General features: G+C 69.7%; 55 protein-coding genes and 1 pseudogene (2 of these 56 cut by a window edge). 51 read left to right on the forward strand and 5 right to left on the reverse strand.

Annotated features, from left to right (window positions below; genetic code table 11):
• From alaS to FS845_RS19845, 17 genes are all read left to right on the forward strand, one after another.
• On the forward strand, window positions 1-1,202 hold the final stretch of the coding sequence (gene alaS / locus FS845_RS19760) for an alanine--tRNA ligase (RefSeq protein WP_144638510.1). The gene continues 1,417 nt to the left of window position 1, outside the view; 1,202 of the gene's 2,619 nt are visible here — the last part of the coding sequence; the start codon falls outside the window, past its left edge; the stop codon is at window positions 1,200-1,202.
• The gene (locus FS845_RS19765) at window positions 1,189-1,455 is read left to right on the forward strand and encodes a sulfurtransferase TusA family protein (protein ID WP_144638513.1); all 267 of its coding nucleotides are present in this window, start codon (window positions 1,189-1,191) and stop codon (window positions 1,453-1,455) included. Before alaS ends, FS845_RS19765 begins: the two co-directional genes overlap by 14 nt.
• Window positions 1,456-1,868: 413 nt before the next feature.
• Window positions 1,869-2,369 carry an RDD family protein gene (locus FS845_RS19770; RefSeq protein ID WP_186332351.1) on the forward strand — a complete coding sequence of 167 codons (501 nt, stop codon included), beginning with the start codon at window positions 1,869-1,871 and terminating at the stop codon, window positions 2,367-2,369.
• Window positions 2,370-2,395: 26 nt separating this feature from the next.
• A complete protein-coding gene (locus tag FS845_RS26880) occupies window positions 2,396-4,096 on the forward strand; it encodes a stage II sporulation protein M (protein ID WP_260986362.1) in 1,701 nt (566 codons plus the stop codon).
• The gene (locus FS845_RS19780) at window positions 4,083-4,817 is read left to right on the forward strand and encodes a hypothetical protein (protein WP_144638517.1); all 735 of its coding nucleotides are present in this window, start codon (window positions 4,083-4,085) and stop codon (window positions 4,815-4,817) included. The genes FS845_RS26880 and FS845_RS19780 overlap by 14 nt, the downstream gene beginning before the upstream one ends.
• Window positions 4,801-5,613: a DUF4129 domain-containing protein gene (locus FS845_RS19790; protein WP_260986363.1), complete on the forward strand. Its 813-nt coding sequence runs from the start codon at window positions 4,801-4,803 to the stop codon at window positions 5,611-5,613. Before FS845_RS19780 ends, FS845_RS19790 begins: the two co-directional genes overlap by 17 nt.
• Entirely contained in the window at window positions 5,610-7,091 is a 1,482-nt protein-coding gene (locus FS845_RS19795; protein WP_144638519.1) for a hypothetical protein, read from the forward strand. The genes FS845_RS19790 and FS845_RS19795 overlap by 4 nt, the downstream gene beginning before the upstream one ends.
• 13 nt (window positions 7,092-7,104) lie before the next feature.
• Window positions 7,105-8,094 carry an AAA family ATPase gene (locus FS845_RS19800; protein ID WP_144638521.1) on the forward strand — a complete coding sequence of 330 codons (990 nt, stop codon included), beginning with the start codon at window positions 7,105-7,107 and terminating at the stop codon, window positions 8,092-8,094.
• An 18-nt stretch (window positions 8,095-8,112) separates the two neighbouring features.
• Window positions 8,113-9,477: a DUF58 domain-containing protein gene (locus FS845_RS19805; protein WP_144638523.1), complete on the forward strand. Its 1,365-nt coding sequence runs from the start codon at window positions 8,113-8,115 to the stop codon at window positions 9,475-9,477.
• 112 nt (window positions 9,478-9,589) lie between these two features.
• Entirely contained in the window at window positions 9,590-9,850 is a 261-nt protein-coding gene (gene rpsP / locus FS845_RS19810; protein ID WP_066130660.1) for a 30S ribosomal protein S16, read from the forward strand.
• A 48-nt stretch (window positions 9,851-9,898) separates the two neighbouring features.
• Window positions 9,899-10,522, forward strand: coding sequence for a ribosome maturation factor RimM (rimM, locus tag FS845_RS19815; protein ID WP_144638525.1), 624 nt, complete (start codon window positions 9,899-9,901; stop codon window positions 10,520-10,522).
• A gap of 3 nt (window positions 10,523-10,525) precedes the next feature.
• Window positions 10,526-11,302, forward strand: a complete 777-nt coding sequence (gene trmD, locus FS845_RS19820) for a tRNA (guanosine(37)-N1)-methyltransferase TrmD (RefSeq protein ID WP_144638527.1) — start codon at window positions 10,526-10,528, stop codon at window positions 11,300-11,302.
• A 221-nt stretch (window positions 11,303-11,523) separates the two neighbouring features.
• Window positions 11,524-12,201: a helix-turn-helix domain-containing protein gene (locus FS845_RS19825; RefSeq protein WP_260986364.1), complete on the forward strand. Its 678-nt coding sequence runs from the start codon at window positions 11,524-11,526 to the stop codon at window positions 12,199-12,201.
• Window positions 12,202-12,203: 2 nt separating this feature from the next.
• Window positions 12,204-12,959 carry an ABC transporter substrate-binding protein gene (locus FS845_RS19830; RefSeq protein WP_144638529.1) on the forward strand — a complete coding sequence of 252 codons (756 nt, stop codon included), beginning with the start codon at window positions 12,204-12,206 and terminating at the stop codon, window positions 12,957-12,959.
• 13 nt (window positions 12,960-12,972) lie between these two features.
• Window positions 12,973-13,626 carry an amino acid ABC transporter permease gene (locus FS845_RS19835; RefSeq protein ID WP_144638531.1) on the forward strand — a complete coding sequence of 218 codons (654 nt, stop codon included), beginning with the start codon at window positions 12,973-12,975 and terminating at the stop codon, window positions 13,624-13,626.
• A gap of 2 nt (window positions 13,627-13,628) precedes the next feature.
• A complete protein-coding gene (locus FS845_RS19840) occupies window positions 13,629-14,360 on the forward strand; it encodes an amino acid ABC transporter ATP-binding protein (RefSeq protein WP_144638676.1) in 732 nt (243 codons plus the stop codon).
• Between the two features lie 11 nt (window positions 14,361-14,371).
• Window positions 14,372-15,667, forward strand: a complete 1,296-nt coding sequence (locus FS845_RS19845; RefSeq protein WP_144638533.1) for an NAD(P)/FAD-dependent oxidoreductase — start codon at window positions 14,372-14,374, stop codon at window positions 15,665-15,667.
• A 103-nt stretch (window positions 15,668-15,770) separates the two neighbouring features.
• Here the strand turns inward: FS845_RS19845 and FS845_RS19850 are convergent, their stop codons facing one another.
• Complete coding sequence (locus FS845_RS19850; protein ID WP_144638535.1) at window positions 15,771-17,285, reverse strand: ATP-binding protein; 1,515 nt, start codon at window positions 17,283-17,285, stop codon at window positions 15,771-15,773.
• Window positions 17,282-17,950: a response regulator transcription factor gene (locus FS845_RS19855; RefSeq protein ID WP_144638537.1), complete on the reverse strand. Its 669-nt coding sequence runs from the start codon at window positions 17,948-17,950 to the stop codon at window positions 17,282-17,284. Before FS845_RS19855 ends, FS845_RS19850 begins: the two co-directional genes overlap by 4 nt.
• A gap of 161 nt (window positions 17,951-18,111) precedes the next feature.
• On the opposite strand from FS845_RS19855, the gene FS845_RS19860 reads away from it, so the two are divergent.
• Window positions 18,112-18,870, forward strand: a complete 759-nt coding sequence (locus tag FS845_RS19860) for a MipA/OmpV family protein (RefSeq protein ID WP_144638539.1) — start codon at window positions 18,112-18,114, stop codon at window positions 18,868-18,870.
• A gap of 44 nt (window positions 18,871-18,914) precedes the next feature.
• Here the strand turns inward: FS845_RS19860 and FS845_RS19865 are convergent, their stop codons facing one another.
• Complete coding sequence (locus FS845_RS19865) at window positions 18,915-19,829, reverse strand: LysR family transcriptional regulator (protein WP_144638541.1); 915 nt, start codon at window positions 19,827-19,829, stop codon at window positions 18,915-18,917.
• A gap of 103 nt (window positions 19,830-19,932) precedes the next feature.
• On the opposite strand from FS845_RS19865, the gene FS845_RS19870 reads away from it, so the two are divergent.
• Window positions 19,933-20,622 (forward strand): RraA family protein, encoded by a 690-nt coding sequence (locus tag FS845_RS19870; protein WP_260986365.1) that lies wholly within the window; start codon window positions 19,933-19,935, stop codon window positions 20,620-20,622.
• 40 nt (window positions 20,623-20,662) lie between these two features.
• Window positions 20,663-21,640: a Bug family tripartite tricarboxylate transporter substrate binding protein gene (locus tag FS845_RS19875; protein ID WP_144638543.1), complete on the forward strand. Its 978-nt coding sequence runs from the start codon at window positions 20,663-20,665 to the stop codon at window positions 21,638-21,640.
• 150 nt (window positions 21,641-21,790) lie between these two features.
• Here the strand turns inward: FS845_RS19875 and FS845_RS19880 are convergent.
• A pseudogene (locus FS845_RS19880) lies at window positions 21,791-22,507 on the reverse strand (FadR/GntR family transcriptional regulator); the annotation flags it as partial.
• 312 nt (window positions 22,508-22,819) lie between these two features.
• Here FS845_RS19880 and FS845_RS19885 point away from each other — a divergent pair.
• From FS845_RS19885 to FS845_RS19955, 15 genes are all read left to right on the forward strand, one after another.
• Window positions 22,820-23,617: a (Fe-S)-binding protein gene (locus FS845_RS19885; RefSeq protein WP_144638547.1), complete on the forward strand. Its 798-nt coding sequence runs from the start codon at window positions 22,820-22,822 to the stop codon at window positions 23,615-23,617.
• Window positions 23,614-25,059: a lactate utilization protein B gene (locus tag FS845_RS19890; protein WP_144638549.1), complete on the forward strand. Its 1,446-nt coding sequence runs from the start codon at window positions 23,614-23,616 to the stop codon at window positions 25,057-25,059. The genes FS845_RS19885 and FS845_RS19890 overlap by 4 nt, the downstream gene beginning before the upstream one ends.
• Window positions 25,056-25,787, forward strand: coding sequence for a lactate utilization protein C (locus FS845_RS19895; RefSeq protein ID WP_144638550.1), 732 nt, complete (start codon window positions 25,056-25,058; stop codon window positions 25,785-25,787). The genes FS845_RS19890 and FS845_RS19895 overlap by 4 nt, the downstream gene beginning before the upstream one ends.
• Before the next feature lie 222 nt (window positions 25,788-26,009).
• A complete protein-coding gene (locus FS845_RS19900; protein ID WP_144638552.1) occupies window positions 26,010-27,014 on the forward strand; it encodes an acyl-CoA desaturase in 1,005 nt (334 codons plus the stop codon).
• A gap of 34 nt (window positions 27,015-27,048) precedes the next feature.
• Window positions 27,049-27,309: an acyl carrier protein gene (locus tag FS845_RS19905; protein ID WP_144638554.1), complete on the forward strand. Its 261-nt coding sequence runs from the start codon at window positions 27,049-27,051 to the stop codon at window positions 27,307-27,309.
• 14 nt (window positions 27,310-27,323) lie between these two features.
• Window positions 27,324-28,226, forward strand: a complete 903-nt coding sequence (locus tag FS845_RS19910; protein ID WP_144638556.1) for an SAM-dependent methyltransferase — start codon at window positions 27,324-27,326, stop codon at window positions 28,224-28,226.
• 73 nt (window positions 28,227-28,299) lie between these two features.
• Complete coding sequence (locus FS845_RS19915) at window positions 28,300-29,568, forward strand: cytochrome P450 (RefSeq protein ID WP_144638558.1); 1,269 nt, start codon at window positions 28,300-28,302, stop codon at window positions 29,566-29,568.
• A gap of 8 nt (window positions 29,569-29,576) precedes the next feature.
• A complete protein-coding gene (locus FS845_RS19920; protein ID WP_144638560.1) occupies window positions 29,577-30,377 on the forward strand; it encodes a thioesterase II family protein in 801 nt (266 codons plus the stop codon).
• Window positions 30,374-32,191 (forward strand): fatty acyl-AMP ligase, encoded by a 1,818-nt coding sequence (locus FS845_RS19925; protein WP_144638562.1) that lies wholly within the window; start codon window positions 30,374-30,376, stop codon window positions 32,189-32,191. Before FS845_RS19920 ends, FS845_RS19925 begins: the two co-directional genes overlap by 4 nt.
• A complete protein-coding gene (locus tag FS845_RS19930) occupies window positions 32,188-32,637 on the forward strand; it encodes a PaaI family thioesterase (RefSeq protein WP_144638564.1) in 450 nt (149 codons plus the stop codon). The genes FS845_RS19925 and FS845_RS19930 overlap by 4 nt, the downstream gene beginning before the upstream one ends.
• Window positions 32,638-32,643: 6 nt before the next feature.
• Window positions 32,644-33,582 carry an AEC family transporter gene (locus FS845_RS19935; RefSeq protein WP_144638566.1) on the forward strand — a complete coding sequence of 313 codons (939 nt, stop codon included), beginning with the start codon at window positions 32,644-32,646 and terminating at the stop codon, window positions 33,580-33,582.
• A 59-nt stretch (window positions 33,583-33,641) separates the two neighbouring features.
• On the forward strand, window positions 33,642-34,715 hold the full coding sequence (locus tag FS845_RS19940) for a TauD/TfdA family dioxygenase (RefSeq protein WP_144638568.1): 1,074 nt from the start codon (window positions 33,642-33,644) through the stop codon (window positions 34,713-34,715).
• A 25-nt stretch (window positions 34,716-34,740) separates the two neighbouring features.
• Window positions 34,741-35,832, forward strand: coding sequence for a tetratricopeptide repeat protein (locus FS845_RS19945; protein WP_144638570.1), 1,092 nt, complete (start codon window positions 34,741-34,743; stop codon window positions 35,830-35,832).
• Window positions 35,833-35,843: 11 nt separating this feature from the next.
• Window positions 35,844-36,962, forward strand: coding sequence for an enolase C-terminal domain-like protein (locus tag FS845_RS19950; RefSeq protein WP_144638572.1), 1,119 nt, complete (start codon window positions 35,844-35,846; stop codon window positions 36,960-36,962).
• Window positions 36,963-36,973: 11 nt separating this feature from the next.
• The gene (locus FS845_RS19955) at window positions 36,974-37,702 is read left to right on the forward strand and encodes a 4'-phosphopantetheinyl transferase family protein (RefSeq protein WP_144638574.1); all 729 of its coding nucleotides are present in this window, start codon (window positions 36,974-36,976) and stop codon (window positions 37,700-37,702) included.
• Between the two features lie 151 nt (window positions 37,703-37,853).
• Here FS845_RS19955 and FS845_RS19960 read toward each other — a convergent pair whose 3' ends face one another.
• Complete coding sequence (locus FS845_RS19960) at window positions 37,854-40,754, reverse strand: valine--tRNA ligase (RefSeq protein WP_144638575.1); 2,901 nt, start codon at window positions 40,752-40,754, stop codon at window positions 37,854-37,856.
• Window positions 40,755-40,946: 192 nt separating this feature from the next.
• On the opposite strand from FS845_RS19960, the gene ndk reads away from it, so the two are divergent.
• From ndk to FS845_RS20040, 16 genes are all read left to right on the forward strand, one after another.
• Entirely contained in the window at window positions 40,947-41,372 is a 426-nt protein-coding gene (ndk, locus tag FS845_RS19965; RefSeq protein WP_144638577.1) for a nucleoside-diphosphate kinase, read from the forward strand.
• Between the two features lie 47 nt (window positions 41,373-41,419).
• Window positions 41,420-42,577: a 23S rRNA (adenine(2503)-C(2))-methyltransferase RlmN gene (gene rlmN / locus FS845_RS19970; protein ID WP_144638579.1), complete on the forward strand. Its 1,158-nt coding sequence runs from the start codon at window positions 41,420-41,422 to the stop codon at window positions 42,575-42,577.
• Window positions 42,574-43,077, forward strand: coding sequence for a helix-turn-helix domain-containing protein (locus tag FS845_RS19975; RefSeq protein WP_144638581.1), 504 nt, complete (start codon window positions 42,574-42,576; stop codon window positions 43,075-43,077). The genes rlmN and FS845_RS19975 overlap by 4 nt, the downstream gene beginning before the upstream one ends.
• An 8-nt stretch (window positions 43,078-43,085) precedes the next feature.
• Complete coding sequence (gene ispG / locus FS845_RS19980) at window positions 43,086-44,372, forward strand: flavodoxin-dependent (E)-4-hydroxy-3-methylbut-2-enyl-diphosphate synthase (protein WP_144638583.1); 1,287 nt, start codon at window positions 43,086-43,088, stop codon at window positions 44,370-44,372.
• Between the two features lie 60 nt (window positions 44,373-44,432).
• Window positions 44,433-45,716 (forward strand): histidine--tRNA ligase, encoded by a 1,284-nt coding sequence (gene hisS, locus FS845_RS19985; RefSeq protein WP_144638585.1) that lies wholly within the window; start codon window positions 44,433-44,435, stop codon window positions 45,714-45,716.
• 6 nt (window positions 45,717-45,722) lie between these two features.
• The gene (locus FS845_RS19990) at window positions 45,723-46,361 is read left to right on the forward strand and encodes a YfgM family protein (protein ID WP_144638587.1); all 639 of its coding nucleotides are present in this window, start codon (window positions 45,723-45,725) and stop codon (window positions 46,359-46,361) included.
• A gap of 2 nt (window positions 46,362-46,363) precedes the next feature.
• Window positions 46,364-47,524, forward strand: coding sequence for an outer membrane protein assembly factor BamB (bamB, locus tag FS845_RS19995; protein WP_186332352.1), 1,161 nt, complete (start codon window positions 46,364-46,366; stop codon window positions 47,522-47,524).
• A gap of 28 nt (window positions 47,525-47,552) precedes the next feature.
• Entirely contained in the window at window positions 47,553-48,908 is a 1,356-nt protein-coding gene (der, locus tag FS845_RS20000) for a ribosome biogenesis GTPase Der (protein WP_144638590.1), read from the forward strand.
• 38 nt (window positions 48,909-48,946) lie between these two features.
• The gene (gene hisC, locus FS845_RS20005; protein ID WP_144638592.1) at window positions 48,947-50,026 is read left to right on the forward strand and encodes a histidinol-phosphate transaminase; all 1,080 of its coding nucleotides are present in this window, start codon (window positions 48,947-48,949) and stop codon (window positions 50,024-50,026) included.
• A 112-nt stretch (window positions 50,027-50,138) separates the two neighbouring features.
• Entirely contained in the window at window positions 50,139-50,375 is a 237-nt protein-coding gene (gene hfq, locus FS845_RS20010) for an RNA chaperone Hfq (RefSeq protein ID WP_003810707.1), read from the forward strand.
• Window positions 50,376-50,495: 120 nt separating this feature from the next.
• Entirely contained in the window at window positions 50,496-51,602 is a 1,107-nt protein-coding gene (gene hflX, locus FS845_RS20015) for a GTPase HflX (RefSeq protein WP_144638594.1), read from the forward strand.
• Window positions 51,568-52,881, forward strand: a complete 1,314-nt coding sequence (gene hflK, locus FS845_RS20020; RefSeq protein ID WP_144638596.1) for an FtsH protease activity modulator HflK — start codon at window positions 51,568-51,570, stop codon at window positions 52,879-52,881. Before hflX ends, hflK begins: the two co-directional genes overlap by 35 nt.
• Before the next feature lie 16 nt (window positions 52,882-52,897).
• Window positions 52,898-53,803 carry a protease modulator HflC gene (gene hflC, locus FS845_RS20025; protein WP_144638598.1) on the forward strand — a complete coding sequence of 302 codons (906 nt, stop codon included), beginning with the start codon at window positions 52,898-52,900 and terminating at the stop codon, window positions 53,801-53,803.
• 189 nt (window positions 53,804-53,992) lie between these two features.
• Window positions 53,993-55,150 carry an ATP phosphoribosyltransferase regulatory subunit gene (locus FS845_RS20030; protein ID WP_144638600.1) on the forward strand — a complete coding sequence of 386 codons (1,158 nt, stop codon included), beginning with the start codon at window positions 53,993-53,995 and terminating at the stop codon, window positions 55,148-55,150.
• Between the two features lie 94 nt (window positions 55,151-55,244).
• On the forward strand, window positions 55,245-56,540 hold the full coding sequence (locus FS845_RS20035) for an adenylosuccinate synthase (RefSeq protein WP_144638602.1): 1,296 nt from the start codon (window positions 55,245-55,247) through the stop codon (window positions 56,538-56,540).
• Window positions 56,541-56,550: 10 nt separating this feature from the next.
• Window positions 56,551-56,574 carry the beginning of a phosphoribosyltransferase gene (locus FS845_RS20040; protein ID WP_144638604.1) on the forward strand. It continues 513 nt past the right edge of the window, so the window shows 24 of its 537 coding nt (coding positions 1-24); the start codon lies at window positions 56,551-56,553; its stop codon lies beyond the right edge, outside the window.

Below are 56,574 nucleotides of genomic sequence, written 5' to 3' on the forward strand. Positions count from 1 at the left end.
ACGGCACGCAGGCCGAGCGCGTGCAGGCGGGCCAGAGCGCCGTCGTGGTGCTGGACGCCACGCCGTTCTACGCCGAGTCCGGCGGCCAGGTGGGCGACACCGGCCTGCTGGAAGCCGACGGCGTGCGCTTCGCCGTGGCCGACACCCTGAAGATCCAGGCCGGCGTGTTCGGCCACCATGGCAAGCTCGAATCCGGCAGCCTGGCGGTGGGCGACAGCCTGCTGGCCCGCGTCGACGCCGTGCGCCGCGCGCGTACCGTGCGCAACCACTCGGCCACCCACCTGATGCACAAGGCGCTGCGCCAGGTGCTGGGCGGTCACGTGCAGCAGCGCGGTTCGCTGGTCGATCCCGACAAGACCCGCTTCGACTTCGCGCACGACGCCCCGGTCACCGCCGAGCAGATCGCGCAGGTCGAGGCCATCGTCAATGCCGAAGTGCTGTCCAACCATCCCACCCAGGCCAGCGTCATGGCCTATGACGACGCCGTCAAGGGTGGGGCGATGGCCCTGTTCGGCGAGAAGTACGGCGACACCGTGCGCGTGCTGGACATCGGTTTCTCGCGCGAGCTGTGCGGCGGCACCCACGTGCTGCGCACGGGCGACATCGGCCTGTTCAAGATCGTGGCCGAAGGCGGCGTGGCCGCGGGCGTGCGCCGCGTCGAGGCCATCACGGGCGACAATGCCCTGGTCTGGGTGCAGCAGCAGAACGCGCTGCTGCAGCGCGCCGCCGGCGTGCTGCGCAGCACCGTGGCCGACCTGCCCGAGCGCATCGCACAGGTGCAGGACCAGATCAAGTCGCTGGAAAAGGAACTGGAACAGGCCCGCGGCAAGCTGGCGGCGAGCGCCGGCAGCGACCTGGCCGACAAGGCCGCCGAGGTCAAGGGGGTGAAGCTCGTGGCCGCCAGCCTGGGCGACGTCGATCCCAAGGCCCTGCGCGGCATGGTCGACACCCTGAAGGACCGGTTGAAGTCCGCGGTGGTGCTGCTGGCCGCCGGCGCCGACGGCAAGATCAGCCTGGTGGGCGGCGTCACGGCCGACCTGACAGGCCGCGTCAAGGCGGGCGACCTGGTGGGTTTCGTGGCCGGCCAGGTGGGCGGCAAGGGCGGCGGCCGTCCCGACATGGCCATGGGCGGCGGTACCGACCTGAAGGCGCTGCCGGGCGCGGTCGCCAGCGTGCAGAAGTGGCTCGATGAGCGCCTCTGATCTCCCCAGCGCGGCCGGCGGCGTGCCGGCCCACCAGCACGAGGTGGACGCCACGGGCCTGAACTGCCCGTTGCCCATCCTGCGCGCCAAGAAGGCGTTGGCGCAGATGGCCAGCGGCGACGTGCTGCGCGTGCTTACCACCGATCCGAACGCCGTGCGTGACTTTCAGGCATTCTCCCGCCAGACGGGCAACGACCTGCTGGCGCAATTGTCCGAGGATGGCCGCACGGCGCATTTCCTGCGCCGCCGGTAATTTCCCCCCCCGTCGCGACGCCTGGCCGCGATCCCGCCCCAGGGCTGCGCGAGGACTGCGGACTCTATGGCCAAGTCCATGCGCCACGTGCAAGAGTCCAGCCGCCGATGGTGCACGGCGCGCGACAGCCCCGCGGCTTTCGGGCGGCTCGACTGCCTATCGCCCGTCAGGGGGCTACGCGGTAGCCGCACACCGTCCGCGGCGTGCCTGCTCGCATCCTCGCGCTCGACGTCGCTGGTCATCATTCCTTACGAATTGACCGAAATTGCCGTATTTTGCGCAGCCTTTGACAATGTTTATTGCGAAAAGTTCTTGTTGTTAACACCCCTCGCGGGTAATCTCCGTGCCTGGCTTGTCTCTCCCACTTCCCACTCCAGAAAAGGAAAGTCATGCAGCCCGTGACTGATACGCAAGTGATTGACTCGCAAGACGCCGACCAGCGCTACGCGCCGCCCCGCGCCACCGTCGGTGACATCGATCCCCAGGTTACCGGGGCCGGCCGCCTGGCCGGACGTCTGCAGCGCCTGGCCGCGGTCATCATCGATTCCCTGCTGTTCCTGCCGGGCGGCATCGTGGTCGGCATCATGGATGCCAACAGCGGCGGCTCCACCATCGCCATCATCTTCGCCGTGCTGTGGTTCCTGGCCATCATCGCCGTCCAGATCTACATGCTGGTCACGCGCAGCCAGACCCTTGGCAAGCGCTTCATGAAGATCCGCATCGTCCGCGCCAACGGCGCGCGCATCACGTTCGGCCGCATCCTGGGCCTGCGCTACCTGGTGCCTGGCTTGATCGGCGCCATCCCGATCGTCGGCGGCATCTTCAGCCTGGTCGATTCGCTGTTCATCTTCCGCCAGGACCGCCGCTGCATCCATGACCTGATCGCCGACTCCGTCGTGGTCGAAGCCGACTGAGCCTGGTCGGACGCACCCGTAGTACCGTGCGCCTCGACGCCGCCCACCCCTCCGAGACCCCCGAAGGCATCTTCATCGCGCTGCGGCCGGCCGGCATCATGGCCCGCAGCATTGCCTATCTGGTGGACTGGCTGATCCGCTGGGCCATCCTGGCCGTCCTGTTCACGTTCGCCGTGGGCCTGGGCGGCCTGGCCCAGGGGCTGATCCTCATCGCCTATTTCGTACTCGAGTGGCTGTATCCCGTCGCGTTCGAGATGACGCGGCGCGGCGCCACGCCCGGCAAGCGCCTGATGGGCCTGCGCGTGGTCATGGATACCGGCCAGCCCGTCACCCTCGGCGCCTCGCTCACCCGCAACCTGCTGCGCGCCGCCGACTTCCTGCCCGGCTTCTACGGCGCCGGCGCCGTGGCCATCCTGCTGCGCCGCGACAGCAAGCGCCTGGGCGACATGGCCGCCGGCACGCTGGTGGTGTTCGACCATTCCGCCGACCTGGACGGCAGGCTGCCCGAGGCCGACATCCTCGATCCGGGCCGCGCCCTGACCCTGCCCGAGCAGGCCGTCATCGTGGCCCTGGCCGGCCGGCATGGCCGGCTGACCCCTCAACGTTTCGACGAGCTGGCGCGCATGGCCGGCTCGGCTCTGCCCGACACCGATGACCGCGCCACCGCCACCCGCCGGCTGCTGGGCGTGGCCCAGTGGGCGGTGGGCCGGCATCCCTATGGCGCGCCGCAGGCGCCGCGGCAATTCGAGATCGCGCACGCGCCCGGCTGGGCCGAGCTCGATACCCTGGTGACCGCTTCGCAGCAGGGCAAGCGCCATGAAGGCGCACGCCTGGCCGCGCTGTACCGCCAGGCGTGCGGCCACCTGGCGCTGGCGCAGTCGCGCGCCTATCCCGCGTATCTGGTCCGGCGGCTCGAGACGCTGGTGCAGCGGGCGCACACGGTGGTCTACCGTCCGCGCGGCGCCGGCCGCAAGGCGCTGGGCAGGTTCCTGCTGATCGACTTCCCGCAGGCCGTGCGCACCCATTGGCGGTACGTGCTGGCCTCGGCGCTGCTGTTCTCGGTGCCGCTGCTGGTCCTGGGCGTGGCGGCCGCGCTCGACCGCGACCTGGCCAGCCAGATCCTGGGCGCCAGCCAGGTGCGCGAGTTCGACGACATGTACCGCGGCGGCGCGGAAGCGCTGGGCCGCAAGCGCGACGCGGGCGACGACTGGACGATGTTCGGCTTCTACATCATGAACAACATCGGCATCGGTTTCCAATGCTTCGCCAGCGGCATCTTCGCGGGCGTGGGCAGCGTGTTCTTCATCGTCTACAACGGCGCGTCCATCGGCCTGGTCGGCGGCTACATGGTGGCGGCCGGGCACTCCGCCAACTTCTATTCCTTCGTCGCCACGCATGCCGCCTTCGAACTCACGGCCATCGTCCTGGCCGGCGCCGCGGGGCTGATGATCGGCCACGCCTGGCTCGCGCCGGGCACGCTCACCCGCCTGGAGGCCCTGAAGCGGGCCGCCGGACAGGCCGTCGTGCTGGTATACGGCGTCACCGCCATGCTGCTGGTCGCGGCGGCCATCGAGGCCTTCTGGTCCTCCTCGCGCTGGATCGAGCCCTCCGTGAAATACAGCGTGGCGGCGGCCTGCTGGCTGCTGGTCATCGGATACCTGGGCTGGCAGGGGCGGCCGCGCCGCGATCCGGCTCCAGGACAGGAGGCCGCGCATGCAGGCCGTTGAAGCCGCCATCGAGCTGCGCCACCGCAGCATGGCCGAGGCGACCGACCTGGGCGTGGCGCTGGCGCGCAGCCTGTGGCCGTCGCTGTGGCGCGTGTTCCTGCCCGTCTACGCCTCGGTGGCGGTGGTGTCGCTGTCGACCGCCTGGCTGGCCACCTGGCTGCCGATGCTGGTGCTGTTCTTCTTCAAGCCCTGGCTGGACCGCACGCTGCTGTTCGTGCTCTCGCGAGCCGTGTTCGGCCAGTCCACCACGCGCGCCGACCTGTGGCGCCACCGCAAGGCCGTCTGGGGCAGCCAGTGGTTCACCACCTTCGTGCTGTGGCGCTTCTCGCCATGGCGCTCGTACGTGCAGCCCGTGGTGCAGCTGGAAGGCCAGCGCGGCCGTGACCGTCGCGAGCGGCGCCGCCTGCTGCTGCGCGGCTGGCGCTTCAGCGCGGGCGCCATGCAGACGGCCTTCGCCACGGTCGAGCAGGCCCTGACGCTGTCCATCCTGTCGGCCATCGTGCTGCTGATGCCGCACGACACCCAGGGCAGCGTCTTCGAGTGGTTCCTGTATTCCGAATCGACCTGGGGCGACCTGATGATGGCGGGCGCCTACACGCTGGTCGTGTTCGTGCTCGAGCCCTTCTACGTGGCGGCGGGCTTCGCCATGTATCTGAACCGCCGCGTCCAGCTCGAAGCCTGGGACGTCGAACAGGAGCTGCGCCGTGTCTTTCCCCGCTAGGCCCGGCTGCGCGCGCCTGCTGCTGGCGGCCGTCCTGGCCGTGGCGCCGGCCTGCGCGGCGCTGGCGGCCGACGAGACCTACGACGACGAGAATGCCGAGTACGGCGACTACGGGGAATTCAACGAGACGCCGCTGCCGTTCACGGGCGAGGAAGTGCGCCAGGCCGCCGCGCGGACGCGCGCCGACCTGGAACGCCCCGTGAACCGTCCGCGCGAGGAGAAGCCCAGGAAAAAGGAACGCGAGTCCTCCCTGTCGCCCATGACCGGCCTGGAAGAGGCCCTGCGCCTGGCGATGTGGGTGCTGGGCGGGGTGATCGTGATCTTCGTGCTGCTGAACCTGCACCGCTGGATCAGGGTGCGCGGCGCGGCCCAGCCCAGAAAGCGCAGCGAGCCCCTGCCTCCCGGCAGCGTCAGCGGCCTGGACATCCGGCCGGCCAGCATGCCCGAGGACGTGGCAGCCCAGGCCGCGCGCCTGTGGCGCGAAGGACAGGGCAGGGCGGCGCTGGCGCTGCTGTACCGCGCGGCGCTGTCGCGATTGGTGCATGCGCACGCGGTGCCGATCCGTTCCGCCAGCACAGAGAAGGAATGCGTGGCGTTGTCGGCGCGGGTGCTGCCCGCGCCTTCGGCAGCCTTCTTCGCCGGCCTGGTCGGCGCGTGGCAATCGGCGGCCTACGGCGCCAGCCTGCCGGACGCAGCGCGCATGCAGGCGCTGTTCGACGATTTCGAACGCATGCTGCCCCGCGCCGCCGCCGCGGAAAGCCTGCACGGACGGCCTGCCACGGAGGCGCGCCTGTGAGCCGCCGCACCGCCTGGACCGTCGCCGGCGCCGCCGTCGTCGCCCTGCTGGCCGCGGGCGGCTGGTGGGCCGCGACGCAGCTGGACCGCGAGGACGACCGTCCGCGCGAGATCCCGTTCTTTTCCGACAGCCTGCACGTGACCCAGGAACTGGTGCACCGGTTGGGCGCCAAGGTCGTGCTGCGCGACGGCTTTGATCCCGAGACGCCGCAGGACGCGCGCATGGTGGTGCGCAATTTTTCCTACGACCTGGAAAGCGAGCAGCTGCACTTCCTGTCCACCTGGGTGCTGCGCGGTGGCCATCTGGTGGTGTTCGGCTCGCTGGACGAAATGCACGCGCTTCCGGAACTGCTGCTGCGCGACGTCGACGAGCTGCCGCCGGACGAGAACCCGAACCCCGGCGGCTGGACGGACGCTGACGAGCGGGAAAAGATCCATCCGCCCGCGGACGCTGCATCCAGCGAGCAGTCGTCGGAAAGTGCATCCGGCGCCCGGGCCGGACGGCCGCCGCAAGGCGCCCAGTCCGACGCGTCTGAGGAAGACGAATCCGATCCGCAGGCCATGGCGCGCTCGCAAGACTCGCCCATCGAGCCGCCCGACGCTTCCTTCGAGCCCGATGATCCCGAGGACGAGCCCGTGAACCCCGGCAAGGCCGGCGGCAAGGCCCCGCCCTCCGGTGTGGTGTGCCGCACCCTGGCCGAGGTCTGGCCGGAAGCGGGCACCTACGACCAGCAGCGCACCTTCAACGTGTGCGGCTGGCGCGCGCGGGCGCACTACATCCCGCTGGGCGACCGCGATCCCACCTGGGCGCTGCAAGGCGAGGACGGCATCGAGATGATGCGCATCCCGGTGGGCCGCGGCAGCGTCACGCTGATGGGCACGCAGTCGATCCTGTCCAACGGCCAGGCGCTGGTCGAGGACAACCCGCTGGTGATGGCCGCGGCGCTGCAGGTGCGGCCCGACAGCGAGGTCTGGTTCGTTTACGGCAACGTCGAGCCGTCGCGCAAGCTGCCGCCGTCGATAGGCGGCTGGCTGCTGGAGCACGCCTGGGTGGCCGTGGTGATCGCGCTGCTGGCGGCCGTCGCCGCGGTCTGGCGCTCGGCCACGCGCTTCGGTCCCGTGCTGCCGCCGGGCCAGGCGCATCGCCGCTCGATGGGCGACCAGGTGCGCGGCACGGGCCTGTACCTGCGGGGGCAGGGCGCCGCGTCGCTGCATGCCGCGCAATTGCGCGCCCTGCACGAAGCCGCCGCGCGCGTGTTGCCGCAATATGCCACGCTGAAAGGCACCGCCCGCGTCGACGCCATCGCACGCGCCGCCGACCTGGAACACGAGGCCCTGGACCGCGCCATGGCGCCCCTGGGCAACGCGGGCAAGGATGGCCGGTTCGAGAACGAGCTGGCCCTGCTGGAAAGCGCGCGCCGTCGCCTGCTCGCGCGGGCCGCCCAGGCGCGCGCATCGAAATCATCTCCTTCAACCTGACCCCTGAGACCTCATGCAAGCCATCTCTCCGGAAGCACTGACGCGCACTGCCGAGCAACTGCGGGGGCTGCGCGCCGAAATCGGCAAGGCCGTGGTCGGCCAGCAGCAGGCCGTCGACCTGACGCTGGTGGCGCTGATCGCCTCGGGCCATGCGCTGATCGAAGGCGTGCCCGGCCTGGGCAAGACCCTGCTGGCGCGCGCGCTGTCGCAGGCCCTGGCGCTGGACTACGCCCGCGTGCAGTTCACGCCCGACCTGATGCCTTCCGACATCACCGGCCATGCCGTGCTGGAGCCGGGCGGCACGGACGGCCTGGGCACGCTGCGTATGCGGCAGGGCCCGGTGTTCACGAACCTGCTGCTGGCCGACGAAATCAACCGCGCGCCGGCCAAGACCCAGAGCGCGCTGCTCGAGGTCATGCAGGAATACCAGGTGACCATGGAAGGCCGCACGGTGCCGCTGCCGCGGCCCTTCATGGTGCTGGCCACGCAGAACCCCATCGACACCGAGGGCACCTATCCGCTGCCCGAGGCCCAGCTGGACCGCTTCCTGCTGAAGATCGACATCGGCTTTCCCGAGCACGAGGAAGAGATGTCCATCGCCCGGCTGGCCACGCAGGACCGCGCCGGCGACCAGCTGCCGCTGGACCAGGTGCGTCCGTGCCTGAGCCAGAACGACATCCTGGAATTGCAGCGGCTGGCCAGCCAGGTGCACGTCGATGACCAGGTGCTCGACTACGCGGTGCGCATCGTGCGCGCCACGCGCGGCTGGCCCGGCCTGTATTGCGGCGCCGGCACGCGCGGCGCGGTGGCGCTGATCCGCGCCGCCCGCGCCGCGGCCCTGCTGGAAGGCCGTGGCTTCGCCACGCCCGACGACGTGGCGCAGCACGCGCTGCCCGTGCTGCGGCATCGCGTGCTGCTGACGGCCGACGCCCAGCTGGAGGGCCGCGGCGTCGACGACCTGCTGCGCGCCGCCATGGGCAGCGTGCAGGCCCCGCGCCTGTAAGGCGGCCGGGTGCAGGGCATGAAGCAGGGCGCCGGTTTCCCCATTCCCACCCGCTGGACGGTATACGTGCTGGCGGGCCTGGCGCTGGCCACGGGCATCGCGCTGGCGTTCGGCCTGCCGCTGGCGACCGCCGCACAGGCGGCTGCCGGGCTGCTGCTGGCGGGGCTGGCCTACGCAGGATGGGACCTGGCCAGCAGCCGTCGCGCCTGGCGCCAGACGCCGTTGCGCGCCGAACGCGACCTGCCGGGTTCGGCCGTGCAGGGCGTGCCCGTCATCGTCACCCTTGCCATCGTCAATGAAAGCCGCCGCGAATGGCGCGTGCAGGTGTTCGACGACGTCGACGAACGGTTCGCCTACGAAGGCCTGCCGCAGACGGTCCTGGTGCCGGCGCGCTCGCGCGTCGAGGTCCGCTACCGCGCCACGCCGCGCCAGCGCGGTCCGGCACGCTTCGGCGCGGTCCACCTGCGCTGGCGCAGCCGCGGCGGCTGCTTCGAGTTCACCCGGCGCGTGGGCGATGCCCAGGCCTCGCGCGTCTATCCCGACACCGGGCCGATCGGCAGGCAGGCCTGGGTGGCCGGCACCCGCCGCATCACGCGCGCGGGCAACCGCAGCCATGCGCTGCGCGGCACGGGCACCGAATTCCGCCAGCTGGCCGACTACCGGCCGGGCGATTCGCTGCGGCACATCGACTGGAAGGCCACGCTGCGCCATCGCCGTCCCATCGTGCGCGAATACCAGGACGATCGCGGCCAGTGCGTGTTCTTCCTGCTGGATTGCGGCCGCCGCATGCGCGCCGACGAAGGCTCGGGCGAAGGCGGCAGCCACTTCGACCAGGTGCTGGGCGCCTTGCTGCAGCTGTCGCGCATCGCCCTGAAGGAAGGCGACGAGGTCGGCGCCATGACCTTCGGCTGCCTGCCCGAGGAACGGCGCCACATCGCGCCGCGCAAGGGCGCGGCCGGCTTCAACGCGCTGATGGAAGGGCTGTACGACGTGCAGCCCAGCACCGTCCACTCCGACTACATCCAGGCCGCGCGGCTGTTGCTGGCCTCGCACCACCGGCGCGCGCTGGTCGTCGTGCTGACCAACTTCCGCGACGAGGATACCTCCGAGCTGGGGCCTGCCCTGGGCCTGCTGCGCCGCCAGCACCTGGTGATGGTGGCCAGCCTGCGCGAGCGCGTGCTGGGCCTGCTGGCGGGGCAGGACCTGGACGTGCCGGACCGGGCGGTGGACGTGGCCTCGGCGCACCTGTTCGCCCAGGCGCGCCGCGACGCCTTCCAGCGCCTGGCGGGCGTCGAGATGCTGGCCGTGGATGCCGAGCCGGCGCAGCTGGCCGCCGCCCTGGTCGACCGCTATCTGACCGTGAAGCGCGCCGGCGCACTGTAGTTTTATCGCCCGTTTTCACGCCGATTCGCATGGCGGACACATACGGGTTGCCACAGTGCCGGGAAAGGTGCTAGAATTTTCTGCTTTTCACAACTAATTCAAGGGATTACCTATGGTGGTGATTCGTCTGGCTCGTGGCGGCTCCAAGAAGCGCCCGTTCTACAATCTGGTGGCTACGGATTCGCGCAACCGCCGCGACGGTCGTTTCGTTGAGCGCGTCGGCTTCTACAACCCGGTCGGCAGCGAAGGCACGGAAAACCTGCGCATCGCGCTGGATCGCGTCCAGTACTGGACCGGCAACGGCGCCCAGCTGTCGCCCGCCGTCGAGCGCCTGGTCAAGGAATACTCGGCCAAGGTTTCCGCCGCGGCCTAAGCCGTTGGCGGACCTTGCCGGTTGTTCCCGGCAGGTCTGGCAAAAGCAGTGACTCAAGCCGTAGATCCTGTCGCCGTTCCGTCCGATCTGGTGGAACTGGGCCGCATCACCGCGGCCTATGGCGTCAAGGGCTGGATCAAGGTCCAGCCGCATTCCGCGCAGGCCGAAGTCCTGCGCTCGGTCAAGCAATGGTGGCTGCTGCGTCCCGTGCCTCAGGCGGCGCGGGGCTCCGCCGCGCCCGTGCCCATCGCGCATGCCATCGTGCAGTCGCGTACGCAGGGCGCCACGGTGGTCGCCCAGCTGGCCGGTCTTTCAGATCGCGACCAGGCCGAGGCCCTGCGCGGCTGCGTGGTGCTCGCTTCCCGCAGCGCCTTTCCGCAGCCTGACGAAGACGAATACTATTGGGTCGACCTGATCGGCTGCGATCTGTACAGCACGGCCGAAGGGCCGGCCCAACTGCTGGGCCGCGTCGAGGAAGTGCTGGACAATGGCGCGCACGCCATCCTGCGGGTGGCGCGCATGCGCGTCGACGCCGAAGGCGCCGAGCCCCAGCCCATGCTCGATGCCAAGGGGCGCCCAGCCGAAATGCTGGTGCCCTTCGTGCAGGCTCACATCCACGGAGTCGACCTGGCGGCGCGCCGTATCGACAGCGACTGGCCGGTCGAATACTGACCGATGCGTTTCGACGTCGTCACGCTGTTCCCCGACATGTTTTCCGTGGTGCGCGATCTCGGCGTCACCGGGCGCGCGCACGGCCACGGCATCTGGTCGCTGCGCGCCTGGAATCCGCGCGAATTCACCCATGACGTGCACCGCACCGTGGACGACCGCCCCTATGGCGGCGGCCCCGGCATGGTGATGATGGCGGCCCCGCTGGAGGCCGCCGTCGGCGCTGCGCAAGCCGACCGAGGCCTGCAGGGCCTGGCCGCAGCGCCCGTCATCCTGCTGTCGCCCACCGGCCGTCGCTACGACCAGCAGGCCGCGGGCGAGCTGGCCGCCGGCGACGGCGCCATCTTCATCTGCGGTCGCTACGAAGGCGTCGACCAGCGCTTCATCGACCGCTGCGTCACGCTGGAACTGTCGCTGGGCGACTTCGTGCTGTCGGGCGGCGAACTGGCCGCCCTGGCCATGATCGACGCCGCGGTGCGACTGCTGCCCGGCGTGCTCAACGACGGCGATTCGGCGCTGCAGGACTCGTTCAATCCAGCATTGGACGGCCTGCTGGACAGCCCGCACTACACGCGTCCCGAAGTCCACGAAGGCGTGCAGGTGCCCGCGCAGCTGCTCAGCGGCCATCACGCGCAGATCGCGCGCTGGCGGCGCGAGCAGTCCCTCGAGCTGACCGCGCGCCGCCGTCCAGAGCTCATCGCGCGCGCCCGCGCCGACGGCCGCCTGACGGCCGCCGACGAGCGCTTCCTGGCCGCCTTGCCGTCCGAAACCGACGTCGGCTGAACCGCGCGTCCGTCGCGGTTTGCCGCTGCCTCCCCGCCGCATTTCCGCCGCCGGGCCTTCTCACGCGGACCTGTACGGAGCGCGCCTCGGACGGTTTCCCATCAGGGGATTCCCCAGTCCGTCATAGGCGCGCGCCCGTGCGCTAGGGCATTCCCCAGCTTTTGCCGTGCCAAGGATTCTTCTTAGCATCTGAAACTTCCACAATATTGAAAGTTTCAATCGTGGTCAGATCCGCCGCTGCCAAGGTGCGTCCCAAGAGCCTGATCAATCTCTGGCTCGGGGCGCAATTGCGCCAGTTGCGCAAGCGCCGCGGCCTGTCGCTGGCCGAAGTGTCGTCTGCCTGCGACGTGTCGCTGGGCATGCTCAGCCAGATCGAGCGCGGCATGAGTTCTCCGTCGCTGCGGGCGCTGCAGGCGCTGTCGGGCCTGTACGACGTGTCCATCGACGCCTTGCTGCGCAACGCGGGGCAGGAGGGCGGCGACACGGACGGCCACGTCCTGCGCGCCGGTCGCCATCGCCGCATCGACAGCCTGGACCGCGGCGTCTCCAAAGAGGTGTACACGCCGCCCCGCTCCGCCGCGCTGGACCTGTGCCGGGCCGTGCTGGCCCCCGGCGGCTCCAGCGGCGACGAGCTGTTCGTCACCGACACCGACGAACAGGTGGGTCTGGTCGTGCGCGGCGAACTCGATCTCTGGATCGGCCGGCGCGTCGTGCGCCTGCAGCCGGGGGACAGCTTCAGCTACGCGGGCAGCGAGCCGCGCCGCTGGTGCAATCCCGGCGATACCGAAACCGAAGTCATCTGGGCGATCAGCCATACGGCGGCCCAGGCGTCGGCAAGCCGGCCCGCGTCCGACGACGCGCGCGGCGTTTCCCTTTCCACAGACCCCCAAGAGGAATGATCATGAAGTTGAAGACTTTGATGATGGCCACCCTGATGGCCGCAGCGGTCCTGGGCGGCGATGCCGCGCTCGCGCAGAAGACGCTCAAGGTGGGGTCGACGCCGACGGGCAGCCCGTTCACCTTCCTGGACACCAAGACCAACTCCATCCAGGGCGTGATGGTGGACATCACCAACGCGATCGGCAAGGACGCGGGATTCCAGGCAAGCATCGAGGCGATGCAGTTCTCGGCGCTGATCGGTTCGCTGACGTCCAAGCGCATCGACCTGATCTCCGCGGCCATGTTCATCACGCCCACGCGCAAGGAGGTCGTGGACTTCTCCGAACCCATCTACACGTACGGCGACGGCATGGTGGTGCCCAAGACCGACGAGAAGGCCTATACGGGCTATGCCGACATGAAGGGCATGACGGTCGGCGTGCAGGTCGGCACGGCCTTCGTCGAACCCATGCAGAAGGCAGGCATCTTCAAGGAAGTGAAGCTCTACGAGTCCACGCCGGACATCATGCGCGACGTCAACGCGGGACGCCTGCAGGCGGGATTCCTGGACTTCCCGATCGCGGCCTACGCCATCAACCTGGGTAGCTATCCCAACCTGAAGATGGTGCGTTCGTACAAGCCCACCGTCACCTCCAGCGTGGGCATCGCCACGCGCAAGGGCGACACCGAGCTGCTGGGCAAGGTGAACCAGTCGCTGGCCAAGCTCAAGGCCAGCGGCGAGCTGGACGCGATCCTGAAGAAATGGGGCCTGGAATAGGCCGGGGCGGGACATGACGCAATTCTTCAGTGACGCGGCGCAGTTCCTGCCGATCCTGCTCCAGGGGGCGTGGCTGACCGTGGCGGTGGCCGCGGGCTCCCTGGTCTTCTCCACCGTGCTGGGGCTGGTCTGGGCCCTGATGCGCGTCAGCAACGTCCCGCTGCTGGCCAAGTTCAGCGCGGGCGTCATCAACGTGCTGCGCGGCATTCCCATCATCGTCCTGCTGTTCTACATCTACTTCGTGATGCCGGACATCGGCATCGCGCTGACGGCCGTGCAGGCGGCCATCATCGGCCTGGGCATCGCCTATTCGGCCTACCAGGCGGAGAACTTCCGCGCGGCGATCCAGGCCGTGGACGGCGGCCAGATCGAGGCGGCCATGACCATGGGCATGGGCTGGGGCCTGACGATGCGGCGCGTGGTCCTGCCGCAGGCCCTGAAGACCATGCTGCCGCCCTACGGCAACATCATGATCATGATGCTGAAGGACTCGTCGCAGGCCTCCACCATCACCGTGGCCGAGCTGGCGCTGCAGGGCAAGATGATCGCCGTGGCCACGTTCAAGAATTCCACGGTATTCACGCTGGTGGCCCTGATGTACCTCGTGATGTGCGTGCCGCTGATCCTGTTCGTGCGGCACATGGAGAAAAGGAGCGCCAAGCGATGAGCATGATCCGCGTGCAGGGCCTGCGCAAGCGCTTCGGCGACCTGGAGGTGTTGAAGGGCATAGCCTTCGACGTGCAGCAGGGCGAGGTGGTCTGCATCATCGGGCCGTCGGGCTCCGGCAAGTCCACCATCCTGCGCTGCATCAACGGCCTGGAGCGCTACGAGGGCGGGTCGATCAGCGTAGACGGCGTGAAGGTCGACCGCGATGACGCTTCCATCGTCTCGATCCGCACCCAGGTCGCCATGGTGTTCCAGCGCTTCAACCTGTTCCCGCACCGCACCGCGCTGGAGAACGTGGTGGAAGGGCCGATCCACGTCAAGAAAGAACCGCGCGCGCAGGCCTACGAGCATGGCCGGCAGTTGCTGGAGCAGGTCGGCCTGGCGGACAAGGCCGACGCGTTCCCGCCGCAGCTGTCGGGCGGGCAGCAGCAGCGCGTGGCGATCGCGCGCGCGCTGGCCATGCGGCCCAAGGCCATCCTGTTCGACGAGCCCACCTCCGCGCTCGATCCCGAACTGGTGGGCGACGTGCTGCGCGTGATGCGCAGCCTGGCCGAGACGGGCATGACCATGGTGGTGGTCACGCACGAGATGGACTTCGCGCGCGAAGTGGCCGACCGCGTGCTGTTCTGCGACGGCGGCGTGGTCGTCGAGCAGGGGCCCGCGCGCGACGTCCTGAATCATCCGCAGCACCCGCGCGCGCAGGACTTCCTGCGCCGGGTTCTGCATCACTTGTGAGGCAACCGGCCATGTCGAAGCAGGCTCCTTTCCCGCTGTCCGCTTCCCTGTGGGCAGCCACCGCCGCCCCGCCGCCCGCCACCGGGCCGCTGGCCGCGGGCGCGCACCGCGTCGACGTGCTGGTGATCGGCGGGGGCTACGCCGGCCTGAGCACCGCGCTGCACCTGGCGCAGCAAGGGGTGGACACGATGGTGCTGGAGGCCCGCGAGATCGGTTTCGGCGGGTCCGGGCGCAACGGCGGGCAGGTCATTCCAGGCCTGAAGTACGATCCCGACGACCTGCTTCGCATGTATGGCGGCGAGCAGGGCGAGCGCCTCATCCAGCTGGTGGGCGGCACCCCCGACCTGGTGTTCGGCTTGATCGAGAAACACGGCATGGACGTGCCGCGGACCCGGGCGGGCTGGATCCAGGGCGCGCACACCGAGGCGGCCCTGCGCACGGCTGCCGGCCGCGTCGCCCAGTGGACCCGCCACGGCGCCGACGTGCAGGAACTGGACCGCTCGGAAACCGCGCACCTGCTGGGCACGTCGCGCTACCTGGGCGGCTGGGTGGATCGCCGCGCGGGCGCCGTGCAGCCGCTGTCCTACGTGCGCGGGCTGGCGCGCGCGGCCATCGCCGCGGGGGCGCGCGTCCATACGGACTCGCCGGTGGCGACCCTGCAACGAGAAGGCTCGCAGTGGCTGGCCACCACCGCCGCCGGCGCGCAGGTCGCGGCCAGCCGCGTGGTGATGTGTGCCAATGCCTATTGCGGCGACCTGTGGCCAGGCCTGAAGCCGTCCATCATCGACGCCAACACCTACCAGGTGGCCACGCAGCCGCTGCCGCCCGAGGCGCGCGCAAGCATCCTGCCGCAAGGGCACGTGTGCTCGGACACGCGCAACCTGCTGCTGTATTTCCGCCTGGACCATGAAGGCCGGCTGCTGATGGGCGGCCGGGGGCCGTTCCGCGAGCCCCGCGGCGCGGCCGACTGGGCGCACCTGGAACGGGTGCTGGCCAAGCTGTTCCCTCAGGCGGCCGGCGTGCCGATCGAATTCCGCTGGTGCGGACGCGTGGCGGTCACGCGGGACTACCTGCCGCACCTGCACGAGCCGGCTCCGGGATTGCTGGTGGACATCGGCTGCCAGGGACGTGGCGTGGGCCTGCAGACCGCCATGGGACGCGCCATGGCGCAATACCTGGTCAGCGGCGACCGCCGCGAGCTGCCGCTGCCCGTCACGGGCATCAAGCCGTTCCCGCTGTACGGGCTGCGCCGGCTGTATGTCGGCGCGGTGGTGAACTGGTATCGGCTGACCGACGGCGGGGTGTAGCAGGGTCGGCGCCGTCAGCCGGAAACCGCGTTCGCCTGGCGCGTTCCGTCAGGCGGCGTGCGTCGGGCGGCCGTATCGACCGCCCTGCGCCGGGCGCGTTCGATCAGGCCGCGGCCGGCGTGGCCGTGGCCGGTGCCGGGAAGTACACCTCGACGCAGAACCCGCGGCTGTCCAGCCCGTCGCAGCATTCGATGCGCGCACTGTGCAATTGCGCGATCTGCGCCACCAGCGACAGGCCGATGCCGCTGCCGCGCGTGGCCGTGCCCTGGGCGCGATAGAAGCGCTGGAAGATGCTGCCGCGCTCGTCCTCCGGCACGCCGGGACCGTTGTCGGCCACGCGCAGCAATGCGCCGCCGCCTTCGTGCGGCCCGCAGCTGACGTCGATGCGTCCGCCTTCCGGCGTGTAGCGCAACGCGTTGTCGACCAGATTGCTGACCAGGATGCCCAGCGCGTCCAGGTCGCCGGCAATGGTGCAGGGCTGCACGTCCAGCACCACGCGCTGGCCCTTGGCTCGGGCGGCCGACTCGTGGTCGCGCACCATCAGCGCCACCAGCGCGGCCAGTTCCACGGGCTCGCTGGGCGCGCGCTCCAGCGCGTCCAGGCGGGCCTGGTCCAGCAACTGCTCGGACAGCCGCGTGGCGCGCCGCGCGGCGCCCAGCAGCTTGTCCAGCGCCTGGTCCTTGTCTTCCATCTGCATCGAGCCGCGCGCCACTTCCGCTTGCGTGGTCAGCACCGCCAGCGGCGTGCGCAGCTCGTGCGCCGCGTCGGCGATCAGGCGCCGCTCGCGCGTCAGCGCGGTTTCCAGGCGCGCCAGCAGGCGGTTGATGGACGCGATCAGGGGCCGCAGCTCCACCGGCGTGTCGCGCGTGGGCAGCGGCGTCAGGTCGAAGGGATCGCGCTGCTGCATGGCGGCGCGCAGGCTGTCGATGCTGCGCAGGCCGTGGCGCAGCACGCAGAATACCGACAGGCTCAGCAGCGCGAACAGCACCGCGGTGGCGTTCAGGCTCTCGCGCATCCATTTGTGGAATTCGGCGCGGCGTTGGCTGATGGGATGGCCCACCTGGACCTGCACGCGGTTGTCGCGGTCGTTCAGCGCGTACACGCGCCAGGGTTCGCCGCCGATCACCGTGTCGCTGTAGCCCAGGCCGTCCGTTCCGCCCGCGATGGACTGCAGCGGCGCCTCGGACGAGCGCAGCACCAGCGCGCGCGAGCCATCCAGCTGCCAGACCTGGAAGCGCAGGCCGTCGGTGTCCTGCTTGCGCTGCATGTTCTCGGGCAGCCGGAAGCCGGCCATGCCGGAGCTGGGCTCCATGGGGCCGGGCAGCGACAGCAGCACCTTCTGCGCGACGTCTTCCAGCTCGGCGTCCCATGAACCCGTCTGCTGGCGGCCCATCTGCACGGCCTGCATGGCGAACCAGGCGCCCCAGTTCAGCAGCACGGTCAGCAGCAAGGCCAGCAGCAGGCGGCGCTTGAGCGAGGGCGCTCGACGGTCTTTGGCGTCGCACGCCGTGGCGCAGAAGGAGGGGCCGCCTTCCAGCCCTGCCTGGTCGCCGTCATGGGCGCCGGCGGGCTCGGCCCGCGCGCCATGGCGGTGGCAGAGCCGCTTGCCGAATCTCATGCCCCGTCCTCGGAAATGCGGTAGCCGTAGCCGTGCACGGTCTCGATCAGGCCGTCGCCCAGCTTGCGCCGCAGCTGGTGCACGTACACCGCCACGGTGTTGCTTTCGATGGTGCCGTGGCCGCCGTACACGGCGTCTTCCAGCTGCTCGCGCGTGACGGCGCGGCCGCGGCGCTCCAGCAGGGCCAGCAGCGTGCGGTACTCGTTGGCGCTGAGCGAGACGGGCGCCTCGCCGCGCCGGACCACACGCGCGGCCGGATCGACCACGACGTCGCCGTGGCGCAGCAGCGGCGACACCTGGTTGCTGCTGCGGCGGATCACCGCGCGCAGGCGCGCCAGCAGTTCCTCCAGCTGGAAGGGCTTTATCACGTAGTCGTCGGCGCCGGCGTCCAGGCCGCGGATGCGGTCGCTGAGCTGGTCGCGCGCCGTCACCAGCAGCACCGGGGTAGTGTCATAGGCGCTGCGCAGGGCGTGCAGCACGGTCAGGCCCGACTCTCCGGGCAAGCCGACGTCCAGCAGGACGGCGCGATAACGGTGATCGATCAGCGCCACGCGGGCCGCGGCCGCGTCGCGCACCCAGTCCACCTCGGCCGACAGACCGCGCGCCAGGCCGGCCTGCATGGCCTCGCCAAGCATGGGGTCGTCTTCCACCAGCAGGATCTGCATCGTCGATCGGGTTCCGAGGTTATTGCCGCGCCCGGCGGAACGCGGGCGGGCAGGCGGATTGTGGGGCCGGACAGTTAAAAAGAATTTAAAGCCTGGCCCGCAGAATCCGCGATATATCGGGCGCCGCATGGGGCGGCTTCAGGATATTACGAGGAAATGCCATGATTCGACGTTTGCCGGCCATGGCCGGCCTGCTGCTCGCGGGCGCGGCGCTGCCGCAGGCGCATGCGCAGCAGAACTTCATCGGTATCGGCGCGGCCGTGGTGCCGCGCTACGAGGGCTCGGACGAGTACCGCGTCCGGCCCGTGCCGCTCATCAACTACGAGAACGGACCGTTCTTCATCACGCCGCGCGGCGGCCTGCCCTCGCTGGGCCTGAAGATGAAGGCGCTGCCGGACGTCACGGTGGGCGCCTTCCTGGGCCTGAACATGGGCCGCGACGAAGACGACGCCGACCGCCTGCACGGCACGAGCGACATCGACACCCATGCGGTGTATGGCGGTTTCGCCGAATGGACGCCGGGCCGCTTCAAGCTGGGCGCGGCCTATAGCCAGGCGGCCAAGAGCGGCTACGGCGGCTCGCTGGAGCTCAGCGCGTCGTACTACCTGCTGCAGTCCCAGCGAGACGTGCTGAGCGTCGGCGTCAGCACCGTTTGGTCCAACGACGACGCCATGCAGACCTGGTTCGGCGTGTCGCAGCGCGAGGCCTCGCGCAGCAACGGCCACCTGCGCGCGTACGATGCCGGGTCGGGGTTCCGCAACGCCTCGCTGTCGGCGACGTGGATGCACAACATCAGCGGCAACTGGGGCGTGCTGGGCACGGTCGGCGTGCGCACCCTGCTGGGCGACGCGAAGGACAGTCCGCTGGTCGAACGCAAGACCAGCGTCTACGGCGCGGTGGGCGTCACCTACGCGTTCTAGCCATGCCGGGGCCTTGCGCGGACCGATCCGCAAGGCCCTTTGCCCTACAGCGTTTCCTTGCCTTGCCGCGCAATGGACTGGTCCTCGAGGATCCGCATGAACGCGTCGACCAGCCGATGCGAGACGCCTTTCGCGCGCACCGCATACACCTGTGCCGTCGCGCCCAGACCCTGGATCGGCATGAACAGGATGTCCTCCCTGCTGTCCTGCGCCACCGACCGGCCCACCAGCGTATAGCCCAGCCCGGCCGCCACCAGCCCTAGCGCCGTGTGGATTTCCTTGGCCTCGTAGCCCACGCGAACCTTGATGCCCGCGTGCTCCAGAGCCTGGATGGCGGAGCGCGCGAAGCCGCTGGCCGGATCCTTCGGATAGCTGACGTACGCCAGCCCGGCCAGGTCATTGCCCGTCAGGCGCCTGCGCCTGGCCAGTGCTCGCGATGCCGGCACCGCGGCGATCAGCGGGTCGTCGAACAGGGGAATCCCTTCCAGGTCGTCATCGACGGCCAGCGGCCCGATGATGCGCGACAGGCCCACGTGGATGAACCCATTGCGCAGCGCCTGCGCCTGGTCTTCGCTGAGGATCTCGGTCAGCTCGACTTTGACCTTCGGAAGGTCAGCCTTCATCCTGCGCACCGCGTCGGGCAGCACCGAAAAAATGGTCGAACGGGTGAACCCGATGCTGAGCCAGCCATAACGGCCGGCCGCCATGTCCTGCGCTTCGTCGAACAGGCGCCGCGCATCGGCCAGCAAGGCCTTCGCCTTGGGATAGATGAAATGCCCGAGTGGCGTCAGCGTCATGGGACGCGTGGCGCGATCGAACACGGCGCCTCCCAGCGTGTCCTCGAGTTGTGCCAGCTGCATGCTGACGGCGGCAGGCACGACGTGCAGGCGCTGCGCGGCCAGGCTGGCGCTGCCCGTCTCGACCACCTCGCAGAAGAACTGCAATGACTTCAGGTTCATGAAAATTGAACTTAAGCTCAAAAAACGTTGGTTGATATCGTTTTTTCTTTATTCGACCATTGAATCTTAGGTCATCTTCTTCGCAGCAGCACCTGGAGGCCCCTTGATTCCCGATCCGCAAGATTCCGAATGGCTGAGCCGCGCGTGCGGCCTCACCACCGCCGAGATCTCCGACGCCCTGGACTATTTCAACCTGCCCGGCAGCGCGCTGGGCATACGGCCCGTCGCGGGTCCCGCCAGGCTGCTCGGCTTCGCATTCACGATGCGCTTCACGCCGATAGACCGCGGCAGCCCCGGCACCGTCGGCGATTTCATCGACCGTTTGGGGGCCGGCACCGTCGCGGTGCTGGACAACGGCGGCCGCAACGATTGCACGGTATGGGGCGGCATACTGAGCCGCCTGGCCGCGCACAAGGGCATCGCGGGCACGGTCGTGCACGGCGTCTGCCGCGACACCGCCGAGGCCGATGCGGCGGGCTACCCCTTGTACGCGTGCGGCGCATTCATGCGCACCGGCAAGGACCGCGTGCAGGTCGAGGCATACGAAGTGCCGGTCACATTGGGCGACGTGCGGGTATGCACGGGCGACCTGGTCGTCGGGGATGCCGATGGCGTCGTGGTCGTCCCGCGGGCGCGCATGCCGGATGTGCTGGACAAGGCGCTGCAGACCCGCGAGCAGGAAGAGCGGATCCTGCATGCGGCCCTGGGCGGCATGCCGCTGGCACAGGCCCGCGAGAAGTTCGGCTATCACACGCTGCAGCGTTCCCCCTCGATGCTGACGGCGCCGTCCTGACGCCGTTCCTCCGAGACCACAACATATCAAAGGAGACATCATGTCCATCCCGCGTACCTTGCGTGCGGCTTGCTTCGCGCTGGCCGGCGTAGCCGCCGCCGGCGCCGCCCAGGCGCAAGATTCCTATCCCTGCCAACTGGTCAAGCTCGTTTCGCCCTATCCGCCCGGTGGCACCACCGACATCCTGGCGCGCCTGGTCGCCCCGGGCCTGGCGCAGGAGCTCGGCACCAACGTGATCGTCGAGAATCGTGGCGGGGCCAGCAGCAACATCGGGACCGAGTACGTGGCTTCCGCCGAGCCTGATGGCTGCACGCTGTTGCTGGGCAACAATACGGGCGTGGTGATCAACCGCAACCTGTATTCCCTTCGTCTCGATCCGGTCAAGGCGCTGGCGCCCGTGGTCGAGGTGGCGTCCGTGCCGTTGGTGCTCTACGTCAACGATGCCGTCCCGGCCAGGACGGCCGACGAGCTCTTCGCGCTCATCAAGCGCCAGCCAGGCAAGTACAACTTCGCATCCGGCGGCAGCGGCAGTCCTCAGCACCTGATGGGCGAGATGTTGAAGGTCGACATGAAGATGGACATGACGCACATTCCGTACAGGGGGCAGGGGCCCGCCCTGGCCGACGTCGTCGCCGGGCAGGTGCAGATGGCGTTCGAGACCACCACGGCCATCGCGCCCCAGCTCGGGTCGGGCCGCATCCGCGCCCTGGCCATCACCGGCCAGGCCCGTGCGAAAAGCATGCCGGACGTGCCGACCATGAAGGAGCTGGGCCACGCCGACTTCGTGATCGAGAACTGGTATGGCGTGTTCGCGCCCGCCGGGACCCCCGCGCCGCTGATCGAGCGGCTGAACACCGGCCTGGTCAAAACCTTGAAAAGCCCCGCGGTGGCCGCGAACCTCGATGGAATGGGATCGCACGACGTGACCGGCACGCCGCGTGAGTTCGCGCAGTTCATCGCCAAGGAACTGCCGTACTGGGAGTCGCTGGTGAAGCGCACCGGCGCCAAGGTGGACTGAGCCGGCCGAGGCGGCTTGCCGCCGGCAGTCCGGCGGGGGCGGCGGGGCGGCGGCGCGTCAGTACGACTCGCCGCGGCTGCGCATGGCGGGCACGCGCGTACCCCTGCCGATGCGCTTGACGGGGTCGGCGGCCGGCCCGCCGTGCGAGGCGGCATGGCGCTCGTACAGCGTCTGCACATAGGCCAGATGCCGCTGCGCCGCCTCGCGCGCGCCGGGTGCGTCGCCCGCCATCACTTTCTCGAAGATCTGCTCGTGCTGCCGCAGCAGCTGCAGCTCGACCTCGCGGTCGTAGTCGAACAGCCCGTGCGACTTGCGCATGGATTCGCGCACCAGGCCATGCAGGCCGTTCATCACGTGGATGATGGCGAAGTTGTGCGTGGCGGCCGCGATGGCCAGGTGAAAGCGCGCGTCGTACGCGGCCAACTGCGCCCGCTCGATCTTCAGCGTGTGGTCGCGCAACGTCTCGAAGGCCACGCGGATGTTCTGCAGGTCCTGCGGCGTGGCGCGCTGCGTGGCCAGTTCGGTGGCCTGCGCCTCCATGCCCATGCGCAGTTCCAGCACGTCGACGCTGGCGCTGGGCCGCTGCATGATGAGCTCGGCCAGCGGGTTGGACACGTACTCGTTCGTGATGTCGGCCACCACGAAGCCGCCGCGGCCCTCGGACACGATGTAGCGGTCGGCTTCCAGGCGCACCAGCGCTTCGCGCAGCGAGGCGCGGGACACGTTCAACTGCACCGCCAGGTCGCGCTCGGCCGGCAGTCGCTGGCCGGGGCTGAGGTCGCCGCTGGCGACCAGGGCTTTGATCTGGTCTGACACCACGTCGGACAAACGGACGCGGGTATAGGACTGCACGGGTTCAAACGTCATAGGCCCAGCTGCTTGATGTGTTTATGGGTATGCATGCTGCCGGCCCTGCTTCCGGCCTTCGCGCAAGGACATTCGCCGTTGTTGCCATCCCTGGTCGCGTCACGGAATTGTAGCGTTGGGGCCGGGCAGGCTACCACTTTCAGGGCGGTTTTCATCCGGGTTTTCCCTTCCATTCGTCCGATATTCGCAGCGCTTAAAACACTGTTGACATCCGCTTTCACGCTCTTTATTCTTTGGCCTGCTTGGTCAGACCAAGCAGGCCAGTAGGGCCAAAATATTCATAAACCTGACGAAAAACGCAGGAGACAGTCCGTGCAAGCTTCCCTCGCCACGCCGCCTGGCAGCGCGACCGGACCCGGACCCCGGGTCGGGCTGTTCGTCACCTGTCTGGTCGACCTGTTCCGTCCGTCGGTGGGTTTCGCCACCGTCGAGTTGCTGGAGCAGGCCGGTTGCCGCGTCGTGGTGCCGCAGGGGCAGACCTGCTGCGGCCAGCCGGCGCTCAACAGCGGCGACTTCGGCAATGCACGGGAACTGGCGCGGCGCACCATCTCCGCGTTCGAGGGCTGCGACTACGTGGTGGCGCCGTCGGGCTCGTGCATCCGCACGCTGCGGCACGACTATCCCGACATCCTGGCGCACGATCCGCGCTGGGCGGCGCGGGCCCAGGCCCTGGCCGAGCGGTGCCACGAGATCACCAGCTTCCTGGTCGACGTGATGGGCGGCGTGACGCTGCCCGCGGCCATCCCCGCCTGCACGGTCACCTATCACGACACGTGCTCGGGCCTGCGCGGCCTGGGCGTGCGCGAGCAGCCGCGGCAACTGCTGGCGCAGTTGCCGCAGATCACGCTGCGCGAGATGCAGAACACCGAGGTGTGCTGCGGCTTCGGCGGCACGTTCTGCGTGAAGTACCCCGAGCTGTCCGCCAAGATCGGCGGCGACAAGGCGGCCAGCGCAGCCGCCACCGGCGCCGACGTGCTGGTGGGCGGCGACATGGGCTGCCTGCTGCACCTGAGCGGCCGCCTGCGGCGCGACGCGGTGCCCATCAAGGTGTGCCACGTGACCGAATTGCTGACCGGCCGCATCGGCGCCGGCCTGGGGCAGCCGCAATGACGCCCGACACCGTCGCCGGCTCGTTCAAGACGCGCGTGGACCGCGCGTTGACGGACGTGCCGCTGCAATCCGCGTTGGGCGCCCTGGGCGACGGCTGGATCCAGAAGCGCCGCCGCGTGGTGGGCCTGATGCCCGAGTTCGAGCTGCTTCGCGAAGAGGCGCGCCAACTCAAGGACCACGTGCTTCAGCACCTGGACCACTATCTGCTGGCCTACGAGGCGCGCGTGGTGCAGGCCGGCGGCCACGTGCACTGGGCCGCCGGCGCGCAGGACGCGCGCCGCATCGTGCAGGACATCTGCCAGGCCGCCGGCGCGCGCACGGTGGCCCGAGGCAAGTCGATGGTGGGCGAGGAGATCGGCCTGAACCAGGCGCTGGAAGCCGCCGGCATGGAGGTCGTGGAAACCGACCTGGGCGAATACATCGTGCAGCTGGCCGACGAGATGCCCAGCCACATCGTGTTCCCGGCGCTGCACAAGACCATCGGCCAGATCTCCGACCTGTTCGACGCGCATCATCCGGGCCGCGCGGGCGGCCCGCAACGCACCGTCAGCGACGTCGTGCGCGAGGCGCGCGAGGTGCTGCGCGAGAAGTTCTTCGCGGCGGACGTCGGCATCACCGGCGCAAACTATCTGGTGGCCGAGACGGGCACCAGCGTCATCTGCACCAACGAAGGCAACGGCGACCTGTCGTCCACGCTGGCGCGCGTGCACATCGTCACCGCGGGCATCGAGCGCGTGGTGCCCACACTGGACGACGTGGCGCTGTTCACCCGCATCCTGGGCCGCAGCGCCACGGGGCAGGAGATCACGGCGTACACCACGTTCAGCACGGGGCCGCGCCGCGAGCCCGACCTGGACGGCCCGCGCGAGTATCACGTCGTGCTGGTGGACAACGGCCGCAGCCGCATGCTGGCGGGCGCGTTCCGTGACATGCTGCGCTGCATCCGCTGCGGCGCCTGCATGAACCATTGCCCGGTGTACGGCGCCGTGGGCGGGCATGCCTACGGCTGGGTCTATCCCGGACCCATGGGCGCCGTGCTGACGCCCCTGATGCGCGGCATCGAGCATGCGCCGGACCTGCCCAACGCGTGCACGCTCAACGGCCGGTGCGCCGAGGTGTGTCCGGTGAAGATACCCCTGCCCACGCTGCTGAAGCGGCTGCGGGGCATGCAGTTCGAGCGCCGCATGGGCTCGCCCATGGCGCGCCGCATGCTGGGCGTGTGGGCCGCGGTGGCGTTGCGTCCGCGGCTCTATCGCGCCATGAACGGCGTGGCCGCGCGCGTGCTGCGCCTGCTGGGCGGACGGCGCGGCGCCATCTCGCGCCTGCCCTTGGCGGGCGGATGGACGCAATCGCGCGACCTGCCGGCGCCGCAGGGCAGGACCTTCCAGGAACAGTGGCGCGGCCAGGATGCGGCGCGCGGACGTGACGGGAGTCAGCCATGAGTCCCAAGGACGCACACGACGATGCGCCGCACGAAGGCGCGTCGACGAGCCCGCAGGGCCGCTCAAAAGGCGAACACCGCGGTACGCAGCGTGACGGCACGTCATCCCGTGGACGCGACGCCGTGCTGGGCCAGATCCGCCAGGCGCTGGGCCGCGATGCCGCCACGGCCGTGCAGCCGCCCGCGCCGCCGCGCAGTTGGCGGCCGCGCGCCCTGGAGCCGGATGCGCTGGTCGACCGTTTCGTCGAGAAAGTTTTGGCGGTGCAGGCCACCTGCGCCCGCGTGGGCTCGCTGCACGACGTGCCCGCCGACGTGGCGCGCTACGTGGCGCAATGGGACCTGGCGCCGCGCCTGGTCGTTGCCGAGCCGCTGCGCGCGCTGCCCTGGCCCACGGCGCTGCCGGTGCGCGACGGCGCTGCCGGCAGCGAGGACCTGACGGCGGTGACGCTGTGCGCGGCCGGCGTGGCCGAGACCGGCAGCCTGATGCTGGCGTCCTCGCCGCGCACGCCCACCACGCTCAATTTCGTGCCGGACGTGTGCATCGCGGTGCTGCACGCTGAGGCCATCGTGTCCAACCTCGAACAGGCCCTGCGCCGCGTGGCGCCGGCCATGCCGCGCGCCGTCAACATCATCACCGGGCCGTCCCGCACGGCCGACGTCGAGCAGGTCGTGGAGATCGGGGTGCATGGCCCCCGGCAGCTCCACATCATCCTCATCGACCGCCCCTGAGCGGTCGGGGGCGGCCGCCCGGCCGCCTCGAAGCAGCAGGCAGCACGCGCAGCAGGAAGTCGGCAGCACGCAGCACGCACTACGCACGCGCAGCACCCAGCATGCACGCAGCATCCAGTGGATCGGCAGTCAGTACGCAGCGCCCCCAATACGCCGTGGCCGCTCAAGCGCGCCATGCCGCAAGCGATGTCCTGAAACGCGAGCACCTCGCGGGAGAACCCGATGTCTACCGAATTCGAGCAGGAGTACCAATCCGTCTACACCCGCGCCACGCTGGGGCAGGACAGCCAGCGGCGGGTCATCGACGACCCGTATCTGCACCGCCTGCAGCGGCGCCACGTCCTGCTGTTCGGCGTGCTGCCCATGATCGGCGCGCTGATTGCCTTCGCCCTCATTCCCGTCATCCCGCCGGGCTGGCCGGAACTGGGCGCATTCTTCGCGATGTGGGTTTTCTCCGGCCTGGGCATCTCGTCGGGCTACCACCGCCTGTTCGCGCACAAGACCTACAAAACTTACAAGCCGGTGCGCGTGCTGCTGGCCATCGCGGGCTCGATGGCGGGGCAGGGCGGTGTGCTGTCGTGGGTGGCCATGCACCGCCGCCACCACGAACGCGGCGACCAGGAAGGCGACATGCATTCGCCCAACCTGCACGGCCCCGGCTTCAAGGGCAAGCTGCGCGGCTTCGTCCATGCGCATTTCACGTGGATGATCGCGCACCCGTATCCCAACGTGGTGCACTACGCGCCCGATCTGGTGCGCGAGCGCTACATGGTGGCCGTCAGCCGCCGCTACTACACCTGGGTGTCGCTGGGCTTCGTGCTGCCGGCGGTGGCCGTGGCGCTGATCGAGCAGTCGTGGATGGGCCTGCTGACCGGCTTCCTGTGGGGCGGCATGGTGCGCATGTTCGTGCTGGAGCACGGCATCTGGTCGCTGAACTCGTTCTGCCACCTGATGGGCAGGCGCGTGTTCGTCACGCGCGACCAGAGCCGCAACATCGGCTGGCTGGCGCCCTTCATCTTCGGCGAGTCATGGCATCACAACCATCACGCCTTCCCCGGCTCGGCCTCGTTCGGGCTGGCCTGGTACCGCATCGATCCCGGTTTCTGGTTCATCAAGGTCCTGGGCTGGCTGGGCCTGGCCTGGGACATCAAAGTGCCCGCGCGCGAGCAGATCGCCCTGCGCGAAGCGCAGGCCGCCATGGCGCCGGCCGCCGGACTCCGGCGCTGAGCGGCGTTTTCCCTTCCCTTCAAGGAGCAGTGTCATGACCGAAGTGCTGCAGCAAGGCCAGGAAGCCCGCATCATCGAATGGTGCGCCGACTACGTGGGACGCGCGCTGAACATCGATCCGGCCCGCGTCGGCCCCGACGAGGAACTCGACAGCTTCGGCCTGGATTCGGCCGTGCTGACCTCGATGCTGATCGAGATGGAAGAGTGGCTGGGCGTGGACATCCCGCCCTCGGTGCTGTTCTCGCAGAGCACCCTGCGCGGCGTGGCCGGCGAAGTCGCCGGCCGCCTGGCCTGATCCCCGGGGGCGACATGAACACCGTTGCCGAGCTGGAACAGGATTATGGCGGTTCCGCCGACGCCATCAAGTACCACTACGACGTGGGCCGCGAGTTCTACCAGCTGTGGCTGGACGACTCGATGACGTACTCGTCGGCACTGTGGGCCGAGGACGGCGCGCCGGACACGCTGGCGGCGGCGCAGCGCCGCAAGATCGACCTGCACCTGCACCAGGCCCGCGTGCCGCGCGCGCGCCGCGTCATGGACGTGGGCTGCGGCTGGGGCGGCGTGGTGGCCGCCGCCAGCGCCATGCCCAACGTGCAGCAGGTGGTGGGCCTGACGCTCAGCGACGACCAGGCCGAATACGTCCGCGCCATGGGCCTGTCCAAGGCCGAGATCCGTCTGGAAAGCTGGGTGGACCACGTGCCCGAGGCGCCGTACGACGCGATCATCTCGGTGGGCGCGTTCGAGCACTTCGCCAAGCCCGAGGACAGCATCGAGGAAAAGATCGCGGTGTACCGCCACTTCTTCGAGAAGTGCCGCGGCTGGCTGGCGCCGAACGGCCGCATGTCCCTGCAGAGCATCGCCTACGGCAACATGCGCCGCGAGGATTCCAGCGCCTTCATCAACAACGAGATCTTTCCCGCGTCCGACTTGCCCACGCTGGACGAGATCGCGCGCGCGGCGGACGGCGTGATGGAGATCACCGCGGTCTACAACCACCGCCTCCACTACGCGCGGACGATGGAAGCCTGGGCGCGCAACCTGCGCGCGCGGCGCGCCGAGGCCGTGGCGCTGGTGGGCGAGGAGACTACCGCGCGCTACGAGACCTACCTGACGCAGACGGCGGTGGGCTTCTACATGGGCAAGATCGGCCTGCTGCGCCTGGCGCTGCGGCCCATCGCGTCCAGCTGGAAGGAAAACGCCGCGTACTGAGCGTACGGTACGTCGCGCGCGTCGCGGGACAAGGCCCGCGCCGCGCGCGACGCTACAACGACGGAGCAGACACATGGCTGACGATGTCCGCCGCACGGCCGCCCCCGTGCGCTTCAATCCGATGGATCCGGCCTTCATGCAGGATCCGCACGACGTGTACGCGCGCCTGCGCCGCGAGGCGCCCTATCTGCTGACGATGGGCACGCGCATCCTGACGCGCTACGCCGACGTGCAGGCCGCGCTGAAGGACCGCCGGCTCAGCGTCGCGCTGATCCCGGACACCATCGTGCGCAGCGCGCGCAAGCAGGGCGTGGGCGACGTGGCGCAGATCGAGCGCTTCATCCGCAACTCCATCGTGTTCACCGACGCGCCAGAGCACACGCGGCTGCGGCGCCTGATCAACCAGGCCTACACGCCCGCCACCATCCGAGAGCTGCATGGCCTGATCGACGACGAGGTGGGCGCCTGCCTGGAGGCGTTCGACGCCCAGGGCCACGACGACCTGGTCGCGCACGTGGCGCAGCCCCTGCCGGTGAACGCGCTGTGCGCCTGGATGGGCGTGGATCCGCGGGCGCGCACGGGCATCGCCGGGCACATCCACGTCATCCGCTACCTGCTGGATCCGGGCCTGATGACGCCCGCGCATTTCGCGTCGGTCGGCGGGTCGCTGGCCACGCTCACCGATTTCTTCATCGCCCATGCGCGCGCGGTGCGCCACGATGGCCGGCGCAACCTGGTCAGCATGCTGTGCGAGGCGGAAAGCGGCGGCGACCGGCTGGCGGAAGAGGAGGTTGCCTTCGCCTGCATCATGTCCTTCGTGGCGGGCACCGAGACCACGCAATGCCTGATCGGCAACCTGCTGATCGCGCTGGCACGCCATCCCGAGCAGATGCAGGCGCTGCGCGCGGATGCGGCCCTGCTGCCTGTGGCGGTGGACGAGGCCACGCGCTACGAGACGCCCCTGCAGCTGACCAAGCGCGTGGTGCCGGAGCCCGTCGAGATCAACGGCCAGCCCGTGGCGCGCGGCGAGCAGCTGCTGCTGTGCATGGGCGCCGCCAATCGCGACGAGACGGTGTTCGAGCGGCCCGACCGCTACGACCTGGCGCGCAAGGGTCCGGGCCACGTGGGCTTCGGCGTGGGCATGCATTCGTGCCTGGGCGGACTGCTGGCGCGCGTGCAGGCCGAGCGCTGCCTGGGTGCGATGCTGGCCCGCTACCGCGACATCGACCTGGGCGAGGCCACGGTGCAGTGGCAGACGGACAGCCTGATCCTGCGCGGTCCGCGGCGCCTGCCGCTGCGCGTGCATCCCGCCGGCCCGGGCCAGGCCCGGCGCGCGGCCTAGGACGGACCATGCGCGAACACGACTGGTTTCCGCATGGCGCGCCGGCCGCCGCCCTGGACGGCGCGACGTGGCTGTACTGCTTCCATCACGCGGGCGGCAGCGCGGCTTCATATGCCGCATGGCGGCAGGGACGGCCGGACGGCACGCGGGTCTGCGCGGTCCAGCTGCCGTGCCGGGCTGGACAGCCGGTGCAGGGCGTGGCTACGTCGATGGCCCGGCTGGTGCCGCCGCTGGCCGACGCCTTCGCTCGCCATCGCGCCGGCGCCGACACGCCCTTCGTGTTCTATGGGCACAGCCTGGGGGCGCTGGTGGCCTTCGAACTGACGCGCGCGCTGCGCCGCCGCGGCCTGCCGCAGCCTGCGCTGCTGGTCGTGTCCGGACGCCGGGCGCCGGCCTGCGCGCTGCGCGGCCGCCCGTTGTGGGACCGGCCCGACGAAGAACTGCTCGACGCCCTGGCACGCATGGGCGGCATGGCGCCCGGGCTGCTGGCCAGTCCCAAATGGCGCGATTTCGTGCTGCCGTCGCTGCGCGCCGACCTGCGGCTGTCAGACATGTACCCGCGCCCGGTCGAGCCGCCGCTGGCGCTGCCCATCCACGCGTTCCGCGGCCACGACGATCCCATCCTGGCGCCGGACGAGATCGCCGCCTGGCGGCGCGAAACCACCGCCGCGGGCCACGTGGCCACGCTGCCCGGCGCGCACTTCTTCGAGGCCGCGGGCACCCGGGCCCTGCTGGCGCACATCGATGCCGAACTGACTGCGCTGGCGCAGGGTGCGGCGTCGTCACCCACCCTGGAGATGCTGGCATGAGCCAACCCTTGCCTGATCAGCCCGCCACGCTGGCGAGCCTGGCGCGTCATTGGGCCCGCACGCGCGAAGCGCAGCGCGCCTTCGTATTCCTGGGACCCGAGAACGTCGAGGCCGAGGTGCTGACCTATGCCGGGCTGGACGGCGCGGCCCGCGCGCTGGCGGCCGATTTGTCGGCGCACGCCATGCCCGGCGACCGCGTGCTGCTGATGTTCCAGTCGGGCCTGTCCTTCGTGGTGTCGTTCTTCGCCGCGCACTACGCGGGCATGATCCCGGTGCCCGTGGTGCCGGTGCGCAACGGCCGCCTGCGCGACGCCTCGCTGTCCATCGCGGCCGATTGCCGGCCCGCGGTGCTGTTGGCGCCGGACGACCAGGTCGACGCCGCGGCCCGGCAGTTGCGCGCGCTGCCCGAATTGGCTCGCGTGCGGCCGCTGGGCGTGGCCTTCGACACCCTGCGCGCCAGGGCTCGGGCACAGGGCTGCTCGGCCGACGCCGCGCACCCCGCGCAAATCGGCATGCTGCCGCCCGAAAGCCCCACGGCCTTCCTGCAATACACCTCGGGATCCACCTCCGCGCCGAAAGGCGTTTGCGTGAGCCAGGCCAACCTGTTCGCCAATCTCGAGATGCAGCGGCTGGCCCTGCGCAATCCGCCGGGCGCGGTCTACGTGGGCTGGGCGCCGCTCTATCACGACATGGGCCTCATCGCCAACGTGCTCGAGCCGTTCTACCTGGGCGGGCTGTGCGTTTTGATGGCGCCCTCGCAGATGGCCCAGTCGCCATGGCTGTGGCTGCAGGCGATCTCCGACTACGGGGCCCATACCAGCGGCGGATCGAACTACGCCTACGACCTGTGCGTGGCGCGCCTGTCGCGCATCCTGCGCGGCGGCATGGACCTGTCGCGCTGGAAGGTCGCCTTCAACAGCGCGGAGCCCGTGCGCGCCGATACCGTGCGCCGCTTCTGCGAGGCCTTCGCGCCGCTGGGCTTTCGCCGCGAGGCCATGTTCCCCTGCTACGGCATGGCCGAGGCCACGCTGCTGGTCACGGGCGGCGGCCAGGCCTCGCGGCCGGTGCTGCGCACCATCAGCAAGCAGGGCCTGGCGCTGGACCGCTGCGCCGCGCCGCTCGGGGATGGCGACCGCTACGACGTCGTGGGCTGCGGCGCCGCCGTGCCGGGCGCCGGCGTGGCCGTGGTCGATCCCGACAGCCGCGTGGCGCTGCCCGAGGGCAGCGTGGGCGAGATATGGGTGTGCGGGCCGCACATTCCGTTGGAGTACTGGAACCGGCCGTCGGCCAGCCGCGAGACCTTCCATGCCCGCCTGCGCGGCGACGCCTCCGGGCAGCGCTACCTGCGCACCGGCGACCTGGGATACCTGAACGGCGGCGAGCTGTACGTCACCGGGCGGCTGAAGGACATGCTGGTGGTGCGCGGCCGCAACCTCTATCCGCAGGACATCGAACTGGTGGCCGAGCGCGCCTATCCCGGGCTGCGTCCGGGCAGCGCGGCGGCGTTCGCGCTGCAGGGCGAGGGCGGCGAGGCCCGCACCGGCCTGGTGATCGAGGTGGAGCGCACGCAGCGCCTGCACTTCGATGCCGAGGCCGCCGCGCGCGACGTGCGCCGCGCGGTGCTGGACGAGTTCGACATCATGCTGCACGAACTGCGCTTCGTCGAACCCGGCTCGGTGCCCAAGACCTCCAGCGGCAAGGTGCGGCGCGCCGAGAGCCGCGAACGCCTGCTGCGCGACACCATGCCCGTGGTGGGGCCGCCCCGTATGCACGGCGTGCCCGTGGCCGAGCCCGCCGTCGCGGAGGAGTCATGAGCGACGCGCCGATCCGGCCCGCCATCGCGGTGCCGGCGCAGGCCGGCACGCCGCGCGAGGCCATCGAGGCCGTCATCGCGCGCACGCCCTTCGCGGTGTGGCTCGGCGCACGCCTGGACGCTTATGGCGATGGCCAGGCCACGCTGTCCATCGCGCTGCGCCCCGACCTGACCATGCACCACGGCTTCGCGCATGGCGCGGTGCTGGGTTTCATGGCCGACAGCGCGTGCGCATGGGCCGCCGCGTCGGTGGCGGGCGACGTGGTCACCGCCGAATACAAGCTGAACCTGCTGGCGCCCGCCGTGGGCAAACGCCTGAGCGCCACGGGCCGCGTCGCCAAAGTGGCCGGCCGGCTGATCGTCTGCCAGGCCGACGTGCATTGCGAGCTGCGCGGCCGCGGCACCCTGGTGGCCATCGCCCAGGCCACCATCACCAAGTTCAAGTGAGACCCGATGAACGCAGGCCTGTTCGATGTGATCTTCCCGGTGTTCGCCCTGATCGCCTGCGGTTTCGCCGCCGGCCGGCTGGGCTGGATGAGCAGCGCGCATTCCGACGGCCTGAACCGCCTGGTGTACTACCTGGCGTTTCCGGCGCTGCTGTTCATCGTGATCGCGCGCACGCCGCGCGCCGAGATCGTGCAGGGCGGCTTCCTGCTGGCCTGGACCCTGTCGGTGCTGGTGGGCTACGCGCTGACCTGCCTGCTGAGCCTGGTGGCGCGGCGCGACGGCTGGGGCGCGATGGGCGTGCGCTCGATGAACACCACCTGCGGCAACACCGCGATGATCGGCATCCCGTTGTGCGTGGCCGCCTTCGGGCAGGACGCCGCGCTGCCCGCGGTGCTGGCCACCACCGTGCTGGCCGTGCTGAACCTGAGCCTGACGCTGCTGTTCCTGGAGGCGGAGAAGCAGCGCGGCGGCGCGCAGGGCGCGGTGGCGCTGAAGATCGCGCGCGCACTGGCCTCGAATCCGCTGCTGATCGCGGTGGTGTGCGGCATCGCCTACGCGCTGCTGCTGGGCGCGCCGCCGGCCGCCCTCGACCGCCTGTTCCAGACGCTGGGGTCTGCGGCGATTCCGTGCTCGCTGGTGGCGGCCGGCATCTTCATCTCGGGGCAGAAGCGCTGGTGGGCGGCCAGCGGCATGCTGCCCTTCGCTGCCCTGAAGCTTGCTGCCATGCCCGTGCTGGCGTGGCTGCTGGCCACGCAGGTGTTCGGGCTGGACGCCCGGACCACCGCGGTGCTGGTGGTGCTGTCGGCCATGCCGCCAGCCTCCACCGGCTTCGTCATCGCGCAACGCTACGGCACGCTGGTGGACGAGAGCGCGTCGATGCTGGTGTTTTCAACCATAGTCTCGGTCGCGACGCTGACCGTGCTGCTGGCCTGGGTCCAGGCTTGACACGTCCTGCGTGAGACCGGCGGGGCCTGCATGCGGGCCCCATCCAAGGAGGAGCGAAGATGATACGAGTCGACGAAATCCCCCCAGGCGAGGGCCGCGTCCCGATGATCTGGCAGGTGCGCGAAGGCGCCGGCGCCAGCGTCGAGGACATCGCCGCGTGGCTGTCGGAGCGGCGCGAACGCTACGACCAGCAGGTGCGTGGATACGGCGCGCTGCTGCTGCGCGGCTTCTCGGCGCCGCGCGGCGCGGTCGACTTCGAGGCCCTGCTGGAGCCCACCGCGCCGGTGCTGCAGGACTACGTGGGCGGCACCTCGCCGCGCAAGGTGGTGCGCGGCAAGATCATGACGGCGACCGAAGTGCCGGGCATCTATTCCATCCCGTTGCACCAGGAAATGTCCTACACCGCGCGGCTGCCGGCGCGTATCAGCTTCTTCTGCGTGACGCCGGCCGCGCGCGACGGGCAGACCACGCTGGGCAACATGCGCGAGATCACCGAGCGCCTGGACGACGGCGTGCTGCGCCGCTTCGAGGAGCACGGCGGCGTGCAGCTGCGGCGCAACCTGCCGCTGCCCGAGCAGACCGCCCAGCGGCCCGGCGTGCCCAAGCCCTGGACCGAGGTGTTCGGCACGACCGACCGCGACGAGGCCGGCGCCACCGCGCGGCAGAAGGGTTGGCGCGCCGAGTGGCTGGACGACGGCTCGATGCAGCTGTGGCAGGAGATCCTGCCCGCCATGCGCCCGCATCCCGACGATGGCCAGGTGCTGTGGTGCAACCAGATCCACATCTTCGCGCCCGTGGCCTCGCTGCGCTGGGCGCTGAACGACGGCCGCGCCGATTTCGCCATGCGCCTGGCCCAGGCGCGCGCCACGCAGCCGCACCTGCTGGACCAGGTGTTCTACGGCGACGGCAGCCCCATCACCGACGAGGACGTGCTGCACATCGCGCGCACGCTGGACGAGGCCGCCTGGCCGCTGGACTGGCGGCCCGGCGATTTCCTGATGCTGGACAACATGCGGGTGGGCCACGGCCGGCGGCAGTACCAGGGCGGCCGTTCCATCCTGACCGCGCTGATCGGCCAGGCGGCCGAGGCGCCCGCCAGCGCCCGCGCGCAGCCCGCGCCGGCCCATGCCTGACCGACACGAGCAGAGGAGAACGAGCATGAACGACGAACGCGACGCGCACGCCTGGGTCGACGGCTGGCTGGCCAGCGAACAGGCCGCGCTGGACCCGGAGTTCCCGCGCTGGATGGCGCTGCTGAACCGGCGCCGCGCTGGCCAGAGCTGGCACAAGCACGGCACCTTCCGCGATCACCTGACCACGGTCTACCGCATGTTGAAGCTGTGGGGCCAGGACCGCGACACCTGCCTGTGCGGGCTGTTCCACAGCGTGTACTCGAACGAGTACGTCGACCTGGCGCTGTTCGATCCGCTGGAGGGCCGCGGCGTGCTGGCCGGCGAACTGGGGCAGGGCACGGAGGAACTGATCCACCGCTTCTGCACCATCCCGCGCACGGCCATGGTGCTCGACATGCTGGCGCGCGACCGCATCCCCGCCGACGGCATCGAACTGCGGCGCGGCGACGAAGTGTTCACGCTGACCCGCCGCGAGGTGGCGGTGTTCACCGTGGTCACCGTGGCCGACCTGATGGAGCAGTGGTACAGCTGGCAGGAGGACACCATGTCCTCGTACCCGCACACAGGGCGGCTCGACGCCGCGCCGCTGTGGAGCGTCACGCTGTGGCCCGGGCCGTTCCGTCCCGGCAGTTCGGGCCTGGCGCTGGCCTCGCGGCTGGCGCGGCACCTGCCGGGGCTGGGCATCCCCGTGCCGCCGGTGTTCGAACGCTGCACGCGCACGCTGGACGCCGAGGACGAGAGCGCCGCTGCCGCGCTGTACTGGCAGGTGGCCTCGCTGAACGTGCCGCTGGTCGATCCCGCGCACACGCGCCGCCTGCTGGAAGCCGCCGTCGCGCACAACCCATGGGTGGGCGAGCCGTACCTGCAACTGGCCCAAGTCTTCCTGATGCAGGGCAACTTCGAGGCGGCCGCCGAGCGCGCTCGGCAGGGCCTGAAGCTGCTGTCCGACTGGGGCGTGCAGTGGGACAAGCGCGTCACGTGGGAAGGCTGGATCGTGTGGGGCCGCATGCTGGTGCAGCGCGCCCAGGACCGATCCTGGCCGGGCGTGCTGCGCGACTTCAACAACCTCGGCCTGGTGCGGGCCGAGACGCCCGCGCTGCGTTCCGTGGCGGCCTGACGGAGAGCCCGATGAACCGACCGAACGACGCGGCCGTCCTGCATGCCGCCAATACGGCGCCGCGCATCGAGCGCGTGCGGCTGCGCACGGTGGACATGCCGCTGGCCAAGCCGGTGCGCACCGCCGCCGGCCTGGTGTCCAGCGCGGCGCTGGTGCTGGTCGACATGGAGTGCGACAACGGCGTCACCGGCAGCACCTATGCCTTCACCGACACGCCGGTGGCGCTGGGCGCCATCCGCCGCTTCCTGGAAGACCTGGCGCCGTCGCTGTACGGCATGCCGGCGGCGCCCGCCGCGCTGTACATGGCGCTGCGGCGGCGCCTGCGCCTGCTGGGCACGCCGGGCCTGGCCGGCATCGCGCTGGCCGCGCTGGACATGGCGGCCTGGGACGCGCTGGCGCGCACCGCGCGCATGCCGCTGGCGCGGCTGCTGGGCGGCGAGCCGGGGCCGGTGCGCGCCTATGCCAGCTTCGGCATGGCGGGCGTCGACACCGCCGTGCGGGACGTGTCCGAGGCGATCGAGGCGGGCTTTCGCGCGGTCAAGGTCAAGATCGGCTATCCGACCCTGGCCGAAGACTTGCGGGTCGTGCGCGCCGCGCGCCGCGCGGCAGGCGAGGGCGTGGACCTGCTGGTGGACTACAACCAGGCGCTCAGCGTGGCGGACGCCATCGTCCGCTGCGGCGCGCTGGACGCCGAGGGCGTGGCGTGGATCGAGGAGCCCACCGCCTACGATGATCCCGCCGGCATGGCGCGCATCGCGGCCGCGGTGCGCACGCCGATCCAGCTGGGCGAGAACCTGTGGGGCTGCCGCGAGGTGGCCAGGAGCATCGCCGCCGGCGCGTCCGGCCTGATGATGCTGGACCTGATGAAGGCCGGCGGCGTCACGGGCTGGATGCGCTGCGCCGGGCTGTGCGACGCGGCCGGCCTGCCGGTGTCGGCGCACGTGTTTCCCGAGGTCAGCGCGCAGTTGCTGCGCGTCACGCCCAATCCGCACTATCTCGAACGCATCGACATGGCGGCGCCGCTGCTGCAGGCGCCGCTGCGCTTCGAGAACGGCTCGGCCATCGTCTCCGAGGCCATCGGCAGCGGCATCGCCTGGGACGAGCAGGCCGTGGCGCGCTTCCTCGTCTGACGCGGGCGCCGATGGACGCGCCCGCCGCCTTGCTGTGCGCGGTCCAGGCACGCTATCGCGCCGCGCAGGCGCGCAGGCAGGCCGCCTTCCTGCTGGGCGTGCGCCTGCCCGCCCAGGGCGACGCGCGGTGCTGGCTGGCCTGGCTGGACGACCGCGAGCGCGCGCGGGTCGCATCGCTGCGCGATGCCCGCCACGCGCACGTCTACGCGGTCTCGCACGCGGTGCTGCGTTGCGCGGTGGCCTGCGCGCTGGGGTGCGCGCCGCGCGAGGTCGCCTACGCGCAGGTGGCCGGCCGGCCTTGCCTGGCGCACGACCGCGGCCTGGACTTCAACCTGTCGCACACGCGCGGCATGTGCCTGGTGGGCCTGCGCGCGGGCGGCCGGATAGGCGTGGACGTCGAATACATCGACACGCGACATCCGCTGCTGGCGCGCGCGCCGCGCCTGTGCGCGCCTGACGAGCCCGCCATCACGCCGGCGCCGCAGCGTGCCGTGGCGCATGCCGGCTCGGTGTTCTCGCTGTGGACCCGCAAGGAGGCGCTACTGAAGTCGGATGGCCGCGCCCTGGCGCAGCACCGCCCGCGCGACCTGTGCCTGGCACGCGGGCCGGACGGCGCGTGGCGCGATGCGCGGCGCGACGCCGTGGTCTACGACATGGGCATCTCGGCGGGGCATCGCGCGGCGGTCGGCCTGATGCCGCCGGCGGCCGCGCCGATGCTGTGGCGCATGCAGGCCATGTAGGCGCCGGCGCGGCCGCGGCGGCCGGGCGCTCCGCGTGGCCCCTGCCGCGTCCGTACGTGGCGATGGCCTTGCCCGCCGCGCATGCGACACGGGCCCGCCGCCTTCCGGCAGCGGGCCCGTGCAAGCAGCCTGCGGCTCAGGTCTGCCGGCCTCAGTTGCCCAGTTTGTCGCGCTGCTGGCGGACCTTCGCCAGCGTTTCCTCGAACTGCGCCAGGCGGGCCTTCTCCTGCTCGACCACGGCGGCCGGCGCGCGCTCGACGAAGCTGGCGTTCGACAGCTTGCCGTGGGCCTTGGCGATCTCGCCCGACAGGCGCGCGATCTCCTTGTCCAGGCGCACGCGTTCGGCCGCGACGTCGACCTCGACGTGCAGCATCAGGCGCGACGGGCCCACCACCTGCACCGGCGCGCCGGCGTCGGGCAGCACGTCGACCACGTCGACCTGGCTCAGCTTGGCCAGCGCGGCCAGGTACGGGCCATTGCGCGTGAGCGTGACCGCGTCGCCTTCGGCCACCAGCGGCACGCGCTGGGCGGGCGACAGGTTCATCTCGCCGCGCAGCGCGCGCACGGCCTCGATCTGCTGCTTCAGCTCGGCCACTTCGGCCTCGGCCGCGCTGTCGACGGCTTCGGGGCTGGGCGAGGGGTAGGGCTGCACGCTGACGCTGGCGGCCTGCCCCACGGCGCGCTTGCCGGCCACCACCGACACCTTCTGCCACAGCTCTTCGGTGATGAACGGGATGATCGGGTGCGCCAGGCGCAGCACGGCCTCCAGCACGCGGATAAGCGTTCGGCGCGTGCCCAGCTGCTGCGCGGGCGTGCCTGACTGGATCTGCACCTTGGCCAGTTCCAGGTACCAGTCGCAGTACTCGTCCCACACGAAGCGGTACAGCGCGTTGGCGATGTTGTCGAAGCGGTAGTCGGCAAAGCCCTTGGCGACCTCGGCTTCCAGGCCCTGCAGCGCGCTGACGATCCAGCGGTCGGCGAACGACAGCTCCGCGCTGCCCGCGTCCGCGGCCAGGTCATGGCCCTCGGTGTTCATCAGCACGAAGCGCGTGGCGTTCCACAGCTTGTTGCAGAAGTTGCGGTAGCCCTCGCAGCGCTTCAGGTCGAAGTTGATGTTGCGGCCCAGCGTGGCGTAGGCCGACATGGTGAAGCGCAGCGCGTCGGTGCCGAACGCGGGAATGCCGTCCGGGAACTGGCGGCGCGTGGCCTTCTCGATGCTGCCGGCCTGCTTGGGATTCATCAGGCCATAGGTGCGCTTCTTCACCAGGCCTTCCAGGTCGATGCCGTCGATCAGGTCGACCGGATCGAGCGTGTTGCCCTTGGACTTGCTCATCTTCTGGCCTTCCGCGTCGCGGATCAGGCCGTGCATGTAGACGTGCCGGAACGGGATCTGGCCCGTCATGTGCATGGTCATCATGACCATGCGCGCCACCCAGAAGAAGATGATGTCGAAGCCCGTGACCAGCACGCTGGAGGGCAGGTAGCGGCGCAGGTCGGCCGTGTCGTCGGGCCAGCCCATCGTGGTGAAGGGCACCAGCGCCGACGAGAACCAGGTGTCCAGCACGTCGGCGTCGCGCGTCAGCGGGCCCTCGACGCCGGCCGCGCGGGCCTGCGCCTGCGCGCCGGCCTCGTCGTGCGCGACGAAGACTTCGCCATTGGGGCCATACCAGGCCGGGATCTGGTGGCCCCACCACAGCTGGCGCGAGATGCACCAGTCCTGGATGTTCTCCAGCCACTGGTTGTAGATGGTGGCCCAGTTGTCGGGATAGAACTGCACGCGGCCGTCGGCCACGGCTTCCAGCGCCACCCGCGTGATGCTCTTGCCCGGATTCAGCGTGCCTTCGGGCGCGGGCTTGCTCATGGCCACGAACCACTGGTCCGTCAGCATGGGCTCGAGCACGACGCCGGTGCGGTCGCCGCGCGGCTGCATCATCTTGTGCGCCTCGACCTTCACCAGGTAGCCCTGTTTTTCGAGCTCGGCCACCACGGCCTCGCGGGCCACGTAGCGGTCCATGCCCTGGAACTGCGCGGGGCCGTTCTCGTTGATGTGCGCGTCCAGCGTGAAGATCACGATCAGCGGCAGGCCGTGGCGCTGCGCGCAGGCATAGTCGTTGAAGTCGTGCGCGCCGGTGATCTTGACGCAGCCGGTGCCGAATTCGGGGTCGACGAAGTCGTCGGCGATGATGGGGATGTTGCGGTCGCACAGCGGCAGCTCGACTTCCTTGCCCACCAGGTGCCGGTAGCGCGGGTCGTCGGGATGCACGCACAGCGCGCCGTCGGCCAGCATGGTCTCGGGCCGCGTGGTGGCGATGGTCATGCCGCGCAGCGTGACCGTGTTGCCTTCCTTGTCGGTGATGGTCTGCGGACCGTCGACGAAGGGGTAGAGGATGTGCCACATGTGGCCGTCGGTCTCTTCAGCCTGCACTTCCAGGTCGGACACCGCCGTCAGCAGCTTCGGGTCCCAGTTCACCAGGCGCTTGCCGCGGTAGATCAGGCCTTGCTGGTACAGGCGCACGAAGGTCTCGACCACGCCGCGCGACATGCGCTCGTCCATGGTGAAATACTCGCGGTCCCAGTCGGCCGAGGCGCCCAGGCGGCGCACCTGGCTGGTGATGGTGCTGCCCGACTGCGCCTTCCAGTCCCAGACCTTCTCCACGAACTTCTCGCGGCCGAGGTCGTGGCGCGACACTTGCTGCGCATCCAGCTGGCGCTCGACCACGATCTGCGTGGCGATGCCGGCGTGGTCCGTGCCGGGCACGAACACCGTGTCGTCGCCGCGCATCCGGTGGTAGCGCACCAGGCCGTCCATGATGGTCTGGTTGAACGCGTGGCCCATGTGCAGCGTGCCCGTGACGTTGGGCGGCGGGAACTGGATGACGTAGGGTTTGGGATCGGTCCCCGTTTCGACGTGCCGGCCGCCCTCGAAATAGCCCCGGCGCGCCCACTCGGCGTGCCAGCGGGGTTCGATGTCGGAAGGTTCGAAACTCTTGGACAGTTCCGGTGTCTCGATGGAGGCGGCCCCGGTGTCGGGGCGGTCGGCAGCTTGGGTCATTACGGGTTCCGGCGATACAGGAGTCCGGCCAGGGGAGGCCGAGCAAACCGTCGATTTTAAGATGTAAATACGTTCTTCTCGGCATGCTAGAATGCCGGGTTACTGTAAACCAGTTCGAAGTATCTGTTTTCCTTGAAGAAAAACGTTCAGGGAAACCCAGGAAAACTCAAAACCCGCATCCCCGGAGCATTCATGTCCAGCCAACGCACCCTCTCGATCATCAAGCCCGACGCCGTCGCCAAGAACGTCATCGGCCAGATCGTCAGCCGCTTCGAACAAGCCGGCCTGAAAGTGATCGCCGCCCGCCTGCAGCAACTGTCGCGCGCCGACGCCGAACGCTTCTACGCCGTGCACTCGGCCCGTCCGTTCTTCAAGGACCTGGTCGACTTCATGATCTCGGGCCCCGTGTTCGTGCAAGTGCTGGAAGGCGAGGACGCCATCCAGAAGAACCGTGACCTGATGGGCGCCACCGATCCCAAGAAGGCCGAAAAGGGCACCATCCGCGCCGATTTCGCCGACAGCATCGACGCCAACGCCGTCCACGGTTCCGACGCTCCCGAAACGGCCGCCGTCGAAATCGCTTTCTTCTTCCCCGAAATCAACATCCACAGCCGTTGATTTCACGCGCCCTCACTGTGGGGGCGCTTGGCAAGACACCGCAAGACATGGAATCCGAACGCATCAATCTGCTGGGCCTGGATGCCGCGGCGCTGTCCGAACTGGTCGGGCAGTGGGGCGGCAAGCCTTTTCGCGCCCGCCAGCTGCAGCGCTGGGTGCACCAGCGCGGCGCCGATTCGTTCGACGCCATGTCCGACCTGGCCCGCGAATTCCGCGGCCAGCTGTCGCAGCATTGCCGCATCGAGGCGCTGCCGGTCAATACCGAGCAGCGCTCCACCGACGGCACCCGCAAGTGGCTGTTCGACGTGGGGCAGGGCAACGCCATCGAGACGGTGTTCATCCCCGAGGACGACCGCGGCACGCTGTGCGTGTCCAGCCAGGCGGGCTGCGCCGTCAACTGCCGCTTCTGCTCCACCGGCCACCAGGGCTTCAACCGCAACCTCAGCACCGCCGAGATCATCGGCCAGCTGTGGTGGGCCAAGCGCGTGCTCGAGGCCGATGCCGGCACGGCGCGCCTGGCGGGCAGCAAGGCCTCGGCCGACACCGATACCCGCGTGGTCAGCAACGTGGTCATGATGGGCATGGGCGAGCCCCTGCTCAACTACGAACAGCTGCTGCCCGCCCTGCGGCTGATGCTCGACGACAACGCCTACGGCCTGTCGCGCCGCCGCGTCACCGTGTCCACCTCGGGCGTGGTGCCCATGATGGACCGCCTGGCGCAGGACTGTCCCGTGGCGCTGGCCGTCTCGCTGCACGCGCCCAACGACGCGCTGCGCGACGAGCTCGTGCCGCTGAACCGCAAGCATCCCCTGAAGTCGCTGCTGGACGCCTGCGAGCGCTATCTCGCCCATGCGCCGCGCGATTTCATCACCTTCGAATACTGCATGCTGGACGGCATCAACGATACCGACCAGCATGCCCGCGAACTGATCCAGTTGGCCCGGCAGATCCGCTGCAAGCTCAACCTGATCCCGTTCAACCCGTTCCCGGCATCCGGCCTGAAGCGCTCGCCCTCGGCGCGCGTCAAGGTATTCGCGCAGCGCCTGATGGACGCGGGCATCATCACCACGGTGCGCAAGACGCGCGGCGACGACATCGACGCAGCCTGCGGGCAGCTGGCCGGCGAGGTGCGCGACCGCACCCGCCTGGCCGAGCGCAACGCGAAAGCCGGGCGCACCATTCCGATCGCACAGGTGCACGCATGACGCAGGAATCCGTGTCTACGCCGGCCGTCTCGCCGGCGCGGGCGGCCGATGTGCCGTCCACCGTCGGGGGCGCGCTGCGGGCGCTGCGCACGGCGCGCGGCTGGTCGCTCGAAGACGTCTCCACGCGCATCAAGTTCTCGCCGCGCCAGCTGCAGGCGCTGGAAGAAGAGCGCTGGGAGGCCCTGCCCACCGGCGTCTCGCTGCGCGGCCTCATCCGCAATTACGCACGCCTGCTGGGCGCCGACGGCGACGTCATCGCCGCCTCGCTGGACGGCGTGGCGCCGCCCGCCGCACCCGGCCGTCCGCCGGTCAATGGCGTGCATCCGCGCACGGGCGCCGGCATGTCCATGGAAGACGAGCGGGCGCCCACCAGTTCCTGGGGCTGGCTGATCGCCATCCTGGTGGTGGTGGCCATCGCCGTGGCCTACGCCTTCTGGCAAGGCTGGCTGCCGCGCGAATGGCTGTCGTTCGAGTGGCTGGCGCACGTCATCACCCAATAGCCTCAACGATGCAGGAGTCCGCCATGACCAGCCAGGATCTTCCCCCGCCCGAGGTGGGCGCGGCCCAGCGCCGCGTCACGCGCGCCGTGCAGGTGCGCTGGAACGACCGCGTGGTCACCGTGGGCGGCGGCGCGCCGGTGGTGGTGCAGTCCATGACCAACACCGACACGGCCGACGCCATCGCCACGGCCATTCAGGTCAAGGAGCTGGTCCAGGCGGGGTCCGAGGTCGTGCGCATCACGGTCAACACGCCCGAGGCCGCGCGCGAGGTCGTCGCCATCCGCGAGCAGCTCGACCGCATGGGCGTGTCCGCGCCGCTGGTGGGCGACTTCCACTACAACGGCCACAAGCTGCTCACGCAGTTTCCCGAGTGCGCCCAGGCGCTGTCCAAGTACCGCATCAATCCGGGCAACATGGGCGGCGGCAAGCGCCGCGACGACAACTTCGCGCAGATGATCGAAGTGGCCTGCCGCCACGACAAGCCGGTGCGCATCGGCGTCAACTGGGGCAGCCTCGACCACGAACTGATGGCGCGCAAGATGGACGAGAACAGCCGCCGTGCGCAGCCCTGGGAAGCCCAGGCCGTCATGCGCGACGCGCTGGTGGTCTCGGCCATCAGCAATGCCCGGCGCGCCGAGGAACTGGGCCTGGCCGGCGACAGGATCATCCTGTCCTGCAAGGTCAGCCACGTGCAGGACCTGATCGCCGTCTACCGCGACCTGTCCGCGCGCTGCGACTACCCGCTGCACCTGGGCCTGACCGAAGCCGGCATGGGCAGCAAGGGCATCGTGGCCTCCACGGCCGCGCTGGCCGTGCTGCTGCAGGAGGGCATCGGCGACACCATCCGCATCTCGCTCACGCCCGAACCGGGCGGTGACCGCGCGCGCGAGGTCATCGTCGCCCAGGAGATCCTGCAGACGATGGGGCTGCGCGCCTTCACCCCCATGGTGGTGGCGTGTCCCGGCTGCGGGCGCACCAGCAGCACCTTCTTCCAGGAACTGGCCGACAGCATCCAGTCGTACCTGCGCCGCCAGATGCCCCTGTGGCGCGCCCAGTACCCCGGCGTCGAATCCATGAACGTGGCCGTCATGGGCTGCGTGGTCAACGGCCCCGGCGAAAGCCGCCATGCCGATATCGGCATCAGCCTGCCCGGCACCGGCGAAGTGCCCGCCGCGCCGGTCTTCATCGACGGCGAGCGCACGGTCACGCTCAAGGGCGACCACATCGCCCAGGAGTTCCAGGCCATCGTCGAAGACTACGTCGCGCGCCGCTACGGCGCCGTGGCGGCCCACTAGAACAAAGGAACTGGCTGCCAGGCGCGTGCGTTGTGTACGGGCGCCGGCAGCGCGACACAGATGACGCAAGCCTTCCAGAAAGTCACCGCCATCCGCGGCATGAACGACCTGCTGCCCGGCTCCAGCGCCCGCTGGGAGCAATTCGAGGCGCTCGTGCGCGACTGGCTGCGCAGCTATGGCTACCGCAACGTGCGCACCCCCGTGCTGGAGCACACCCGCCTGTTCACGCGCGGCATCGGCGAAGTCACCGACATCGTCGAGAAAGAGATGTACACCTTCACGGACGCGCTGAACGGCGATTCTCTGACGCTGCGTCCCGAAATGACCGCCGGCATCGTGCGCGCCAGCATCGAGCACAACCTGCTGTACGACCGTCCGCACCGCGTCTACTCCATCGGTCCCGTGTTCCGCCACGAGCGCCCGCAGCGCGGCCGCTACCGCCAGTTCCACCAGATCGACGTCGAGGCCCTGGGCTTCGCCGGGCCCGACGTCGATGCCGAGCTCATCGTCATGCTGGGCCGCCTGTGGAAGATCCTGGGCCTGGCCGACGTGCGCCTGGAACTGAACTCGCTGGGCCTGCCCGCCGAGCGCGCCGCGCACCGCGCGGCCCTCATCGCCCACCTCGAAAAGCACCAGGACATCCTGGACGAGGACGGCAAGCGCCGCCTGTACAGCAACCCGCTGCGTGTGCTGGACACCAAGAATCCCGCCATGCAGGAGATGGCCGACAGCGCGCCGCGCCTGTTCGACTTCCTGGGAGACGAGTCGCGCGCGCACTTCGACGGCGTCTGCCAGCGCCTGGCCGACGCGGGCATCGCGTACCGCCTGAACCCGCGCCTGGTGCGCGGGCTCGACTACTACAACTCCACCGTGTTCGAATGGGTCACCGACCGCCTGGGCTCGCAGGGCACGGTGTGCGGCGGCGGGCGCTACGACGGCCTGATCGAGTTGCTGGGCGGCAAGCCCGCGCCCGCCGTGGGCTTCGCCATCGGCATGGAGCGCCTGCTGGACCTGTGGGAACAGACCGTGCCGGCCGAGCCGGTACCCGAGTGCGACGTCTACCTGGTGCATCAGGGCGAAGCGGCGCAGCGCCTGGCCGCCCAGGTCGCCGAAACCCTGCGCGACGCCGGCCTGGCCGTCATCGTGCATGCCGGCGCCGGCAGCTTCAAGGCCCAGTTCAAGCGGGCGGACGCCAGCGGCGCCCGGGTTGCGGTTATCCTTGGCGGCGACGAAGTGGCCAACCGGACCGCAGGGGTGAAGTTCCTGCGCCAGGCCGATCAGGATGGCGAACAGCGGCAGGTGCCGCTGGCGCAGTTGGCGGACGTACTGAATTCCAAGGGCTAGGCAGCAATGGCATACGATCTCGAAGAACAGGAAAAACTCGACGCGCTGAAGGCGTGGTGGGCGCGCTACGGCATGCTAGTCACCATCGTCGTCACCGTTGCCGCCGTGGCGGCGGCGGGCTGGTCCGGCTGGCGCGCCTATCAAAGCTATCGCGCCAACCAGGCCATGGGCTACTTCGAGGCCCTCGAAGACGCGGCCCGCCTGGGCGGGGCCGACTCCGCCGCGCGCATCAAGGCCGCGGCCCAGACGCTGCGCAACGACTATCCGTCCACCGGTTACGCCGGCCGCGGCGCGCTCATCGCCGCCCAGGCCCTGAGCGATCAGAAGGACACCGACGGCGCGCGCCAGCAGCTCGAATGGCTGGCCGGCCAGTCCAAGCAGACCGCGCTGCAGCCCGTGGCGCGCCTGCGCCTGGCGGGCCTGCTGCTGGACCAGAAGCAATACGACCAGGCGCTGAAGCAACTGGAGAATCCGCCGGCTGCCTTCGCCGCGCTGTACGCCGACCGCCGGGGCGACGTCCTGGCGGCGCAGGGCAAGCGTGACGAAGCGCGCGACGCGTGGAAGACCGCGCTGCAGGCGCTGGGCGCGGCCCATCCCCTGACGCAGATCGTGCAACTGAAACTCGATGCCCTGAGCGGAGCCTGATAGTGATGCGCTTCCCCCGTTTCGGCCGCTCCTGGCGCGGCGCCCTGGTCCTGTCCGGCATTGCGTTGCTGGGCGGTTGCTCCATGTTCGGCAGCGACGACACGCGCTATGCGCCCGTCGAACTCACCGACTACAAGCCCGGCATCTCGGTCAACGCCACCTGGAAGGCCTCCATCGGCAGCGGTTCCGGCCTGGGCTTCGTGCCCACGGTGGTCGGCGACGCCATCTATGCCGCCACGCCCGATGGCCGCGTGGGCAAGTTCGACCTGCTCAGCGGCCGCGCGCTGTGGCGCGTGTCGGCGGACACCAAGCTGTCGGCCGGCGCGGCCAGTAGCGGCAGCGTCACCGTCGTGGCCACGCCGACCGGCCAGCTCATCGCATTCGACGACAGCGGCAAGGTCAAGTGGAAGGCGCAGGCCACCAGCGAAGTCACCGTGCCCCCGGTCGTCGGCGACGGCGTCGTGGTGGTCCGCAGCGGCGACTACCGCGTGCAGGCCTTCGACGCCAACTCCGGCGACCGCCTCTGGAGCCTGCAGCGCCCCGGTCCCGCGCTGGCCTTGCGCAGCGCCGCCCAACTGGTCATCGCCCAGGGCCTGGTCATCACCGGCCTGCCGGGCGGCAAGATGATGGCCATCAACCTGAACAGCGGCAACGTCCAGTGGGAAGGCACCGTCGCCACGCCCAAGGGCGCCAGCGACCTCGAGCGCCTGACCGACGTCGTCGGCGCGCCCGCGCTGGCCGGCCGCCTGCTGTGCGCCGTGGCCTACCAGGGCCGCGCCGTGTGCTTCGACGTGTCCGCCGGCGGCCGCCCTCTCTGGAGCAAGGACTTCTCCAGCTCCACGGGCCTGTCCGTCGACGACCGCGCCGCGTACTCGTCCGACCAGCACAGCGTGGTCAATGCCTTCGCGCTGGACACCGGCGCCAGCCTGTGGCGCCAGGCCGCGCTGCGCAACCGCGCGCTCACCGTCCCGGCGTCGTACGGCGGTGCGGTCGCGGTGGGCGACCTCGACGGCTACGTGCATTTCCTGTCGCGCAGCGACGGCGGCCTGCTGGCGCGCCTGTCGGTGGGCAGCGACCCCATCGTGTCTCCGCCGCAAGCCACGTCGCAAGGCGTGCTGGTGCAGACCGGCGATGGCGATCTGGTCATGATCGGCATCAAATAACCAACCCGTTCTCCGTTTCCTACCTACTGTGTCCTTCAAGCCTGTCGTCGCCCTGGTCGGCCGTCCCAACGTCGGTAAATCGACCCTCTTCAACCGCCTGACGCGTTCGCGCGCCGCGCTGGTGGCCGACTACGCCGGCCTGACGCGCGACCGCCACTACGGCGAGGGCAGGGTGGGCGACACCCCGTTCATCGTCATCGACACGGGCGGCTTCGAACCGGTGGCCAAGACCGGCATCATGATGGAGATGGCGCGCCAGACGCGCCAGGCCATCGCCGAGGCCGACGTCGTCGTGTTCCTGGTCGATGCCCGCGCGGGCGTCAACGCGCACGACCACGAGATCGCCCGCCTGCTGCGCAAGTCCGGCCAGCAGCGCGTGGTTCTGGCGGTCAACAAGGCCGAAGGCATGGGCACGGGCGCCGCCACGGGCGACTTCCACGAGCTGGGCCTGGGCCAGCCCAATCCCATTTCCGCCGCCCACGGCGACGGCATCGTCGACCTCATCGAGACCGCGCTGCGCGACCTGGTGCCCGTCGACGAAGAGCCCGAGATGCCGGAAGGCGAGGGCGGGCCCGATCACCGCATCAAGCTGGCCATCGTGGGCCGGCCCAACGTGGGCAAGTCCACGCTGATCAACACCCTGATCGGCGAAGAGCGCGTCATCGCGTTCGACATGCCGGGTACCACGCGCGACGCCATCGAGATCGACTTCGACCGCGACGGCAAGCGCTACACGCTGATCGACACCGCCGGCCTGCGCAAGCGCGGCAAGGTGTTCGAGGCCATCGAGAAGTTCTCGGTCATCAAGACCCTGCAGGCCATCGAGGCCTGCAACGTGGTGGTGCTGGTGCTGGATGCCCAGACCGAAGTGTCCGAGCAGGACGCCCACATCGCCGGCTTCGTGCTCGAGACGGGCCGCGCCGTGGTGGTGGCCATCAACAAGTGGGACGGCCTGAGCCTGGACCAGCGCGAGCAGATCGAGCGCGAGTTCCAGCGCAAGCTGCGTTTCCTGTCGTTCGCCAACGTGCACACCATCTCTGCGCTGAAGGGCACGGGCATCAAGCCCTTGATGAAGTCGGTCAATTCGGCCCACGCCGCCGCCTTCGCCAAGCTGTCCACGCCGAAGCTCACGCGCGAGCTGCAGCTCGCCGTCGAGCAGCAGCAGCCTCCGCGCAAGGGCATCTTCCGTCCCAAGATGCGCTACGCCCACCAGGGCGGCCAGAACCCGCCGCTGGTCATCATTCACGGCAACGCGCTGGACGCCATCCCGGATTCGTACCGCCGCTATCTCGAAACGCGCTTCCGCGAGGCCTTCAAGCTGGCCGGCACGCCGCTGCGCATCGAGTTCAAGTCCTCGCACAATCCGTACGCGGACGACAAGTAATCCCCGTGGAGACGGCGCGTGAGCGCCAAGGAAGCACTATGAGCCGTTACTGGAGCCCCGTGGTGGGCACGCTCAGCCCGTACGTACCGGGCGAGCAGCCGAAGCTGACCAACCTCGTCAAGCTCAACACCAACGAGAACCCCTACGGCCCGTCGCCGCGCGCCCTGCAGGCCATGCGCGACGCGTGCGACGACGCGATGCGCCTGTACCCCGATCCGGCCTCCGACCGCCTGCGCCAGGCCGCCGCGGCCAGCGCGGGCGTGCGGCCCGAACAGGTGTTCGTGGGCAACGGCTCCGACGAGGTGCTGGCGCACGTCTTCCATGCCTTCTTCCAGCAGGCCCGGCCGCTGCGCTTCCCGGATATCAGCTACAGCTTCTATCCGGTGTACTGCGGCCTGTACGGCGTCACGGCCCAGACCGTGCCGCTGACCGACGACTTCCGCATCGACCCCGCCGACTATCTGCCCGGGGCGGGTGACGGCGGTCCCGCCGGCGGCATCATCTTCCCGAATCCGAACGCGCCCACGGGCCGCGCGCTCGAGCTGGGCGACGTGGAACGCATCGTCGCCGCCAACCCGCAATGCGTGGTGGTGGTCGACGAGGCCTACGTCGATTTCGGCGCGCAGTCGGCCGCCCCGCTGGTCGAGCGCCACGAGAACCTGCTGGTCGTGCAGACCTTGTCCAAGTCGCGCTCGCTGGCGGGCCTGCGCGTGGGCTTCGCCATCGGCAACGAGGCGCTCATCGACGGCCTGCAGCGCGTGAAGAACAGCTTCAATTCCTATCCGATCGACCGGGTGGCCGAGGCCGGTGCCTCCGCCGCGCTGGACGACGCGGGCCACTTCGAGCGCACCCGCAAGTCCGTGATGGAAACCCGCGCGCGCATGACCGCGGGCCTGCAGGAACTGGGCTTCGAAGTGCTGCCCTCGGCGGCCAATTTCGTGTTCGCGCGGCACCCCGCGCACGACGGTGCCGGCCTGGCCGCCGGGCTGCGCGAACGCAGCATCATCGTGCGCCATTTCAAGCAGCCGCGCATCGACCAATTCCTGCGCATCACCGTCGGTACGGAACCCCAATGCACCACGTTGCTCGAAGCCTTGCGGGCACTGGTTGCGGGCTGAAAACTCTGGTGTCATCTTGCTCCCTGGGCCAAGTGGCACAGGGCGGGAAAACCCTGTAGAGTACCAATTCCGGCGTCTGCTGCCGTTATCCAAAACAAAAGGAGCCTGGCCAATGAGCAATAAAGGGCAAACTCTGCAAGATCCGTTCCTCAACACGCTGCGCAAAGAACATGTGCCCGTGTCCATCTACCTCGTGAACGGTATCAAGCTTCAAGGGCAAATCGAATCGTTCGACCAATACGTGGTCCTGCTGCGCAACACGGTCACCCAGATGGTCTACAAGCACGCCATCTCCACCGTGGTTCCTGCCAGGGCCGTCAATTTCCAGGTGGAAGTTCCTGCTGAATAACCAGCCTGATCCGGTAGTACCCCAAATTGCCCGCCGCGCGTTTCGCGCAGGCGGGCATTTTCGCTGGGCTTCGATATTGCGTGCCGGCGCTCACTTTCCGGCAAGAGAGACCATCCAAGCATGCGTGCATTGATCATCAGCGTCGACCTCGGCAGCCCGGACCACGCCGCGCATGCCGACGAGTTCGCCATGCTGGCGCGTGGCGCCGGAGCCGAGATCACCGGCATCCTCACGGCGCGGCGCGACACTCCCGACGCCAAGTTCTTCATCGGCTCGGGCAAGGTCGAGGAAGCGGTCATGATGGCGCGTGCGCAGCTGGTCGACATCATCCTGTTCGACCAGCCGCTGTCGCCCGCCCAGCAGCGCAACCTCGAACGCGAATTCAACCTGCGCGTGGTCGACCGCGTCGCGCTCATCCTGGACATCTTCGCGCTGCGCGCCAAGAGCCACGAGGGCAAGCTGCAGGTCGAGCTGGCGCAGCTTCAGCACCTGGCCACGCGCCTGACGCGCATGTGGTCCCACCTCGAACGGCAGCGCGGCGGCATCGGCATGCGCGGTCCCGGCGAGGCCCAGCTCGAAATGGACCGCCGCATCATCGGCGACAAGGTCAAGGTGCTGCGCGAGCGCCTGGACCGCGTCGAGCGCCAGCGCGTCACGCAGCGGCGCGCCCGCGCGCGCGGCGGTGCGCTGTCGGTCTCGCTCGTGGGCTACACCAACGCCGGCAAGTCCACGCTGTTCAACGCCATGACCCGCGCCGGCGCCTACGCGGCCGACCAGCTGTTCGCCACGCTGGACACCACCACGCGCCGCATCTGGATCGAAGGGGCGGGCAATGTCGTGTTGTCCGACACCGTGGGTTTCATCCGCGACCTGCCGACCAAACTGATCGCGGCGTTCCGCGCCACGCTGGAGGAAACGGTGCACGCCGACCTGCTGCTGCACGTGGTCGACGCCGCCAGCGCGCAGCGCGACGAACAGATATTCGAGGTGAACAAGGTGCTGGCCGAGATCGGCGCGGCACAAATTCCGACAATCCTGGTCTACAACAAGATCGACAGGGCTGGCATGGAGCCCAGGGTCGAGCGTGATGCACATGGTACGATTGCGCGCATATTCGTAAGCGCTACCGAGCGCGCCGGTCTGGATGCGTTGCGCGGGGCAATTGCAGAAACCGGCCAGATTGTGGGAAACAATGCGTCGAATCATCAAACTCTTCAATCTGAATGACCCGGGCTGGGGACGCGGCAACAACAACGGCTCCGAGCCGCCGCGCCGTCCCAAGAACGAAGACGGTCCTCCCGATCTCGACGAGGTCTGGCGAGACTTCAACAACCGCATCGGCGCCTTGTTCGGCCGCCGCGGCGGCGGTGGCGGAAACCGGCCCAATCGGGGCGGTGGCGTCACGCCGCCATCGCCGCGCGGCGCGCGCATCGGCCTGGGTGTGATCGTCGCCATCCTGGTCGCCCTGTGGCTGGCCAGCGGCTTCTTCATCGTCCAGGAAGGCCAGGTCGCCGTCGTCACGCAGTTCGGCAAGTACAAGAGCACCGCGCCCGCGGGCTTCCAGTGGCGCATGCCGTATCCGGTCCAAAGCCACGAGATGGTCAACATCTCGCAGCTGCGCACGTTCGAGGTGGGCTTCCGCGGCAACGCCCGCAACAAGGTCCTGCCCGAGGCGCTGATGCTGACCACCGACGAGAACATCGTCGACATGCAGTTCGTGGTGCAGTACCGCCTGCGCGCCGACGGCGCCCCGGACTACCTGTTCAAGATGCGCGACCCCGACGACTCGGTGCGCCAGGCGTCCGAGACCGCCATGCGCGAGATCGTCGGCAAGAAGCCCATGGACTTCGTGCTGTACGAGGGCCGTACCGAGGTCGCCACCGAGGTCCAGACCCTGATGCAGCAGATCCTCGACCGCTACGCGGCCGGCATCCAGGTCAGCACCGTGGCCATCCAGAACGTGCAGCCGCCCGAGCAGGTGCAGGCCGCGTTCGACGACGCCGTCAAGGCCGGGCAGGATCGCGAGCGCCAGATCAACGAAGGCCAGGCCTACGCCAACGGCGTCGTGCCGCTGGCCTCCGGCCAGGCCTCGCGCATGGTCGAGCAGGCCGAGGGCTACAAGGCCAAGGTGGTCGGCGACGCGCAGGGTAATGCCGCGCGCTTCGCGTCCATCCTGACCGAGTACGAGAAGTCGCCGCAGACCATGCGCCAGCGCATGTACCTCGAGACCATGCAGGAGGTCTTCACCAACGCCAGCAAGGTCATGGTGGACTCGCGCAGCAACAACAACATGCTGTACCTGCCGCTGGACAAGATCATGCAGCAGACGGCCAAGGAAGGCGGCAAGCCGTCGGGCCAGTCCAGTTTCGGCCTGCCCGGCGCCAACGCGCCGGCCGTGCCGGCCGCGCCGCAGCGTCCGTCCAGCGCGGGTTCCGCATCCTCGGCCGGCGGCAACGCCGGCGCCAGCAGCGCCAATACGCTGACCCGCGACCGTATGTCGCGCTAACCGAGGAATCCGGATCATGCAACGTCTCATGCCCATCCTGGTCGGATTGCTCATCGCTCTGGCCGCCCTGTCTTCCTGCGTCTTCACCGTGCGCGAGCGCGACTACGCCCTGGTGTTCTCGCTGGGCGAAGTCCGCAAGATCATCAGCGAGCCCGGCCTGTACTTCAAGCTGCCGCCGCCGTTCCAGAACGTCGTCACCATCGACAAGCGCATCCTCACCATCGAGTCCACCGACGCCGAGCGCATCCAGACTTCCGAAAAGAAGAACCTGCTGATCGACTCGTACGTCAAGTGGCGCATCGCCGATCCGCGCCTGTACTACGTCACCTTCGGCGGCAACGAACGTGCCGCCCAGGAACGCCTGCAGGCCCAGATCCGCGACGCGCTGAACGCGTCGGTCAACGTGCGCACCGTCAGCGACGTGGTCTCCACGCAGCGCGACAAGGTCATGGCCGAGATCCTGACCAACGTGGCGCGCCGCGCCCAGCCGCTGGGCGTGGAAGTGGTCGACGTGCGCCTGCGCCGCATCGAGTTCGCGCCCGAGATTTCCGAGTCGGTGTACCGCCGCATGGAGGCCGAGCGCAACCGCGTGGCCAACGAGCTGCGTTCCATCGGCGCCGCCGAGAGCGAGAAGATCCGCGCCGAGGCCGACCGCCAGCGCGAGGTCATCGTGGCTCAGGCCTACGCCAAGGCGCAGGCCACCATGGGCGAGGGCGACGCGCAGGCCAGCAACATCTACGCGCAGGCCTTCGGCAAGAACCCCGAGTTCTACGACTACTACAAGAGCCTGGAAGCCTACCGCTCGGCCTTCTCCAAGCCCGGCGACGTGCTGGTGGTGGATCCGAGCTCCGACTTCTTCAACTACTTCAAGAACCCGAACCCGGGTCCGAGGCCGGCGGCGCCCGAAGCCGCTCGCCAGTAGTCCGCGTCGCCAGGCGGGCCGCCCGCGGGCGGTCCGGCCTTGTCACGCACCCGACGGCGCGAGCATGTATAATGCCGCGTAAGCTAGAAAACATTCCGCACACGGCTGAGCGGGGCTTACGCCCCCTCAGCCGTTTTTGTTTTGGCAACGCCCGCGCGCACGTCGCATGGGCGTCATCCGGGTAATTTCATGGGTAACTGGTTGCTGCCCGAAGGCTTCGCCGACGTCTTGCCGGCCGAAGCCCGGCGCATCGAAGAGTTGCGCCGCGAACTGCTCGATCTGTACCGCACGTACGGGTTCGAGCTGGTCGCGCCGCCCCTGGTCGAATACATCGATTCTCTGCTGTCCGCCACGGGCAGCGATCTCACGCTGCAGACCTGTCAGTTGGTGGACCAGCTGTCCGGCCGCGCGCTGGGCGTGCGCGCCGACATGACCACGCAGGTCACGCGCATCGATGCGCACCTGCTCAATCGCGCCAGCGTCACGCGTCTCTGCTATTGCGGCAACGTGCTGCATGCCCGCCCGGCCGACCTGCTGTCCAGCCGCGAGCTGCTGCAGATCGGCGCCGAGATCTACGGCCATGCCGGCGTCGAGGCCGACCTGGAGATCCTGCGCATGGTGCTGGAGACGCTGGACATCGCCGGCGTGCGCCAGCCCAGGCTCGACCTGTGCCATCCCGGCGTGCTGCACGCCATCCTCGAATCCGATCCGGCCGCGCGCGCCAACGCCGACGCCATCATCATGCTGCTGCGCGAGAAAGACGGCCCCGGCCTGGCCGAACTCGCGCAGGGTGGGGCGCCGTTGGCCGGGCAGACGCTGGCCGCGCTGCGCACCCTGACTGAACTCTATGGCGGCCCCGAGGTGCTGGTCCAGGCGCGCGAGCGCCTGCCGGCCCTGCCCGGCCTGGGCCAGGCGCTGGACGGCCTGCAGACCTTGCTCGACGCCTTGCCCGAGGTCGCCATCAGCATCGACCTGGCCGACGTGGGCGGCTATGCCTACCACTCGGGCGCCACGTTCGCGGTCTACGCCGAGGGCTGGCACGACGCGCTGGTGCGCGGCGGCCGCTACGACAACGTCAGCCGCGCGTTCGGCCGGGCCCGCCCGGCCACCGGTTTCAGCCTCGACCTGCGCAAGCTGGCCGCCGGCCTGCCGCCGGCCGAGCGTGCGCAGGCGGTGCGGGCGCCCTGGAGCCAGGACCCGGCCTTGGCCGCCGCCGTGCGCACCCTGCGCCGCGCCGGCGAGATCGTCGTCCAGGTGCTGCCCGGCCACGAACATGGCCAGGACGAATTCGTCTGCGACCGCGAACTGGCGCTGCAGGACGGCGTCTGGACGGTCCGGGCGCTGTGACGCTTTTGAAGTAATCACCTAACCCCCGTCCAGCCTGGGCGGGCCCTTGGGGAGATTTCCGGATTTCCCGAGAAACTCTAGATCTGATTTCACCATGAGCAAGAACGTAGTCGTGATCGGCACCCAATGGGGTGACGAAGGCAAGGGCAAGATCGTCGACCTGCTGGCCGAATCCGTGGCCGGCGTCGTCCGTTTCCAGGGCGGCCACAATGCGGGCCATACGCTGTGGATCAACGGCAAGAAGACCATCCTGCGCCTGATCCCCTCGGGCATCATGCATCCCGGCGTCACCTGCTTCATCGGCAATGGCGTCGTGCTGTCGCCCGAGGCCCTGCTCAACGAGATCCAGGAACTCGAGGCGGCCGGCCTGGACGTGCGTTCTCGCCTGCAGATCTCCGAGATCTGCCCGCTGATCCTGCCGTACCACGTGGCCGTCGACAAGGCCCGCGAAGCGCGCAAGGGCGAAGGCAAGATCGGCACTACGGGCCGCGGCATCGGCCCGGCCTATGAAGACAAGGTCGCCCGCCGCGCCATCCGCGTGCAGGACCTGTTCAATCCCTCGCTGTTCGACGAGAAGCTGGCCGAGCTGCTGGATTACCACAACTTCGTGCTGACCCAATACCTGGGCGCCGAAGCCGTGTCGGCCAATGAAGTGCGCGACCAGGCCATGGCCCTGGCGCCCGCCATCGCTCCCATGGTCAAGGACGTCTCCAGCAACCTGTACGCGCTGCAGCAGGAAGGCAAGAGCCTGCTGTTCGAAGGCGCGCAGGGCGCGCTGCTGGACGTCGACCACGGCACCTACCCGTTCGTCACCAGCAGCAACTGCCTGGCGGGCGCGGCCTCGGCCGGCGCCGGCGTCGGTCCGCAGCAACTGCACTATGTGCTGGGCATCACCAAGGCCTACACCACGCGCGTCGGCTCGGGCCCGTTCCCGACCGAACTGGTCGACGAGATCGGCACCCGCCTGGCCACCATCGGCAAGGAATTCGGCTCGGTCACCGGCCGCCCGCGCCGCTGCGGCTGGTTCGACGGCGCCGCGCTCAAGCGTTCGGTGCGCCTGAACGGCATCTCGGGCCTGTGCATCACCAAGCTCGACGTGCTGGACGGCCTGGAAACCATCCAGCTGGGCGTCGGCTACCGCGTCAACGGCGAGTTTCGCGACGTGCTGCCGTACGGCGCCCACGCCGTGGCGCAGGCGCAGCCCGTGTTCGAGGAGCTGCCCGGCTGGAGCGAATCCACCGTCGGCATCACCGAATACGCCAAGCTGCCCGCCAACGCCCGCCGCTACCTCGAGCGCGTGGCCGAAGTCTGCGGCGTGCCCATCGACCTGGTGTCCACCGGCCCCGACCGCAACGAAACCATCGTCCTGCGTCATCCCCTGAAGGGCTGAGGAGACCGTCATGCAGCCAGCCAGCACCGACCGC

The organism is Bordetella genomosp. 13, from assembly GCF_007679965.1.
Taxonomy (GTDB): Bacteria; Pseudomonadota; Gammaproteobacteria; order Burkholderiales; family Burkholderiaceae_B; genus Bordetella.

Coding starts and splice junctions, on each gene's coding strand:
- FS845_RS19765 (WP_144638513.1), top strand. CDS start 1,189: ATGAGCGCCTCTGATCTCCCCAGCGCGGCCGGCGGCGTGCCGGCCCAC.
- FS845_RS19780 (WP_144638517.1), top strand. CDS start 4,083: ATGCAGGCCGTTGAAGCCGCCATCGAGCTGCGCCACCGCAGCATGGCC.
- FS845_RS19800 (WP_144638521.1), top strand. CDS start 7,105: ATGCAAGCCATCTCTCCGGAAGCACTGACGCGCACTGCCGAGCAACTG.
- FS845_RS19805 (WP_144638523.1), top strand. CDS start 8,113: ATGAAGCAGGGCGCCGGTTTCCCCATTCCCACCCGCTGGACGGTATAC.
- rpsP (WP_066130660.1), top strand. CDS start 9,590: ATGGTGGTGATTCGTCTGGCTCGTGGCGGCTCCAAGAAGCGCCCGTTC.
- trmD (WP_144638527.1), top strand. CDS start 10,526: ATGCGTTTCGACGTCGTCACGCTGTTCCCCGACATGTTTTCCGTGGTG.
- FS845_RS19830 (WP_144638529.1), top strand. CDS start 12,204: ATGAAGTTGAAGACTTTGATGATGGCCACCCTGATGGCCGCAGCGGTC.
- FS845_RS19835 (WP_144638531.1), top strand. CDS start 12,973: ATGACGCAATTCTTCAGTGACGCGGCGCAGTTCCTGCCGATCCTGCTC.
- FS845_RS19840 (WP_144638676.1), top strand. CDS start 13,629: ATGATCCGCGTGCAGGGCCTGCGCAAGCGCTTCGGCGACCTGGAGGTG.
- FS845_RS19845 (WP_144638533.1), top strand. CDS start 14,372: ATGTCGAAGCAGGCTCCTTTCCCGCTGTCCGCTTCCCTGTGGGCAGCC.
- FS845_RS19850 (WP_144638535.1), bottom strand. CDS start 17,285: ATGAGATTCGGCAAGCGGCTCTGCCACCGCCATGGCGCGCGGGCCGAG.
- FS845_RS19855 (WP_144638537.1), bottom strand. CDS start 17,950: ATGCAGATCCTGCTGGTGGAAGACGACCCCATGCTTGGCGAGGCCATG.
- FS845_RS19860 (WP_144638539.1), top strand. CDS start 18,112: ATGATTCGACGTTTGCCGGCCATGGCCGGCCTGCTGCTCGCGGGCGCG.
- FS845_RS19865 (WP_144638541.1), bottom strand. CDS start 19,829: ATGAACCTGAAGTCATTGCAGTTCTTCTGCGAGGTGGTCGAGACGGGC.
- FS845_RS19875 (WP_144638543.1), top strand. CDS start 20,663: ATGTCCATCCCGCGTACCTTGCGTGCGGCTTGCTTCGCGCTGGCCGGC.
- FS845_RS19890 (WP_144638549.1), top strand. CDS start 23,614: ATGACGCCCGACACCGTCGCCGGCTCGTTCAAGACGCGCGTGGACCGC.
- FS845_RS19895 (WP_144638550.1), top strand. CDS start 25,056: ATGAGTCCCAAGGACGCACACGACGATGCGCCGCACGAAGGCGCGTCG.
- FS845_RS19900 (WP_144638552.1), top strand. CDS start 26,010: ATGTCTACCGAATTCGAGCAGGAGTACCAATCCGTCTACACCCGCGCC.
- FS845_RS19905 (WP_144638554.1), top strand. CDS start 27,049: ATGACCGAAGTGCTGCAGCAAGGCCAGGAAGCCCGCATCATCGAATGG.
- FS845_RS19910 (WP_144638556.1), top strand. CDS start 27,324: ATGAACACCGTTGCCGAGCTGGAACAGGATTATGGCGGTTCCGCCGAC.
- FS845_RS19915 (WP_144638558.1), top strand. CDS start 28,300: ATGGCTGACGATGTCCGCCGCACGGCCGCCCCCGTGCGCTTCAATCCG.
- FS845_RS19920 (WP_144638560.1), top strand. CDS start 29,577: ATGCGCGAACACGACTGGTTTCCGCATGGCGCGCCGGCCGCCGCCCTG.
- FS845_RS19925 (WP_144638562.1), top strand. CDS start 30,374: ATGAGCCAACCCTTGCCTGATCAGCCCGCCACGCTGGCGAGCCTGGCG.
- FS845_RS19930 (WP_144638564.1), top strand. CDS start 32,188: ATGAGCGACGCGCCGATCCGGCCCGCCATCGCGGTGCCGGCGCAGGCC.
- FS845_RS19935 (WP_144638566.1), top strand. CDS start 32,644: ATGAACGCAGGCCTGTTCGATGTGATCTTCCCGGTGTTCGCCCTGATC.
- FS845_RS19940 (WP_144638568.1), top strand. CDS start 33,642: ATGATACGAGTCGACGAAATCCCCCCAGGCGAGGGCCGCGTCCCGATG.
- FS845_RS19945 (WP_144638570.1), top strand. CDS start 34,741: ATGAACGACGAACGCGACGCGCACGCCTGGGTCGACGGCTGGCTGGCC.
- FS845_RS19950 (WP_144638572.1), top strand. CDS start 35,844: ATGAACCGACCGAACGACGCGGCCGTCCTGCATGCCGCCAATACGGCG.
- FS845_RS19955 (WP_144638574.1), top strand. CDS start 36,974: ATGGACGCGCCCGCCGCCTTGCTGTGCGCGGTCCAGGCACGCTATCGC.
- FS845_RS19960 (WP_144638575.1), bottom strand. CDS start 40,754: ATGACCCAAGCTGCCGACCGCCCCGACACCGGGGCCGCCTCCATCGAG.
- ndk (WP_144638577.1), top strand. CDS start 40,947: ATGTCCAGCCAACGCACCCTCTCGATCATCAAGCCCGACGCCGTCGCC.
- rlmN (WP_144638579.1), top strand. CDS start 41,420: ATGGAATCCGAACGCATCAATCTGCTGGGCCTGGATGCCGCGGCGCTG.
- FS845_RS19975 (WP_144638581.1), top strand. CDS start 42,574: ATGACGCAGGAATCCGTGTCTACGCCGGCCGTCTCGCCGGCGCGGGCG.
- ispG (WP_144638583.1), top strand. CDS start 43,086: ATGCAGGAGTCCGCCATGACCAGCCAGGATCTTCCCCCGCCCGAGGTG.
- hisS (WP_144638585.1), top strand. CDS start 44,433: ATGACGCAAGCCTTCCAGAAAGTCACCGCCATCCGCGGCATGAACGAC.
- FS845_RS19990 (WP_144638587.1), top strand. CDS start 45,723: ATGGCATACGATCTCGAAGAACAGGAAAAACTCGACGCGCTGAAGGCG.
- hisC (WP_144638592.1), top strand. CDS start 48,947: ATGAGCCGTTACTGGAGCCCCGTGGTGGGCACGCTCAGCCCGTACGTA.
- hfq (WP_003810707.1), top strand. CDS start 50,139: ATGAGCAATAAAGGGCAAACTCTGCAAGATCCGTTCCTCAACACGCTG.
- hflX (WP_144638594.1), top strand. CDS start 50,496: ATGCGTGCATTGATCATCAGCGTCGACCTCGGCAGCCCGGACCACGCC.
- hflK (WP_144638596.1), top strand. CDS start 51,568: ATGCGTCGAATCATCAAACTCTTCAATCTGAATGACCCGGGCTGGGGA.
- hflC (WP_144638598.1), top strand. CDS start 52,898: ATGCAACGTCTCATGCCCATCCTGGTCGGATTGCTCATCGCTCTGGCC.
- FS845_RS20030 (WP_144638600.1), top strand. CDS start 53,993: ATGGGTAACTGGTTGCTGCCCGAAGGCTTCGCCGACGTCTTGCCGGCC.
- FS845_RS20035 (WP_144638602.1), top strand. CDS start 55,245: ATGAGCAAGAACGTAGTCGTGATCGGCACCCAATGGGGTGACGAAGGC.